This window comes from Paenibacillus sp. FSL A5-0031, assembly GCF_001956295.1.
Lineage (GTDB): Bacteria > Bacillota > Bacilli > Paenibacillales > Paenibacillaceae > Pristimantibacillus.
This window is the reverse complement of the sequence record NZ_MRTD01000021.1, coordinates 57672-115342: the sequence shown is the minus strand read 5'-3', so window position 1 is coordinate 115342 and position 57671 is coordinate 57672. Positions and strand designations below refer to the sequence as shown.

52 protein-coding genes (2 of these 52 cut by a window edge) are annotated in these 57671 nt (G+C 46.0%); 45 read left to right on the top strand and 7 right to left on the bottom strand.

Translation table 11 applies throughout. The features are described 5' to 3' along the window. The 11 genes from pheA to yajC form a co-directional block, all read left to right on the top strand. Window positions 1-616, top strand: partial view of a prephenate dehydratase gene (gene pheA, locus BK120_RS28320; protein WP_076270845.1) — the 3' portion only. 254 nt of this gene lie to the left of the window's left edge; 616 of the gene's 870 nt are visible here — the last part of the coding sequence; the start codon falls outside the window, past its left edge; it ends in the stop codon at window positions 614-616. 201 nt (window positions 617-817) lie between these two features. Beyond that, the gene (locus tag BK120_RS28315; RefSeq protein WP_076270844.1) at window positions 818-3220 is read left to right on the top strand and encodes a LysM peptidoglycan-binding domain-containing protein; all 2403 of its coding nucleotides are present in this window, start codon (window positions 818-820) and stop codon (window positions 3218-3220) included. Window positions 3221-3416: 196 nt separating this feature from the next. Next, window positions 3417-4064 carry a BofC C-terminal domain-containing protein gene (locus BK120_RS28310; RefSeq protein ID WP_076270843.1) on the top strand — a complete coding sequence of 216 codons (648 nt, stop codon included), beginning with the start codon at window positions 3417-3419 and terminating at the stop codon, window positions 4062-4064. A gap of 161 nt (window positions 4065-4225) precedes the next feature. Further along, complete coding sequence (gene ruvC, locus BK120_RS28305) at window positions 4226-4729, top strand: crossover junction endodeoxyribonuclease RuvC (protein ID WP_076270842.1); 504 nt, start codon at window positions 4226-4228, stop codon at window positions 4727-4729. Further along, window positions 4726-5361 carry a Holliday junction branch migration protein RuvA gene (ruvA, locus tag BK120_RS28300; RefSeq protein WP_054027250.1) on the top strand — a complete coding sequence of 212 codons (636 nt, stop codon included), beginning with the start codon at window positions 4726-4728 and terminating at the stop codon, window positions 5359-5361. The genes ruvC and ruvA overlap by 4 nt, the downstream gene beginning before the upstream one ends. A gap of 19 nt (window positions 5362-5380) precedes the next feature. Further along, the gene (gene ruvB / locus BK120_RS28295; RefSeq protein WP_076270841.1) at window positions 5381-6382 is read left to right on the top strand and encodes a Holliday junction branch migration DNA helicase RuvB; all 1002 of its coding nucleotides are present in this window, start codon (window positions 5381-5383) and stop codon (window positions 6380-6382) included. A gap of 6 nt (window positions 6383-6388) precedes the next feature. Beyond that, window positions 6389-6856, top strand: coding sequence for a thiol-disulfide oxidoreductase DCC family protein (locus BK120_RS28290; RefSeq protein WP_076270840.1), 468 nt, complete (start codon window positions 6389-6391; stop codon window positions 6854-6856). Further along, complete coding sequence (locus BK120_RS28285; RefSeq protein WP_076270839.1) at window positions 6846-8966, top strand: SpoIID/LytB domain-containing protein; 2121 nt, start codon at window positions 6846-6848, stop codon at window positions 8964-8966. The genes BK120_RS28290 and BK120_RS28285 overlap by 11 nt, the downstream gene beginning before the upstream one ends. Window positions 8967-8976: 10 nt before the next feature. Continuing rightward, window positions 8977-10023 carry a tRNA preQ1(34) S-adenosylmethionine ribosyltransferase-isomerase QueA gene (queA, locus tag BK120_RS28280; RefSeq protein ID WP_076270838.1) on the top strand — a complete coding sequence of 349 codons (1047 nt, stop codon included), beginning with the start codon at window positions 8977-8979 and terminating at the stop codon, window positions 10021-10023. A 22-nt stretch (window positions 10024-10045) separates the two neighbouring features. Next, window positions 10046-11179 carry a tRNA guanosine(34) transglycosylase Tgt gene (tgt, locus tag BK120_RS28275; protein ID WP_179089915.1) on the top strand — a complete coding sequence of 378 codons (1134 nt, stop codon included), beginning with the start codon at window positions 10046-10048 and terminating at the stop codon, window positions 11177-11179. Window positions 11180-11193: 14 nt separating this feature from the next. After that, complete coding sequence (gene yajC, locus BK120_RS28270; protein ID WP_076270836.1) at window positions 11194-11511, top strand: preprotein translocase subunit YajC; 318 nt, start codon at window positions 11194-11196, stop codon at window positions 11509-11511. A gap of 57 nt (window positions 11512-11568) precedes the next feature. Here yajC and BK120_RS28265 read toward each other — a convergent pair whose 3' ends face one another. Beyond that, complete coding sequence (locus BK120_RS28265; RefSeq protein WP_256711052.1) at window positions 11569-11964, bottom strand: TIGR04086 family membrane protein; 396 nt, start codon at window positions 11962-11964, stop codon at window positions 11569-11571. A 259-nt stretch (window positions 11965-12223) separates the two neighbouring features. Here BK120_RS28265 and BK120_RS28260 point away from each other — a divergent pair, with 259 nt between their 5' ends. Beyond that, the gene (locus BK120_RS28260) at window positions 12224-12943 is read left to right on the top strand and encodes a YetF domain-containing protein (protein WP_372239030.1); all 720 of its coding nucleotides are present in this window, start codon (window positions 12224-12226) and stop codon (window positions 12941-12943) included. Window positions 12944-13001: 58 nt separating this feature from the next. Here the strand turns inward: BK120_RS28260 and spoVB are convergent, their stop codons facing one another. Beyond that, window positions 13002-14579, bottom strand: coding sequence for a stage V sporulation protein B (gene spoVB, locus BK120_RS28255; protein ID WP_076270833.1), 1578 nt, complete (start codon window positions 14577-14579; stop codon window positions 13002-13004). A gap of 221 nt (window positions 14580-14800) precedes the next feature. Here spoVB and BK120_RS28250 point away from each other — a divergent pair, with 221 nt between their 5' ends. The 14 genes from BK120_RS28250 (at window position 14801) to BK120_RS28195 (ending at window position 30219) form a co-directional block, all read left to right on the top strand. Continuing rightward, a complete protein-coding gene (locus BK120_RS28250; protein WP_076270832.1) occupies window positions 14801-15040 on the top strand; it encodes a post-transcriptional regulator in 240 nt (79 codons plus the stop codon). 82 nt (window positions 15041-15122) lie between these two features. Next, entirely contained in the window at window positions 15123-16355 is a 1233-nt protein-coding gene (gene secD / locus BK120_RS28245; protein WP_076270831.1) for a protein translocase subunit SecD, read from the top strand. Beyond that, entirely contained in the window at window positions 16345-17259 is a 915-nt protein-coding gene (gene secF, locus BK120_RS28240) for a protein translocase subunit SecF (RefSeq protein ID WP_076270830.1), read from the top strand. Before secD ends, secF begins: the two co-directional genes overlap by 11 nt. Before the next feature lie 101 nt (window positions 17260-17360). Beyond that, a complete protein-coding gene (locus BK120_RS28235) occupies window positions 17361-18278 on the top strand; it encodes a cation diffusion facilitator family transporter (RefSeq protein WP_076270829.1) in 918 nt (305 codons plus the stop codon). 32 nt (window positions 18279-18310) lie between these two features. Further along, window positions 18311-20329 (top strand): single-stranded-DNA-specific exonuclease RecJ, encoded by a 2019-nt coding sequence (gene recJ / locus BK120_RS28230; RefSeq protein ID WP_083682559.1) that lies wholly within the window; start codon window positions 18311-18313, stop codon window positions 20327-20329. 22 nt (window positions 20330-20351) lie between these two features. Continuing rightward, window positions 20352-20882, top strand: a complete 531-nt coding sequence (locus BK120_RS28225; protein ID WP_076270828.1) for an adenine phosphoribosyltransferase — start codon at window positions 20352-20354, stop codon at window positions 20880-20882. 198 nt (window positions 20883-21080) lie between these two features. Further along, entirely contained in the window at window positions 21081-23261 is a 2181-nt protein-coding gene (locus BK120_RS28220; protein ID WP_076270827.1) for a RelA/SpoT family protein, read from the top strand. Between the two features lie 54 nt (window positions 23262-23315). Further along, window positions 23316-23759: a D-aminoacyl-tRNA deacylase gene (gene dtd / locus BK120_RS28215; protein ID WP_076270826.1), complete on the top strand. Its 444-nt coding sequence runs from the start codon at window positions 23316-23318 to the stop codon at window positions 23757-23759. Window positions 23760-23851: 92 nt separating this feature from the next. Next, complete coding sequence (locus tag BK120_RS35570) at window positions 23852-24022, top strand: hypothetical protein (protein WP_179089914.1); 171 nt, start codon at window positions 23852-23854, stop codon at window positions 24020-24022. 332 nt (window positions 24023-24354) lie between these two features. After that, on the top strand, window positions 24355-24507 hold the full coding sequence (locus BK120_RS35565; RefSeq protein WP_179089913.1) for a hypothetical protein: 153 nt from the start codon (window positions 24355-24357) through the stop codon (window positions 24505-24507). 187 nt (window positions 24508-24694) lie between these two features. Further along, entirely contained in the window at window positions 24695-25960 is a 1266-nt protein-coding gene (hisS, locus tag BK120_RS28210) for a histidine--tRNA ligase (protein ID WP_076270825.1), read from the top strand. Window positions 25961-25988: 28 nt separating this feature from the next. Next, complete coding sequence (aspS, locus tag BK120_RS28205) at window positions 25989-27809, top strand: aspartate--tRNA ligase (RefSeq protein ID WP_076270824.1); 1821 nt, start codon at window positions 25989-25991, stop codon at window positions 27807-27809. Between the two features lie 29 nt (window positions 27810-27838). Then, window positions 27839-28594, top strand: a complete 756-nt coding sequence (locus BK120_RS28200; RefSeq protein WP_076270823.1) for a tRNA threonylcarbamoyladenosine dehydratase — start codon at window positions 27839-27841, stop codon at window positions 28592-28594. A gap of 317 nt (window positions 28595-28911) precedes the next feature. Then, a complete protein-coding gene (locus tag BK120_RS28195) occupies window positions 28912-30219 on the top strand; it encodes a replication-associated recombination protein A (RefSeq protein WP_076270822.1) in 1308 nt (435 codons plus the stop codon). Between the two features lie 90 nt (window positions 30220-30309). On the opposite strand, the gene BK120_RS28190 is transcribed toward BK120_RS28195, so the two are convergent. Beyond that, window positions 30310-31395, bottom strand: a complete 1086-nt coding sequence (locus BK120_RS28190; RefSeq protein ID WP_076270821.1) for a copper resistance D family protein — start codon at window positions 31393-31395, stop codon at window positions 30310-30312. Beyond that, window positions 31395-31964, bottom strand: coding sequence for a copper resistance CopC family protein (locus BK120_RS28185; protein ID WP_076270820.1), 570 nt, complete (start codon window positions 31962-31964; stop codon window positions 31395-31397). Before BK120_RS28185 ends, BK120_RS28190 begins: the two co-directional genes overlap by 1 nt. Window positions 31965-32339: 375 nt before the next feature. Between BK120_RS28185 and BK120_RS28180 the strand changes: the two genes are divergently transcribed. Further along, window positions 32340-33680, top strand: a complete 1341-nt coding sequence (locus BK120_RS28180) for a hemolysin family protein (RefSeq protein WP_076270819.1) — start codon at window positions 32340-32342, stop codon at window positions 33678-33680. A 74-nt stretch (window positions 33681-33754) separates the two neighbouring features. Here BK120_RS28180 and mnmA read toward each other — a convergent pair whose 3' ends face one another. Continuing rightward, window positions 33755-34888, bottom strand: coding sequence for a tRNA 2-thiouridine(34) synthase MnmA (gene mnmA / locus BK120_RS28175; protein ID WP_076270818.1), 1134 nt, complete (start codon window positions 34886-34888; stop codon window positions 33755-33757). Between the two features lie 201 nt (window positions 34889-35089). Between mnmA and cymR the strand changes: the two genes are divergently transcribed. The 15 genes from cymR to BK120_RS28100 all read left to right on the top strand — a co-directional run bounded on the left by cymR (window position 35090) and on the right by BK120_RS28100 (window position 51413). After that, the gene (cymR, locus tag BK120_RS28170; protein WP_054027272.1) at window positions 35090-35509 is read left to right on the top strand and encodes a cysteine metabolism transcriptional regulator CymR; all 420 of its coding nucleotides are present in this window, start codon (window positions 35090-35092) and stop codon (window positions 35507-35509) included. A 12-nt stretch (window positions 35510-35521) separates the two neighbouring features. Further along, entirely contained in the window at window positions 35522-36676 is a 1155-nt protein-coding gene (locus BK120_RS28165) for a cysteine desulfurase family protein (RefSeq protein WP_076270817.1), read from the top strand. 17 nt (window positions 36677-36693) lie between these two features. Next, a complete protein-coding gene (locus BK120_RS28160; RefSeq protein WP_083682557.1) occupies window positions 36694-37230 on the top strand; it encodes a PRC-barrel domain-containing protein in 537 nt (178 codons plus the stop codon). A 13-nt stretch (window positions 37231-37243) separates the two neighbouring features. After that, window positions 37244-37441: a hypothetical protein gene (locus tag BK120_RS28155; RefSeq protein WP_054027275.1), complete on the top strand. Its 198-nt coding sequence runs from the start codon at window positions 37244-37246 to the stop codon at window positions 37439-37441. 155 nt (window positions 37442-37596) lie between these two features. Then, on the top strand, window positions 37597-38667 hold the full coding sequence (locus BK120_RS28150) for an AI-2E family transporter (RefSeq protein ID WP_076270816.1): 1071 nt from the start codon (window positions 37597-37599) through the stop codon (window positions 38665-38667). 354 nt (window positions 38668-39021) lie between these two features. Beyond that, the gene (gene alaS / locus BK120_RS28145) at window positions 39022-41655 is read left to right on the top strand and encodes an alanine--tRNA ligase (RefSeq protein ID WP_076270815.1); all 2634 of its coding nucleotides are present in this window, start codon (window positions 39022-39024) and stop codon (window positions 41653-41655) included. A gap of 50 nt (window positions 41656-41705) precedes the next feature. Further along, complete coding sequence (locus tag BK120_RS28140) at window positions 41706-41972, top strand: IreB family regulatory phosphoprotein (protein ID WP_076270873.1); 267 nt, start codon at window positions 41706-41708, stop codon at window positions 41970-41972. Window positions 41973-42093: 121 nt separating this feature from the next. Then, window positions 42094-42510: a Holliday junction resolvase RuvX gene (gene ruvX, locus BK120_RS28135; RefSeq protein WP_076270814.1), complete on the top strand. Its 417-nt coding sequence runs from the start codon at window positions 42094-42096 to the stop codon at window positions 42508-42510. Window positions 42511-42518: 8 nt separating this feature from the next. Next, the gene (locus tag BK120_RS28130; protein ID WP_076270813.1) at window positions 42519-42815 is read left to right on the top strand and encodes a DUF1292 domain-containing protein; all 297 of its coding nucleotides are present in this window, start codon (window positions 42519-42521) and stop codon (window positions 42813-42815) included. Further along, a complete protein-coding gene (locus BK120_RS28125; protein WP_054027280.1) occupies window positions 42815-43126 on the top strand; it encodes a DUF1292 domain-containing protein in 312 nt (103 codons plus the stop codon). The genes BK120_RS28130 and BK120_RS28125 overlap by 1 nt, the downstream gene beginning before the upstream one ends. A 183-nt stretch (window positions 43127-43309) precedes the next feature. Then, window positions 43310-44416, top strand: coding sequence for an endolytic transglycosylase MltG (mltG, locus tag BK120_RS28120; RefSeq protein ID WP_076270812.1), 1107 nt, complete (start codon window positions 43310-43312; stop codon window positions 44414-44416). A 54-nt stretch (window positions 44417-44470) separates the two neighbouring features. Continuing rightward, window positions 44471-45403, top strand: coding sequence for a peptidase U32 family protein (locus BK120_RS28115; protein WP_076270811.1), 933 nt, complete (start codon window positions 44471-44473; stop codon window positions 45401-45403). Window positions 45404-45498: 95 nt separating this feature from the next. Next, on the top strand, window positions 45499-46761 hold the full coding sequence (locus BK120_RS28110; protein WP_083682555.1) for a peptidase U32 family protein: 1263 nt from the start codon (window positions 45499-45501) through the stop codon (window positions 46759-46761). A gap of 187 nt (window positions 46762-46948) precedes the next feature. Further along, window positions 46949-49165, top strand: coding sequence for a methyl-accepting chemotaxis protein (locus BK120_RS28105; RefSeq protein ID WP_256711050.1), 2217 nt, complete (start codon window positions 46949-46951; stop codon window positions 49163-49165). Between the two features lie 208 nt (window positions 49166-49373). Further along, a complete protein-coding gene (locus BK120_RS28100; RefSeq protein WP_076270810.1) occupies window positions 49374-51413 on the top strand; it encodes a peptidoglycan D,D-transpeptidase FtsI family protein in 2040 nt (679 codons plus the stop codon). 68 nt (window positions 51414-51481) lie between these two features. Here BK120_RS28100 and ytvI read toward each other — a convergent pair whose 3' ends face one another. Further along, window positions 51482-52645: a sporulation integral membrane protein YtvI gene (gene ytvI / locus BK120_RS28095; protein ID WP_076270809.1), complete on the bottom strand. Its 1164-nt coding sequence runs from the start codon at window positions 52643-52645 to the stop codon at window positions 51482-51484. A gap of 166 nt (window positions 52646-52811) precedes the next feature. Here ytvI and BK120_RS28090 point away from each other — a divergent pair, with 166 nt between their 5' ends. Continuing rightward, complete coding sequence (locus tag BK120_RS28090; RefSeq protein ID WP_076270808.1) at window positions 52812-54203, top strand: polysaccharide deacetylase family protein; 1392 nt, start codon at window positions 52812-52814, stop codon at window positions 54201-54203. 170 nt (window positions 54204-54373) lie between these two features. On the opposite strand, the gene ilvD is transcribed toward BK120_RS28090, so the two are convergent. Further along, window positions 54374-56059: a dihydroxy-acid dehydratase gene (ilvD, locus tag BK120_RS28085; protein ID WP_076270807.1), complete on the bottom strand. Its 1686-nt coding sequence runs from the start codon at window positions 56057-56059 to the stop codon at window positions 54374-54376. A gap of 241 nt (window positions 56060-56300) precedes the next feature. On the opposite strand from ilvD, the gene BK120_RS28080 reads away from it, so the two are divergent. Both BK120_RS28080 and BK120_RS28075 read left to right on the top strand, forming a co-directional pair. Further along, window positions 56301-57005: a response regulator transcription factor gene (locus tag BK120_RS28080; RefSeq protein ID WP_076270806.1), complete on the top strand. Its 705-nt coding sequence runs from the start codon at window positions 56301-56303 to the stop codon at window positions 57003-57005. Further along, on the top strand, window positions 56995-57671 hold the 5' portion of the coding sequence (locus BK120_RS28075) for a sensor histidine kinase (RefSeq protein ID WP_144376879.1). Its footprint extends 424 nt past the window's final position; the window shows 677 of its 1101 coding nt (coding positions 1-677); its start codon is at window positions 56995-56997; its stop codon lies beyond the right edge, outside the window. Before BK120_RS28080 ends, BK120_RS28075 begins: the two co-directional genes overlap by 11 nt.

Below are 57671 nucleotides of genomic sequence, written 5' to 3'. Positions count from 1 at the left end.
TCAAAATTTGATTGGCCGTCAATCTGAGCTGTTAAACGATAATGGGGAAATGGACTACTCACGTATTACTAAAGTGATCAGCCATCCTGTAGCGATCGCACAGTGCTTGCAATTTCTGCGTACACATCTTCCGCATGCGGTTACAGAACATGTCAGCAGTACAGCTGAGGGCGTTAGAATCGTTCAAAACAACCCGAATGCCGGTTTGGCAGCAATTGGCACGATGACAGCTGCTGCGAACGAGAAGCTTGATGTTCTCGCAAGTGAGATTACAGATCATGATAATAATTACACTCGGTTTTTGCTGGTCGGCTCAGAGCCATATACCGATCGTAAATCCGATCATATAAAAACGAGCATCTTAATTACATTGCCAGAGGATTACCCGGGAGCGCTCCACCAGGTTCTTTCTGCTTTTGCATGGCGCAAAATCAACTTGACCCGAATTGAATCGCGCCCGACCAAGAAGAAGCTCGGCAATTATTATTTCTTCATCGACATTGATATGGCTCTTGATACCGTTTTGCTTCCTTCAGCTATTCAAGAAATTGAAGCAATCGGATGTCAGGTTCGCGTATTAGGAAGCTATCCAAGCTTTACTGAATTCAAGAAATAAGCATAGCTGGTTGCTCTAAAGCGTAGAATGAAACGATACATGAATAGAAAGCCGAGTTCACTCTGATGGGTGAACTCGGCTTTTTACTATTTTTTTTGTGAAAGTGGAGACACCTGCCCATATTCTGCATAGGATGTAAGGATTGATAATAGGCATTAGCAGTGCCTGGTTATTCAGAACGTGACAGGAGGTTAACAACGAGTGAAAATCCATATTGTGAAGAAGGGCGAGTCGTTATACTTTATCGGCCAAAAGTATAATGTATCGCTCGAAGAGCTTTTGAAGCTGAACCCGGGTATTACGAATCCGGACGCCATTGATGTTGGCATGAAGCTGAAAATACCTTCAAGCCATACGGGCGGCGCAGGAGGTGGAATGGACATCATGCATCAGCATATTGTGAAACAAGGTGATACCCTTTGGAAGCTCTCGAAAGCTTGGGGCGTGCCGCTCGCGGATATGATTAAAGCGAATCCGCAGCTCAAAAATCCGAATGTATTGCTTACTGGTGAAGTTGTGAATATCCCTAAAGTAGGCGAAACCATGACTGAAGGAACTGGTGGCCAAGGTACTGGAGGTACTGGACAACAAGCTGGACAGAGCGTGGCACAAAATACGGGAGGTCATCATGCCCTTCACCCAAGCTCAATCATGCAAGGGGTACAGGGCTGGGTCGGAAAGCTTTCTACAGCGCCTATTATTGGAAAAACACCAACAGCTCCAATTGCAGGCAAGACGCCAACTGCGCCTATTGCACCAGCACCGGTAGCCCCTGCTCCTGAAACGCCTGTTGCACCTGTTCAAGAGAAAAAACCAACAGCACCTATTTTGAAGCCAGTAGAACCAGCTCCTCTTCCTGCCCCTAAAGCGGCAGCAGTTGAGCCAGCCAAAAAGGCACTGCCAATCGAAAAGCCTGTTGAGAAAAAGCTAAAACCAATTCATTCCGAATACAAGCCAAATGTTGATTTATTCAAGCAATATGGCATTCCAGCAACCGAAGCATTATCCTTGTATGATTTGCCAAAAGCACCTGAAGCAATCTCGCCAGCTGCACAACAGCCTACTTACGGAGGATATGGGCATCATCAGCCAATGATGACTATGCCAGCTCAGATGGGATATGGTTATGGGCAACCGATGACCATGCCAATTCAGTCGGGGTATGGATTTGGTCAACCAATGACCATGCCAGCTCACATGGAACATGGCTACGGTTACGGAGATTGGCATCAACCTGTGCCATTCGGAAGTACGGTAAGCCCAATGCATGAAGGAAACGAGGCGCAATTTGAGTGTCCGCCAGGTATGGTATTTGTTGGAAGTTATCCATCTCCATCCAGCATGCCTATGGGCGTTGGCCCTGAATGGGGTTATGGTTATCCAATGATAAATCCACTTCAGCATGGCATGCAGGAAAATGGTCAAATGGTAGCCGGAACTTCTGCTTTCCCGAACCAAAGCATGGTATCGCCGCTGGCAACACAGCCGAACCAAGGCATGGTATCGCCGCTGGCAACACAGCCGAACCAAGGCATGGTATCGCCGCTGGCAACACAGCCGAACCAAAGCATGGTATCGCCGCTGGCAACACAGCCGAACCAAGGCATGGTATCGCCGCTGGCAACACAACCGAACCAAGGCATGGTATCGCCGCTGGCAACAAAGCCGAATAAAGGTAAGGTGTCCCCGCAAGCGACACAGCCAAACCAAGGCAGTGTATCACCGCTGGCAACACAGCCGAACCAAGGCAGTGTATCACCGCTTGCGACACAGCCAAACCAAGGCGCGGTATCGCCATTTGCGACACAGCCAAACCAAGGCGCTGTATCACCATTTGCGACACAAGCAAACCAAGGCGCTGTATCGCCATTTGCGACACAACCAAACCAAGGCGCGGTATCGCCATTTGCGACACAACCAAACCAAGGCGCTGTATCGCCGTTTGCAACACAGCCAAACCAAGGCATGGTATCGCCATTTGCAACACAGCCGAACCAAGGCATGGTATCGCCGTTTGCAACGCAGCCAAACCAAGGCATGGTATCGCCGTTTGCAACGCAGCCAAACCAAGGCATGGTATCGCCGTTTGCAACACAGCCGAACCAAGGGATGGTATCGCCGTTTGCAACGCAGCCAAACCAAGGGATGGTATCGCCATTTGCAACAGAGCCGAACCAAGGTATGGTATCGCCGTTTGCAACACAGCCGAACCAAGGAATGGCTTTCCCATCGAGCATGCAGCCTGAGTATGGTTATGGCTCCGGCTATGGTCATGGGGGTCATGGGAATGTAATGCCGGTTCAAGTGCAAAATGATGGCGGTTATGGTTATCCTGTAGCAGGTTTTTCCCCATACTCACAGCAGTTTCCATCTAATCAGGGTTGGCCTCAAACAGCCGGTGTAGGCAATATGAATCAAGACGATTGCGGCTGTAAAGGGAATCGTTCTGATCAAAACACCGCAAAGGCGGCTGATGTACAAATTGAAAAACCAGCAAAGATAGTTGTACCAAAGAAATCGAACAAGAAAGCAGTTATTCGAACAGTTTCCACACGGCCTAATAAACCGAAAAAACGTGGAAATCAGCCTTGGATCAATCGTTAAAAGAATACATGCTGCCCCAAAGGTCTACTGTCCTTTGGGGCTTTCTTTATTATGAATACATAATGCTAATCATTTTTTTGAAAAAACAAGTATCGGACAAGCAGATTAAACTATGGATTCTTACAAGTAAATCGTTTTGAATATTTATGTAATTATGGCGCATACTATCAAAAAATATAAAGAAGGGGTCTTCCCTATGATGGAATTCAGCCTTTGGAAAAACTTAAAGAAACGTTTAAAGAGAAAGCGGCGTCCCGTTTGGATGTTAGGCGTTATTATGTTTTGCTTGCTAGCAGGTTGGCTCTTTATCGCTAATAAAAATGTTGTCACAGCTGCACCAAAGCCAACAGCGAATCAAACGAGCGTAATTCAAGAGCTGGAGAAGCTTGATGGAGCGCTCTCTGCAAAGCTGCGCCTCGTATATGTGTGCGGCGAAGAATCGAAGTTGCTAGGTCAATTGGTGAGTAAAGAGATCGTTCAGCTTGTGCTTGCACATCCAGAGTGGAAGGTCATGTTGAATCAAGAACAGGGCACCGTTCAGTTTGAAGAGCGTATTGAGGATTTGTCCGATCATTGTAAAGCGAATGCGTATATGGGCGTCGACAAGAAAGGGAATCTTACACTTTATGACGGAGCTCCAAAAAAAGAAAAGGTCGTTCGAACCTTTTTCCAACTCGATGTACGCTATATGGAGAGCAGTTTGCCACAGGATAAGCTGGACCAGCTTACCAGAGGGATTCGGATAACCGACATGGAAGAATATAATAGTGTTCTATCCACCTATAGCGACTATGCTATTGAGCAAAATCAGAAAGTTATGAACCCAGCCTATCAGCAAGAGTAAGTAACTAAGGAGATCGCACATCATCGTGCGATCTCCTTTCTTTATGTCTAAAGGCTGAAATATCAAACGCGCGTTCTCATTCACGCCATCTTTTGCTATAATGGATGAAGCAACTTTCAGTGAGTATGTGGAGAAAGCAGTTATTTTGAGGAGATGACCGTTTGCGCGTTCTTGGAATTGACCCTGGTTATGCGATCGTTGGATTTGGATTCATAGATAAGATCGGACACAAGCTTACGCCCGTGCAATACGGTGCGATTCAGACGGAAGCTCATACGCCTTCAGAGCAGCGTTTGCTGCAAGTTTACGAGTCTGCGGGCGCTTTAATGGATAAATATAAGCCGGATACTGTGGGCATAGAGAAACTGTTTTTTAATCGAAACGTGACGACGGCTTTTGATGTGGCGCAGGCTCGAGGCGCTATTATTTTGGCTGCTGCGCAGCGCGGATTGCCTATTGGAGAGTATACGCCGCTTCAAGTAAAGCAGGCGGTTGTTGGTTATGGCAAAGCGGAGAAGAAACAAGTGCAAGAAATGGTTAAGGTTTTTTTGAAGCTTTCGGCAGTGCCGAAGCCCGATGATGTTGCCGATGCGCTCGCTGTTGCGATCTGTCATGCGCACTCGGTTGTACTCAATCAGAAAATAAATGAGGTGAAACGTTCATGATCGATTTTTTAAGAGGCAATGTCGTCCATCTAGAATCCGAATATATCGTTCTGGACGTAAGAGATACCGGCTATCGTGTATTTACTCCTAATCCGTATGCATTTGCAAAAAAAGAAGAGCCCGTCGTCGTCTATATTCATCATAACGTTCGCGAGGATGCTGTTTTGTTGTTTGGCTTTGAGACGAGAGAGGAGCAGACGCTGTTCCGGAAGCTGCTGGAGGTATCCGGCATTGGTCCGCGCGTCGCTTTGGGCATTTTGTCAGGTGGTCGACCGGATGCGGTTATAGCCGCTATTCAGCAGGAAAATATAGCGTTTCTCATTAAGCTTCCGGGCATAGGGAAAAAAACCGCACAGCGGATGATTCTAGATCTAAAGGACAAGCTGATCGGGGCGGGGCTGGATGGAGGTCTTTTGACTGCAGCAGGTGTTGCGCTTGATCTCACATCGAGCAGGCATTCAGGTCAAGGCGCAGGCACCGCTTGGCAGGAAGCAAGGGAAGGGCTTGCTGCGCTGGGCTACACAGCAGCGGAGCTTGATAAAGCATGGAATGGATTGCAGCATAGCGTTACGGCGGAGGAATCAGTCGATTCTTTGATGAAGCGGGCTTTGCAGCAGCTATTTAAAGGTTAAAGTAGGGAGATGAAGGCAGATGGATGATAGAATCATTTCCGCCAACCTGATGATGGAAGATCAGGCAGTTGAGCTCAGCTTGCGTCCCCGTTATTTAGCCGAATATATTGGGCAAACAAAAGCCAAGGAAAACTTGAAAATATATATTGAAGCAGCAAAATTGCGTAAAGAAGCGCTTGATCATGTACTGCTGTATGGCCCCCCGGGTCTTGGTAAAACGACTTTGTCGAACATTATTGCCAATGAGCTTGGAGTGAGCCTTCGCACGACATCCGGACCTGCGATTGAACGTCCTGGTGATCTTGCCGCACTGCTCACGAACCTGCAGGAAGGCGATGTACTCTTTATTGATGAAATTCATCGCCTTCATCGCACGGTAGAAGAAGTATTGTACCCGGCAATGGAAGACTTTGCACTCGATATTATGATTGGCAAAGGGCCGAGCGCGCGATCGGTTCGACTCGATTTACCGCCTTTTACCTTGATTGGCGCGACTACAAGGGCAGGGCTTTTATCTGCACCGCTTCGTGATCGTTTTGGTGTAGTGAGCCGTTTAGAATTTTATACGATGGATGAGCTTGCGTTTATCGTTGCCAGAACAGCAGAAATATTGAACGTCAGCATTGTAGGTGAAGCGGCTTCTGAGATTGCAATGCGGTCTCGAGGAACACCGCGGATTGCGAATCGTCTTCTTAAACGAGTGCGTGATTTCGCGCAGGTGCGCGGCGACGGAGTGATTACACATGACATCGCGCGTTCGGCGCTTGAGTTGCTGCAGGTAGATAAAATGGGACTCGATCTCATCGATTTCAAAATGCTGCAAGCGATGATGACTACTTTTGCCGGCAGGCCAGTTGGCCTTGATACAATCGCAGCAACGATAGGCGAGGAAAGCCAAACGATTGAGGATGTCTATGAGCCGTATTTAATGCAAATCGGTTTTTTACAGCGAACGCCGCGAGGCCGGATTGCTACGGAAAACGCCTATCGTCACCTAGGTCTACCGATACCGGGGAGGTAGTACGCCATGAGTTCCAGAGCCAAAGGTGCCGCTGAGAAACTTTATGTTATCTATGATGGCCATTGCAATCTGTGCCTGGGTTCCATTGCGAAGCTGAAGGAGCTTCATTCTAAAGCGGATTTGCATTATGTTCAAATTCAACAGTTGGAGGCAGCAGGCAGTACGGAACAGCTAATTCCTTCCGTTGGTTTGTTGAAATTTGATGAGTTGTATGAGAAAATGCATGTTGCTGATGAGCAGGGGCAGCTCTTTGCTGGTGCGGATGGAATTGTCCGTATATTAAGAACGGTAAAGGGCTTTCGCTGGCTATCAGTAATTTATCGAATACCTGGTATGAAAAGCATAGCAAATCGTATGTACAAATTTGTAGCCAAAAGAAGATATGAATGGTTTGGATCTACAGAACAAAGCTGTTCCGTTAATGGCTGCGAATTGCCGCAGAAGAGGGAGGAGAACAACAGGAATGTCAATTAAACGGAATATGAAGCGTTACTTAATTATGACGATCGCAATTGTACTGCTTGCTACAGCATGGACAGGCTCTCCATCACAGGCAGCAGTGCCAAAGCTCGACAATATCCGAGTTGCTTTGTTCATGCAATTGCCTGGGAAATACGATGATACGACAGCAGCTGCCACATTTTCATCAACGGGTGGAATGAGCATCGGTGTAAGGCAGCCTGATGGCATCAATAATTGGTTTAATGTAGATGGAGCAGCTACAGCTCGATTCGCAGTTGACAGCTTTAAAGTCAAAGTGTACGAGAGCTCCACGTTTGCTTCAGCTCTAGCTGTACAGAAACGTTTGCAAGCTTTGAAAGGTACTGCTTTTATAACCTCCCTTTCAAAAAATGGTGCAATCATCTATCAGGTTATTGAAGGTACATACAAAACAGCTGCAGAAGCTGTTACTGCACAAACGAAGTGGAAGGGTGACAGTGAGCTGTCTAAGCTAGTTGGCGGCTCGAACTCGGTAGTTCAAGGTCCACTTCATTTGGAGAGCGCTCCTTTGACCAGCAAAGCGGATGCGATAGCAGCAGCAAGCGGCTTCGGCGCAGTTGGCCTCGATGCCTATGTTGCTATTCGTTCACAGCAAAATGGATCAGCGTACTACTCGGTAATGGTAGGGGCGGCTGTATCAGCTGCTGAGCTGCAAATTGTTAAAGCAGCTGCCGCAAATGCTTCAGGCGGAGCGGCTTTGAAGGAGGCCGATGCTAGTTCGGCTTACTTGCTCATAAGAAATGACCATACCGTAACTGCCAAAGCTGAAAGCAGTTCTGAGCTGTATTTGTTTGCTGGCAACGACACGAAGGTTACGGTGTCTCCAATCGGGAATGATCCAATTAAGCTAAACGAGCGGAGCGCTCGCAGCTATAGAGGACTATTTGAGCTTAGTATATTAAATGGACGGATGGCAGTCGTAAATGAACTTCCATTTGAACAATATTTATATTCCGTTGTAGGTGTGGAAATGTACCCTACATGGCCGATCGAAGCACTTAAGGCACAAGCGGTTGCTGCACGCACTTATGCCTTAAATCGAGGATTTGGTTTCCAGATTGCACATGTCGTGGATACGACTTTAAGCCAAGCTTATTACGGTGTAGGCTCAGAGCGGCCATCAACCATTGCTGCCGTCGAAGAGACAGCAGGCGAAGTTGCAATGTACAATGGAAAAGCTATTGATGCGATCTATTCAGCCAACAGTGGTGGATTTACGGCTGATGCCAAAGAAGCGTGGGGGAATGCAGTTCCTTATATGCAGGCTGTCAAAAGCCCGGACGCTTCATCGGAGGTAGGTTTGAACAATTGGTACCGCGTTGTTGTCCCTAGCGGAGCTATTGGTTATATTAGAGAGGATTTACTAGCCGAGACAGGAGAAACGACAGCAGCAGGAAGTCGTATCATGCTAGTAAATACAAACGGCACAAAAGTGCGCAAGCATCCACTTATTCAGGATACGATCCCTGTCATTGCAACGGTTGACAACGGAACACGGGTCGTTGTGCTGGATAAAAGTGTAGAATCCAATTCAATGACTTGGATACGTGGTCCTTACAGCGCACAAGAAATGTTAACAACGATTAACGGCAAAGTGAAGACTCCCGTCTCAGGTCCGCTCAAATCACTCGAAGTGAGCCAGCGCGGCGCTTCAGGACGTGCGACAGAAATTACAGCAAATGGACAAAAGCTAGCTGTTACTTATCCAATTGATTATCGTGCTGCACTAGGTGTACAAGGGTCTTTGCCAAGTACGTTGTTCCAGATTGAGGAAACTGCGAAGGTTGCTATGCTTGGTGCTGGATCAGCAACACGTACGAAGCCGTCGGATTCGAATCCTGTTTATATGATTAGTGCCGGAGGCGCAAAAACAGAGGCGGTTAACGCTAACTTGTTTATATTAGATGGCAGCGGTAATATTCGCGCAGCTACGAAGGAGCCTTCGTTCCGTTTTGTAGGGTCTGGCAACGGACACGGGGTCGGATTATCGCAATACGGAGCATTAAGCCTAGCTCAGCAAGGGTATGACTATCAATATATTTTGAAATACTACTACAAAGATGTCACCATCGCTAAGGAATGATTGAATCGATATGAACGTAGAATGGTTTGATTTTGAATTACCGGAACATTTAATTGCTCAGACGCCATTGCTTGACAGAACGGCCTCGAAATTGCTTGCATTAAACAAGCAAACAGGCGAATTGACGCACAATAGATTTACGGATTTAGAGCAGTATGTTAAGCCTGGAGATGTCCTAGTTCTAAATGACACTAGAGTTATTCCAGCCAGGTTGACGGGGATGAAGAGCGATACGGGCGCTAAGATTGAGCTGTTGTTATTGAAACAGCTCGAGGATGGCAGCTGGGATGCGCTCGGAAAACCGGCAAAACGTTTAAAGGTCGGCACCGCTCTATCCTTTGGAGATGATGGTGCAGGCAATCCGCTGCTGCGCGCTGTTGTTCTGCAAGAAGGCGAAATGGGCGGACGTACGATACGGTTTGAATATGAGGGGATATTCCAGGAGCTGCTTGACCGTCTTGGAGAAATGCCATTGCCTCCGTATATCAAGGAAAGGCTTGAAGAACGCGAGCGATATCAGACCGTGTATTCCAAACATGCGGGGTCGGCAGCAGCACCAACGGCGGGATTGCATTTTACAGATGAATTTCTTCAGCGTCTGCAGGCGAAGGGCGTTAAGCTCGCCTACGTAACGCTGCATGTTGGACTAGGCACATTCCGTCCAATGTCCGTCGACCTTGTTGAGGATCATGAAATGCATGCAGAGTATTATGAGCTGAATGAACAAAATGCCGCAATAATTAATGAAGCCAAACGGAGCGGAGCACGTATTATCGCTGTAGGGACAACCTCATCTCGCACGCTGGAAACTGTTGCTGCTCGCTTTGAAGGAAAAGAAATCGAAGCTTGCAACGGCTGGACATCTATTTTTATTTTCCCAGGTTACGAGTTTAAGCTTGTCAATGCATTACTCACCAATTTTCATCTACCAAAGTCAACGCTCGTTATGCTTGTAAGTGCGCTGGCTGGACGAGATGCTGTCATGCACGCCTATGAAGAAGCGATTGCTCATGAATATCGATTTTTCAGCTTTGGCGATGCCATGTTTATTTACTAATTAGGAATAGGAAGCGTGAATTGTGGCTGTAAAATATGAATTAATCAAACAATGCAAACAATCAGGAGCAAGACTAGGACGTGTACACACTCCGCATGGTGTGATTGAGACGCCTACCTTTATGCCGGTAGGAACACAAGCTACTGTGAAAACGATGGCTCCAGAAGAGCTGAAAGCGATGGATGCTCAAATTATTTTGAGCAACACTTACCATTTGTTCCTAAGACCGGGACATGACATTGTAAGAAATGCTGGTGGATTGCATAAGTTCATGAACTGGGATCGTCCAATTCTAACAGACAGCGGAGGATTCCAAGTTTTTAGTCTTAGCGAAATGCGTAAGATTACCGAGGAAGGCGTACACTTTCGTTCCCATCTCAATGGCGACAAAAAATTTCTTTCACCAGAAGTAGCGATGGAAATTCAAAATGCTCTTGGCTCTGATATTATGATGGCATTTGATGAATGTCCGCCATTTCCTGCCGAGCATGACTATGTGAAGAAATCGTTGGAGCGTACGACACGTTGGGCAGAGCGCTGCCTTAAGGCTCACGCAAGACCGCATGACCAAGGGCTGTTCGCTATCGTTCAAGGGGGGATGTACAAAGATTTGCGTATTCAAAGCGCAAATGATTTGACTTCCATGGATTTCCCGGGGTATGCTATTGGTGGACTGAGTGTTGGAGAGCCTAAACATCTGATGTATGATGTGCTCGACTATACGGTTCCCATTTTGCCAGCGAATAAACCACGTTACCTTATGGGAGTTGGATCGCCGGATGCATTAATTGAAGGGTCTATCCGCGGTATTGATATGTTCGATTGTGTTCTGCCAACGCGTATTGCTCGCAATGGGACAACTATGACAAGCCAAGGCAGACTCGTCATCCGTAATGCGAAGTACGCTGAGGATTATGGTCCTCTGGATCCAGAGTGCTCATGCTATACATGCACGAATTATTCCAGAGCTTATATCCGGCATTTAATTAAAGCGGATGAGACGTTCGGTATGAGGCTGACGACTTATCACAATTTGCATTTCTTGCTACAACTCATGCGGGACGTTCGGCAAGCGATCATGGATGACCGGCTTTTGGATTTCCGGGATTCCTTCTTCACAAGCTACGGCCTGTTCGATAATGAGAAAGGGTTTTGAAAGGAGGGATTTCGATGTTGCAAGCAGCAGGTGAAGCAGGATCAACAAATATCCTACAAATGATTTGGCCTTTTGTGCTTATGTTTGCGGTTTTTTATTTCTTGCTTATCCGTCCGCAGCAGAAGAAACAAAAGACTCGTGCAAGCATGCTTAACCAATTGAAGAAAGGCGATAAAATTTCAACAATTGGTGGATTGCATGGCACAGTCGTTGAGCTGAGTGACGATACGGTTGTTATTCGTGTCAACGATACAACTAAAATGACATTTGAGCGCAGCGCAATTAATACAATTATCAACTCCGCACCAGCGTCGGTTGATTTAGAGAAATAATTAAAAAAACCGACTGACATGCTTGCATGTCAGTCGGTTTTTTTTTTTTGTAAATGTTCATTTCTTCATATTTACGCCAATCATACCGCCAAATGCGCCTGATAGGAGAGCAGCGCCTAGAAGAAGGATGCTGTGTACGGATAAGGAAGCATTTGATGCAAGAAAGCTGATAATGATAACGATTACGCCGTAAAGCAAACCGAGCAATGCGCCATTATACCAGCCTTTGTTCTCAGAGCGTCTTCCTGATGTAAAGCCCCCCGCTAGTGCTGCGAAGCCGTGAACCAGCATGGCGTTAGAGGGCAGACTGCTTTCCTTCATTGCCGTAAAATGCAAAAGCAGTGAGAGCAGCAATGCGCCTACTGCTAGCCAAATGATTGAAAAAAGCACTCCGGCAAGCAAAGGTGAAGCGATTAAAGGCGGCTTAGGTGCTTGTTTAACCGAACTCATCATATTCCCCCCAGCGTTATGAACGTATTACTTATCCATATGGTCAAGCTAGGTAGAATAGTACAGGAATCAGCTTGTCAGTATGTATTTATGAGCAGCATATTCCTCATTGCCATATATTCGTATAAACAGCAGGAGTATGATGTTGTAACACGTAGGTCAGAATAGCTTTACGGACAAAACGCAGCTGGCATCAGCTCGAATGATAAAGACGAGGAGGCGGTTTCCTTTGGAATTTTGGGGCCTGTTGATCCGGACGATAATGATTTATTTCGTCGTATTTCTGATCATGCGTTTTATGGGGAAACGAGAAATCGGTAAACTTTCCGTGTTCGATCTCGTTATTTCAGTCATGATTGCTGAGATTGCAGTCATTGTTATTGAAGACATGGAGCGGGCGATGTGGGAAGGCATCTTACCGATGGTCGTTTTGATGATTATTCAAGTAGGCAGTGCTTTTATGACGATGAAGAGTCGAAAGCTAAGGCTGCTGTTTGATGGCAAACCAAGTGTAATTATTGACAAGGGCAAGTTGAATAGTGACGTTATGCGCAAGCAGCGGTACAATCTGGATGATCTAATGCTGCAGTTAAGGGAAAATAAAATCAGTGCTGTATCGGATGTTGAATTTGCGATTTTGGAGACGAGCGGTAAGCTGTCCGTCATACCCAAGGAAAATGCTGATGATTCTGAAGAGGGCAGTAATGAAGATCAGGAATCAGAGCGATCCGACCAAAAGCTGAAGCAGTACAATCAAACGAATATTTTTCCACCGAAATACCGCTTTGAGATATTGCCTGTCCCGCTTATTATGGATGGCAAGGTGCAGGACAAAAACTTGGAAAATCTTGAAAAGACAAGATTTTGGCTAAAAAATGTATTGCAGGAAAGAGGCGTCTTCGATTTTAAGGACGTGTTTTTTTGTACGATTGACTATAAAGGGAAGTTGTTTATTGATACGCACGACAAAAAACCGCGTTAAAGAGAGGGCTTTTCCCTTTCTTTACCGCGGTTTTTATCATTCGACGACCTTACCATTGTTATTTAAACCAAGCTCCAAACAATGGTATACGCGCCATATCGTGGCGATCAATGATTTTCATTACGATCATCAAAATTAAATAAATGATTACGCTAGCTGCGCATGCAAGAAGTAAATTTACCCATTCCATGGATAGCGGTTCATGATTCATCGTAAACTTAGCGGCAGCTCCCATAATAATCATAGCGGTGCCAACTTTTACAAAATCAAGCACTTTCATATGGAAGCCAATGAACCGCAATACGCTAATGCCATGCAATAATGTGACGAGTACGATATTAACATTAATGGCGATTAAAGCTCCATAAATTCCAAAATCAGCATTCGATGCAAGTTGGACAATAAGAAATAGCTTGACCACCGCACCAATTAATGTGTTAATTAATGCCGTTCCCGGTTTATTTAGTGCTTGGAGTGCTGCTTGCAGAGGAGCCTGGAGATAGATGAAAATGCCAACGGGAGCGATGAGCTGGAGCATCGGAGCTATTTCGACATGGTTATAAACGATACGGCAAATCGGTTCAGCTAACAAAGCCATAATAACAACAAAAGGCGCCCCTGAAACAAGTGCAAGCCTCATCGATTGATGCAGCCGTTTGTGAATTAACGCATGATCTCCGCGTGCAGCCGCTTCGGATAAGGAGGGTACCAAAGAAACAGCAAGAGAGTAGGTTAATGCTGTTGGCAGTAAAAGCAGCGGTATGATCATTCCTTGCAATGCTCCGTATTGCGCTGTGGCGACGCCCGTTGTAATTCCTGCCGCCGCTAAGCTCCGAACGGTAAAGATGGATTCCAGCAAATAGGAGAAGGAGCCGACTAATCGACTGCCTGTAACGGGAATGGATAAGCTAAGTAATTTTCGCAATACAGGAATGTTTTTTCCTGGTTTTTCATTTGGTTGACTGAGAGCTTTTTGTTTGATGCGGGATTTGTCTCTGTAGTATTTCCAAAGCAGTACGGCGAGGCCGCCGATCTCTCCAAGCACGGCTCCAAGCATAGCGCCGGCAGCCGCCCATTCAAGTCCATAGGGCAGGAACATGAAGGAAAATGATAGCGATGCAACAATGCGCAGCAAGGTTTCTACGATTTGAGATACCGCGGTAGGAATCATGTTCTGTTTGCCTTGGAAGTAACCTCGATAAACTGAAGATATGCCAATAATGAGCAGCATAGGCGTCATAACCATAAAGGTGCGGTATACTCGGGCATCCGGCAGCACATGCTTCGTTATCCAAGGTGCAAAAAGAAGCATGAGTGCGGTCAACAATATGCCTAGCGAAGTAACGAGGAGCATTGCCGTTCGAAAAATATACTTTACTCGTTTGGAATCGCCTTGCGACTCCGCTTCAGCAATCCATTTGGCAACGGCAAGCGGAATGCCTCCTGTGATGAGGGTTATCATGACAGTTAGAAACGGATAGCTTAGCTGGTATAATCCAACACCCTCTGCCCCCATAATACGGGGGAGGGCAATGCGAGGTATGAAACCAAGCAGCCTGTTAATTAAACCTGCGGCAAGCAATATCATGGCGCCTTTTATAAAGTTTTGCTTTGTTTGATCCGATCGTTTTGTCATTATGTTGTACCCTCTTCTCTATCATGAAATAACCAAATCCTGCCTGATATTGATGTGAGTCGAAGTGTTTAGACAAGCATGTACTATCATCTTTATGCTCGGCATGTCCAGTTCCATGTCAGTCAATTTATAGATTAGCAATGAAGCGGGCAGGAAAAAGGCAGAGGTACAGCGAATAGATGGGATACAGCTTTATGTCATAAGCTTTTGGGAGGCGCAGCATGGCAGACGAAGAATTAAATCGTATGATTGAGGAGCTATGCAACAGCAAAGCGGAGGAATTTCATCTCATTGGCTACGAACATGTAACGGGTCAAGAGGTTTGGGAATGCGTTAGCCAGAAATATAACAAATCGGGGCAGCCCGAGCTGCATGAATTAGTAAATGATATTTTATCTTTAAAAGTTATGAAATTTATGAATTTCATGACGATAAGCGCATACAAAGGAACCCAATTTTAAATTGACGGTTTCTTTTTTTTTGACTCGATTTTGTCCCGTCTGTATAATAGGAATATTGAGATCATAAGGGGGATTTAGACGTATGTTCGGGAAGAGAATAATTGCCTTCCTTGCGATCGTAGTCATTATGTTTGGCGTTATCGCTTGGACAAGCCCATCGCTAGTGAAAGACGTAAGGCTAGGCCTTGATTTGAAAGGCGGATTTGAGGTTTTGTACGAAGCTACGCCGCTTGAAGGTGGAGAAGCTGTAACACCGCAATCACTAAAGGAAACGGCTAAAAGTTTGGAAAAGCGGATTGACGAGCTCGGTATTGTGGAGCCGGAAATTACAACTGAAGGCTCAAACCGTATTCGTTTGAGACTTGCAGGAGTTGCGAACGAGAATGAAGTAAGAGAGATTCTTGCCAAACCAATTAATTTAACGTTCCGCGGACCTGACGGCAAGATCGAGCTGGACGGCAGCGATTTTAAGCAAAATGGCGCAGGTGTTGGTTATGACAACTTAAGCAAACCTTTTGTTACGATCGAACTTAAGGATGCGAAAAAATTCGAGGAAATTACGACACGGTTGATCGGTTCGTACTTAGCGATCTATCTCGATGATAAAGAGCTTTCCAGACCATCCGTAAGAGAACCGATTTCAGGTGGATCAGCGACAATTACAGGTGAATATACCGTAAATGAAGCGAGAGAAATGGCCGATATGATTAACCTCGGCGCATTGCCTCTCAAGCTCACTGAGAAATATACGCAAAGCGTTGGCGCTAAACTAGGACTAGCTTCCTTGAAAGACACCGTTGAGGCGGGTGTTATCGGAACAGTCATTATTTTGATATTCCTTGTTATTTTGTTCCGTATTCCAGGCATTGTAGCTGGTATTACAGTAATTACTTATACTTGGCTCTTGATCGTAGTATTTAATTTAATGAATGCGACCCTAACACTCCCAGGTATAGCCGCCTTTGTGCTTGGTATAGGTATGGCGGTCGATGCGAATATCATCATGTATGAGCGGATTAAGGAAGAGATTCGAAGCGGAAAAAGCTTGCTTTCATCGCTTAAAGCTGGATCGAAAAACTCATTCCGTACCATTATGGATGCGAACATTACGAACATCATTTCAAGTGCAGTATTGTACTTTATCGGTAACGGAGCGATTCGTGGTTTTGCATTAACGATGATTTTCAGTATTTTGGTAAGTATGCTGACAAACATCTTCTTGTCCCGCTTTTTAATTATGCTCCTTATTAAGAGCAACCTGTTTACAAAACCAAGCTACTATGGTGTGAAGGAGGCAGAAATCCGTGAACTTTAATACAAAAATTCGTTATGATTTCATCGGGAACCGCAATAAGTTCTTTCTGTTCTCGATCACGTTAACCGTAATCGGCATCTTGTCTTTGCTTTTTTTCAGCCTTAATTTCGGTGTTGATTTCAAGGCCGGTACGAATATGGATATTTCAGTAGGCAAAGCAGTTACCCAGCAGGATGCGAAAGAAATTCTTGTGAAAGCAGGAATCGAAGGCATCACGCCTACAGTTGGCGGTACAGGTGAAGAACGTGTAACGGCTCGTTTTGACGAAGTGCTTACACAAGCCAAAATTACTGAAATTCAAGACTTATTTAAAGCGAAGTATGGTGATCAAGTATCGGCTGAGGTTAACGTCGTATCGCCAGACATGGCGCAGGAGCTTGGGATCAAAACGATCTGGGCAGTACTGATTGCCAGCGTAGCCATTATGATTTATGTCATGATTCGTTTTGAATGGCGCTTCGCACTAGCTGCGAACATAGCGATTTTGTATGATGCTTTTGTCGTTGTCGCGTTGTTCTCGATATTCCGTCTGGAAGTTGATCTTCCGTTTATTGCGGCGGTGTTGACCACTATCGGTTATTCTATCAATGATAAAATCGTTATTTTTGACCGGATTCGTGAAAATCTTCGGTTTGGTCAATATAAAAACCGTGAGCAGCTCGCTGAGATGGTTAACGCAAGTATCTGGCAAACAATGGCGCGTAATATCTATACTGTATTAGCAGTACTTGTCGTTGCAGTATGTTTGTTCATCTTCGGAAGCGAGTCAATCAAGCTATTTGCCCTTGCAAAAATCATTGGTCTTACAAGCGGTGCGTACTCGTCCATTTGTATCGCGAGCCCGCTATGGCTAATGCTAAAAGGCAGACAAAAGCCGAAGGCTGTTGTTAAGAAAACAGCTTAATAATAAGCAGTTGAATGCTTACGAAGTGGTTTTGCATGCGCAAAACCTAAGTACATGCTTACGAAGTGGTTTTGCATGCGCAAAACCTTTAGGAGGTATAAATGTCAACCACACAGCGATATGTAAAAGCAGAGTCCGCAAGCTGGGCCGGCTTATGGGGAAACATGCTGCTGGCTCTATTTAAAGGTGTAATAGGATGGTTGTCAGGAAGCAAAGCGCTGCTCGCGGATGCATTTCGAACAGCGGCTGAGGTCGCTGCAGGAGTTGTTGCCCTTTCAGGTTTGAGGGCAAGCCGGCAGCGAAAAATGGCAAACCCGGGTGCCAAAGCGGTACCAGTAGATTTAAGAGGAGAGACGGCTACAACGATATTGTTGTCAGTCGTCCTTCTCATCGTTGGGCTCGAAATCGGCATATCTGCCATTAGAGACCTTTCTGATCGTGTAACGAGCGCTCCGCACTGGAGTGCGGCAGTGGCCATCGCGCTTGCTCTAATCGTTCAGCAGCTGTTTTTTCCATCGAAGGATCGAATGACAGGCCTTTATTGTTCAGTCGCAGCATTAGTGGGTGCAAGCGGAGCAATAATTGGTAAAATGTTGAATGTGCCGGTGCTCTATTATTTTGACCCGGCGGCAGCGATCGTTATTGCGGTCATTGTTATCGTAAACGGCTACAGAATGGCTACAGTCTTTATGCGAAAAGACGAACATAGCAAGACTTCAGAGGAAAATCCGGATGAACTGATGCAGCTTATTCAACGTGTTGATGGAGTCATTACTGTGCAAACCTTGCGAGCGAAAGAGCATGGTCATTATGTCATTGCAGAAATGGTTATTAGTGTAAATCCACGCATTTCTGTTCTTGAGGGTCAAGAGATTGCCAAAAGGGTAAAGCAGCTCGTCATGAAACGTTTTATACATGTCACGGATGTATCGATTTTCGTTGAGCCTTATGATCCTGGTTATCCTTATAAGTCTAATCATGATCCGAATCAGGAGCAGATGCCGACACTGCTGCAATAAGAACAGCAAACAGCAGGAGAGGAGCAAGCAGCATGATTCAAAGGAAGACAAGATGGGCTGTAGCGCCATGGACTGCTGACGACGAAGCAAAAGCGAAGGATTTGGCAGCGAATCTGAGTTTGCCGCCTCTAGTAGCGAGACTTCTTGTGCAGCGCGGCTTTGATGATACCGAAGCGGCTGAACGTTTTTTGCGAGGCGGAGTGGAGCATTTTCATGATCCCTATTTATTGCTTGGAATGGAGGCTGCCGTTGCACGAATAAAGCGAGCAGCAGCAAGCAATGAGAAAATAAGGATATATGGTGATTACGATGCGGACGGTGTTTCAAGCACATCTTTATTGGTACATTTATTTCGATCATTAAATTATGAATTTGATTATTATATTCCTCATCGTGCTTTGGAAGGTTACGGATTAAACAAAAAAGCGATTGAGCTGGCTGCTGAAGAGGGCATCGGTTTAATTGTTACGGTTGATACGGGCATCAGCGCTGTTGAAGAAATTGATTATGCGAAGCAGCTCGGGATTGATGTCGTTGTTACTGATCATCACGAGCCGCCAGAGCAAATCCCAAATGCTGCAGCAGTCGTTAATCCGAAGCAAGAAGGCTGCGCTTATCCGTTCAAAGGACTTGCAGGCGTAGGCGTTGCATTCAAGCTGGCGCATGCGCTATTAGAGCGTCCTCCGCTTGAGTGGGCCGACATTGTGAGTCTTGGAACAGTAGCGGATTTAATGCCGCTTAAAGACGAGAATCGTATTTTTGTTCGCTGCGGCTTAGAACGATTGAAAAATCACGCAGGAGTAGGCTTCCGAGCGCTGGCAGAGGCTGGCGGCATTGAGCTGGACAGTATTACTGCGACAGGCATTGCTTTTGGAATGGCGCCTCGCATTAATGCAGCTGGAAGGCTCGATCATGCGAAACGTGCAGTCGAACTGCTCACAACCGACGATTATGACAATGCGATTTTGACTGCAATCGGATTGGACAGTTTAAATAAAGAACGGCAGCGCGTAGTGGAGAGTATCGTGAAGGAAGCCGAGTTGCAGTGGCAGACCAAATGCGACGATGCTGCAGCCGCGAATGCAGCACCTCCGCCAGTCATTGTGCTCTCAGGCGAAGGCTGGAACGTTGGCGTCATCGGTATCGTTGCCTCCAAACTGCTTGAACGCAATTATAAGCCTGTTATTATACTTGGGATAGATGAGCAGACAGGGATGTGTAAAGGCTCTGCGCGCTCCATAGAAGGCTTCGACCTGCATGCAGCCCTTACAGCTTGCGACGAGCTGCTCGATCATTACGGAGGACACCAGGCCGCTGCTGGAATGAGTCTTCATCGCGATCGACTATCTGAATTTGAACAGAAACTTGGCGAGCTGGCTGCTGAATGGCTGAGCGCTGACGATTGGATTCCCAAAACGTCAGTTGATCTTGTATGCTCGGTTAGCGAAGCCACTCTCGATACGATTACCGAGCTTTCACAGCTTGAGCCGTTCGGGATGGGAAATCCATCGCCAAGATTGCTGTTTCAGAAGACGGAGCTTGCAGATCGTCGTAAGATAGGCAAGGAGTCTAGACACTTAAAGCTATCGCTTGGAAGCGGCCGTCGTCTATTAGACGGTATCGGCTTCAGTATGGGAATGCTAGCAGAAGGATTAAAGCCGGGCAGCAAAATTGATGTTGTCGGCGAATTATCTGTTAATGAGTGGAATGGACAGCGCAAACCTCAGCTTCAACTGCATGATGTGCATTTTGATCCCGCAGCTGTTGAATTTCCAGAGCGCGAGCAATTCGGCAAAGTGTATCAACTGTTGAAACAGCTGGGGCAAGTTCCGCTTCAAGGATTAAATGCTCGCTTATCGAAGCAAAGTGGTTTATCCTTAGAGACGGTTGAGCTTATGCTGGCAGTATTCGAGGAGCTGCAATTTATTAACCGAGACAATGGTTTGATGCATGCAGCAGCCTCACCTCAGAAACGTGATTTAGCTACTTCTGAACGTTACCGAGAAGCAAAAGCACAATTTGAAGCAACACAAATGATAATGAATAGTTAGAAATGGAAAGGGTTGACCTCAAGTGTCCAACACACAATACAACTTCAAAGATTACATCCGGGTAATTCCTGATTTCCCGCAACCAGGTATCCGTTTCAAAGATATTACGACGCTTCTGAAAGATGGAGGAGCATATCGTGCTGCGATTGAAGAGATGCGAGTTGCCGTTCAGGATATGAAAATTGATGTCATTGCAGGACCAGAAGCTCGCGGCTTCGTAGTAGGCGCACCGCTGGCGATTGCGCTAGGCGTAGGTTTTGCTCCGATTCGCAAAAGCGGCAAGCTGCCGGGCGAGACGATTACAGCAAGCTACGACTTGGAGTATGGACAGGATAAACTGGCTATGCACAAGGATGCAATCACACCGGGCCAACGCGTACTCATTGCTGACGATCTGCTTGCAACAGGCGGAACGATCGCAACATCAATCAATTTGATTGAGCAGCTTGGCGGTGAAGTAGTAGGCGCAGCTTTTCTAATTGAGCTTGCATACTTAACTGGCCGTGAGAAGCTTAAAGGAATCGATGTATTCTCACTAATGACTTACTCATAATTCAAGCAGCAAGATTGCTCTATAAAATGACCGCCTATCCCCCTTATTCGCATTTTGCGAGAAGGTCAGGCGGTTTTATTTTATTGCTGGAGGTCTCTGGTAGTTGACGCGGTACTGTGATTACAGGCATAATATTATAAAAACTCGGAAAACGCATGAATGGGATCCGCCAGGAGTGTAATCAGAAAGGGACGTTTCATGGGCATTGAGCATTTACTCGAGAAGGCATCCGCCTATATGAAAGAGCAGGACCTTATACGCATCCAGGAAGCCTATGACTTTGCGGAGCAAGCCCATCACGGACAAGTACGGAAATCGGGAGAGCCATATATTCTGCACCCCGTAGCGGTGGCGGATATTCTTGTTGATATGCAAATGGACGTGCTGTCCATTATCGCAGCATTGCTCCATGATGTCGTTGAGGATACAACTGTTGATTTGCAGACGGTGCGTGCGAAATTTGGCGAAACCTGTGCGATGCTGGTAGACGGTCTAACGAAGCTCGAAAAAATTCAATTTCGTTCTAAAGAAGAGCAGCAAAACGAAAACTATCGTAAAATGTTTGTCGCCATGGCTCAGGACATTCGCGTCATTTTAATAAAATTGGCTGACCGTCTTCATAACATGCGCACGCTGAAGTTCCAATCGGAAGAAGCGCAGCGTCGTATCGCTTATGAAACGTTGGAAATATTTTGTCCGATTGCTCATCGCCTCGGTATTTCAGCTATCAAATGGGAAATGGAAGATATTGCGCTTCGTTATTTGAACCCGCAGCAATATTACCGTATCGCCAATCTGATGAAGAAGAAGCGTGCGGAACGCGAGCAGTTTATTGACGATGTCATCTCCCGGATTACCGAGAAGCTCGAAGAAATGGGTATTGAAGGTGATATTTCTGGTCGCCCTAAGCATTTGTACAGCATTTACAAAAAAATGACCGATCGCAACAAGCAGTTTACGGAGATTTATGATCTGCTTGCTATTCGAATAATCGTTGATAATATTAAGGACTGCTATGCTACGCTCGGAATTATTCATACGCTCTGGAAACCGATGCCTGGCCGCTTTAAGGACTATATCGCGATGCCGAAGGCGAATATGTATCAATCGCTGCATACGACCGTTATAGGGCCAAATGGAGAGCCTACAGAGGTACAGATTCGTACTTGGGAAATGCATCGCACCTCAGAATACGGAATTGCGGCACATTGGGCTTACAAAGAGGGTTCGCTTGTACCAGGCGGCAACTTTGAAGATAAAATGTCATGGTTCCGAGAAATATTAGAGCTTCAGCATGAAGCGCGCGATGCGTCGGAGTTTATGGAGTCGCTAAAAATGGACTTCTTTGCCGATCTCGTGTTTGTATTTACGCCTAGCGGTGAAGTCATTGAACTGCCAGCTGGTTCTGTACCACTTGATTTCGCCTACCGGATTCATACCGAAGTGGGCAATCGAACGATTGGCGCGAAGCTGAACGGTCGAATTGTGCCGCTTGACCATAAGCTCAAAACCGGAGATATCGTTGAAATATTAACATCGAAGCATTCTTATGGACCAAGTCAGGATTGGGTGAAAATTGCGCAGTCCTCACATGCTAGAAGCAAAATTCGGCAATGGTTCAAGAAAGAGCGTCGCGAAGAAAATGTAGCAAAAGGCAAGGACCTGCTTGAGCGTGAGCTGAAGCGTTTGGGGCTTGAGCCTTCCGCATGGCTGCAGGAAGATAAGCTGCAGGAGGCTGCCGCGAAGTTTGCATTTAACGATATTGAGGATATGATGTCCGCTATCGGCTTTGGCGGAATTACGGCTGCACAAATTTGCACGAAACTTACCGAGAAGATGCGCAGAGAGGCCGAGCTGGCAAGCCAGATTGAGCTTACAAGCGAAATCAAGGAAATAAAATCGCCGGGCAATCGCAAATCACGTCCGAATCAAGGCGTGACTGTGAAGGGCATCGACAATTTGCTCGTTCGTTTTGCACGCTGCTGCAATCCTGTTCCGGGAGATGCCATTATTGGTTACATTACTCGCGGTCGCGGCGTTTCAGTCCACCGAATGGATTGTTTGAACATTCCTTTCGGCGATCAGGGCGAAGAGGGCGAACGCGTAATAGAGGTAGAGTGGGAAGATAATATCGATGCCAATTACAGCGTCGATATCGAAATAACCGGACACGATCGCAGAGGCCTTCTGAATGAAGTGCTGCAGGCTGTATCCGAAAGCAAGACGAACATTTCAGCTGTAACCGGACGTTCTGTAAAAAACAAAATGTCGCATATTCATATGACGGTGCTTATCCGCAATGTCGAGCACCTTACTTCGGTCGTTGAGAAGATCAAACGAGTGCAGGATATTTATTCTGTTCAACGGATTATGCAATAATCGTTTTGCTCTTGCCGCATTGAGATCAAAACGAATATCGGAGGTTTTTAAGCAGTGAAGGTTGTCGTTCAACGCAGTAAACAAGCAAAGGTAGTCATTGAGGGTGAAACAGTAGGTTCAATTGACTCGGGGCTTGTGCTTCTTGTAGGCATGACGCATGAGGACACAGAAGCAGATGTCAAATGGATGGCTGATAAGGTAGCTAACCTGCGTATCTTTGAGGATGAGTCAGGTAAAATGAATCATTCTATTTCAGATGTTGGCGGGCAGCTGCTTTCGGTTTCACAGTTCACACTGTATGGAGACTGCCGTAAAGGCAGACGCCCTAACTTCATGGCAGCCGCCAGACCCGAGCAAGCAGAGCAGCTGTATGATTTGTTTAATGAGACGCTTCGTTCCACCGGATTGGTCGTGGAAACGGGGCGCTTTGGTGCGATGATGGACGTGGAGCTCGTGAATTCCGGGCCTATAACGTTAATTTTGGATAGCCGTATTTAACTAAGGCAACGCGGGAAACAATATAGTGTAAGCTGTGCACGCATCATAAGAAGCTTGTACAAGCAGTATGCCATATTGGAGGTAAACCGCGAATGCACCAATCACGCAAGGAACAAGGGATGGAACGAGCATCTCGCAGACTGCTTCATTCCGATCGCAGAGAAGCTAAAATTTTTGCAGAGCTTGAGGAAGATATGGAAGCAGCGGAGGAATGGGCGGGTTTCCCGCAGCACCCGCGCCGCGATAATTCGGGTCAACTATAGCATAAGCATACCGCCGCCCAAGCCGAGAGCTGGGGCGGTTATCTTTTGAAATAAACAACTGGAGAAAAGGGCATTTATACAAAGTCTCCATTAAAACGCTTTCGAAATTGTAATATTACTGTAATCAATCTCTAACTTTTTTTTAATATCATTGACCTATAATAGAACTCGACCCCCTTTTTAAAATATATTTTACTTTTGGACCTACAAATACGTTTTGTAGGTTTTTTTCTGCCTATTTTAAACTGGATGGCGTTGCTTGGGCAGTTCGATCTTGACTTTAATCTTAGTCAGAGGTAAAATTAGTCCTCAGTATAGATATGGATTCGTTGATGGGACAAAGTAATTCTACGCCTTATATTCAGAGAGGGACGTCACTTGGCTGCAAGCGTCCTTATATTGGCAGAATGAACAGACTTCCCGGAGAACAGACGGTGAACGGCAGATGGCAGCAAGCAATTAGGCTTGCAGCTAACGCACAGTAGCTGGACTGCGGATGACGGACGTTAACCGTCTTTGAGCGAGCCGAACGCATAGGATGCAGGCTCGAAATGTGGGTGGTACCACGGGAGATTCACTCTCGTCCCTTATGGCGCAAGCTATTAGGAACGGGAGTTTTTTGCGTTTTCCGAAATTTAACCCGTTTATTATGAGGGCAGGAGGGGTTATTCAATGGCATTTCAGAAAATGCCGGGCACACAGGATATTTTGCCTGGCGCGGTAGAGAGATGGCAGTATGTGGAGCAGAAGGCTCGGGATATTTGTCAGCGTTATAATTTCCGGGAAATTCGTACGCCGATATTTGAATCCACTGAGCTGTTTCAACGGGGCGTCGGTGAAACGACCGACATCGTTGAGAAAGAAATGTATACCTTCACAGACCGCGGCAATCGCAGTCTGACGCTTCGTCCGGAAGGAACTGCAGGCGTTGTAAGGTCTTACGTAGAGAACAAGCTGTACGGCGAGCCAGACGTGTCTAAATTGTATTATATCGGTCCGATGTTCCGTTATGAGCGCCCGCAGGCAGGCCGTTATCGCCAGCTGCATCAATTTGGCGTTGAGGCTATCGGTTCGGTTGATCCTGCTATAGATGCAGAAGTCATTGCACTTGGCTATACCTTTTATACAGAGGTGGGTCTAAAAGGCGTACGCGTAGAAATTAATTCCGTCGGCACACCGGCTGTACGTGCGGTGTTCCGCGAGCGTCTGCTTGCTTTCTTAGAGCCTAAGCGTGAGCTGCTCTGCAAGGATTGCCAATCACGGATGGATCGCAATCCGCTGCGCGTGCTTGATTGCAAGGTCGATCAAGAGCATTTTACGGATGCGCCGTCTATTTTGGACAGCCTGGACGAGGAATGCCAAATTCACTTTGATAAAGTAAAAATGTATTTGAGCGACATGGGCATTCCTTATGAAATCAATCATCGCCTCGTTCGCGGACTCGACTACTATACCCATACGGCCTTCGAATACAAGGCAGAGGGTATCGGTACGATCGATACTGTCGGCGGCGGCGGTCGCTATAACGGCCTAGTATCGGAAATCGGCGGTCCTGACCAGCCGGGTGTCGGTCTTGGCTTAGGTCTTGAAAGAACGATTTTGCTGCTTCAGCATCAAGAAACAGAATTGCCGGTTTTTAATCAAATCGATGTGTATGTGGTTGCGCTTGGCGAAGCTGCAGAGCGTGAGGTAACTAAGCTCGTTTACCAGCTAAGACAGCAAGGCATACGTGCAGAGCGCGATTATCTTGGTCGTAAAATGAAGGCGCAAATGAAGTCGGCAGACCGTCTTCAAGCTCGTTTTACCGCTATACTAGGCGACGATGAGCTTGAGCGCGGCGAGATTTCCTTGAAAGACATGACAAAAGGCGAACAGCGTGTTGTTGCACTGGATAAGCTCGCTGAAGAAATTAGTCGTTCGTTTGCTACACAAAAATAAATCTAACTAAATGAGGAGAATGAACACAATGTTGTTAAAAACACATCACTGCGGCCGCTTAACGAAAGCGGACGTCGGTCAATCAGTTATTCTAAACGGCTGGGTACAACGTCGCCGCGATCTTGGCGGTGTCCTATTTATCGATCTTCGCGATCGTTCTGGTATTGTACAAACGGTATTCAACCCGGATTTCTCAGGTGACGCACTAGCGATCGCTGACCGTGCTCGTAATGAGTTCGTCCTTGCTATTCAAGGAACAGTAGTGGAGCGCGATGCTGAAACTTACAACGCTAACCTTGCTACCGGTGAAATTGAAGTTCGTGTTACAAAAATTGAAGTGTTGAACGCTGCTAAAACGCCTCCATTCCCAATTGAGGATGGCGTAGAAGTAGACGAGTCGCTTCGCTTGAAATATCGTTACCTTGACCTGCGTCGTCCAGAAATGCAAAAAACGTTGTTGCTTCGTTCGAAAGCAGCAAAGGTTTTCCGCGATTTCCTAGACGGAGAAGGCTTTATCGACGTAGAAACACCAATTTTAACGAAAAGCACGCCTGAAGGCGCGCGTGATTACTTGGTGCCAAGCCGTGTGCATGAAGGTGAGTTTTTTGCATTGCCGCAATCGCCGCAAATCTTTAAGCAGCTTCTAATGGTTGGCGGTATTGAACGCTACTACCAAATCGCTCGCTGCTTCCGCGATGAGGATCTTCGTGCAGACCGCCAACCGGAATTCACGCAAGTCGACATCGAGACTTCTTTCCTTTCGCAAGATCAATTGCTTGCTATGATGGAAGAGCTGACAGCTAAACTTCTGAAAGAAACAGTTGGCGTAGAGCTTGAGCTTCCGTTCCAACGTATCACTTATGCAGATGCAATGAACAAATACGGCTCCGACAAACCGGACCTTCGTTTTGACCTAGAAATTAAAGATATTACCGATATCGTTTCAACTAGCGATGTAAAAGTATTCGCAAGCGTTGCAGCAGGCGGCGGCGTTGTTAAAGCGTTGAACGCTAAGGGCTGTGCAAGCTGGAGCCGCAAAGAGCTTGATGACTTGCAGCCGTTCGCTGCTCGTTACGGCGGTAAAGGGTTAGCTTGGATCACAGTGAAGGATGGTGAATGGCGCGGGCCGATCGTTAAATTCCTTAAACCGGAAGAGATTGCTTCGCTAACTGAGCGTCTGCAAGTTGAAGATGGCGATTTGCTAACTTTCTCTGCAGATAAGAAAAAAGTGGTTTGTGATGTACTTGGCAACCTGCGCTCTAAGCTTGGTAAAGACCTCGGCCTGATTGACGAATCGAAATTCAAGTTTGCTTGGGTTGTTGACTTCCCATTGCTTGGCTGGGATGAGGATGCGAAGCGTTATGTTGCTGAACACCACCCGTTCACACGTCCAAATGAAGACGACCTTCATTTCTTCGATACGGATCCAGGCCAAATTCGCGCACAAGCATACGATCTAGTTCTGAACGGTTATGAAGTTGGCGGCGGCTCTATGCGTATTTACAAGCGTGAGGTACAAGAACAAATGTTCAAAGCGCTTGGCTTTAACGCGGAAGAAGCACAAGAGAAATTCGGCTTCTTGCTGGATGCATTTGAATATGGAACGCCTCCACACGGCGGTATTGCCTTTGGTTTCGACCGTTTGGTGATGCTGCTTACAGGCCGCACGAATTTGCGTGAGACGATTGCATTCCCAAAAACGGCAAGCGCAACAGATCTTCTCTGCGATGCGCCGTCCGAGGTCGAGCTTTCACAGCTTGAGCAATTGCATATCCGTACAGTTCTTAAACCGAAGCAACCAGTTGCAGCGGCAGCAGCAAATGCAGCAACAGAAACTAGCGAAAAATAAGCAATCAATACGAAGGAGGCGGCGGCCGGATGCTTCACCAATTTTCACGAACAGAGCTGGCTATTGGGCCAGAGGGGCTAGCGCTAATGAAGGGGAGCACGGTTGCCGTGCTCGGCATCGGAGGCGTTGGCGGCATTGCAGCTGAGGCGCTTGCACGCACCGGAGTTGGACGTATTATTCTCGTTGACAAGGACGTTGTAGATATTACGAACGTTAATCGTCAGATTCATGCGCTCACAACGACAGTGGGGCAAGTGAAATCAGAGCTTATGCGCGATCGGATTAAGCTGATTAATCCTGAATGTGATGTCATTGCCCTGCGTATGTTTTATACGGAAGAGACGTTTGAACAGTTTTTCGAGTTCCCGCTTGATTATGTTGTTGATGCTTCCGATACGATTTCGTATAAGATTCATTTGATCAAGCAATGTCTCGAGAGAAAAATTCCGATTATTTCTAGTATGGGCGCAGCGAACAAGATGGACCCGACGAAATTTCAGGTTGTCGATATTTCGCAGACGCATACCGATCCTTTAGCAAGGGTTATCCGTACTAAACTTCGTAAGGAAGGCATCAAACGCGGCGTTAAGGTAGTATTCTCAACGGAGCTGCCAATGAAGCCGCGTGAGGATGTTACGAAAAAAATCGTTCCCGAGAATGCGCCTGACATTCGCAAAGCGAAGCAGCCTCCGGCCAGCAATGCATTTGTTCCTCCGGTAGCGGGTCTGATCATGGTTAGTGTCGTCGTGAAGGATTTGCTTGCTGCTGGCGGCATTGAGGTGTAAACGATAATTGTCGGTAAGCTGGTGAGAGGCCATAGATCTCCACTCGACAAATAAGAAGCAAAACAATAGCCGATTTGAAAAAAAGCGTCTTCAGCTTTTTTGCGAATCGGCTATTTTATATGATGCTAGCATAAAAAGAAAAGAACTTGCTTCCAATTAGTCTTAAATGCAAAATAAACCGATTCATCATAGCAGCAGAAAGGGTAGCGAAGCCGTTGACGCTTCGGTGATTAGCATACAAGCACATCATTTCTGGCGAACAAATGTGCTTGTATGCTATGATCGGAGTAACAGATGGCAGAAGGTTGGGGAGCAGAATGGATTTATTTTCATATCAAGAGGAAGAAGCGCCTCGCGCCAGGCTGCTTGCAGATCGCATGCGGCCGCAAACATTAGACGAATATATCGGGCAAGAGCATATAGTAGGAACGGGGAAGCTGCTGCGGCGGGCTATTGAAGGCGATCAGGTGTCGTCCATTTTGTTGTATGGTCCGCCGGGCTGCGGTAAAACGACGCTTGCACACATTATATCTTTGCGGACAGCAGGCGAGTTCGTGAAGCTGAACGCGGTAGATGCGTCGGTAAAGGATGTACGTGAAGTTATCGAGCAGGCTCGCACCAACAAAGCGATGTACGGCAAGAAGACGACGCTTTTTCTAGATGAGGTGCACCGCTTTAATACAGCTAGGCAGGATGCGCTGCTTCCTGCTGTCGAGCAGGGCATTATTATTTTTATAGGGGCGACAACAGAAAATCCATTTCATCATGTGAATGGCGCTCTATTGTCACGTTCAACTTTGTTTCAGCTCGAAGCGCTTGGCGAGGAGCACGCCTATGAGGCGATGATAAGAGCACTAGCCGATCGTGAGCGGGGTTTAGGCTTTATGGACTTGCAAGTAGATGAGGACGCGCTGCGGCATATCGCTGCAATGGCTGGCGGAGACATCCGCAGGGCGCTTAATGCGCTTGAGCTGGCTGCGGTGACAACGCCGTCTGAGATGGATGGTTCTGTTCGGTTGACGCTTGAGGTGGCTCAAGAGTCCATAAGGAAGCCGTCCATTCGCGCAGATCTATCTACACAATATGATGTGCTGTCAGCATTTCACAAAAGTGTAAGAGGTTCAAGCGACGCAGCGTTATTTTGGTTTTTATATGCTGTGGAGAAGCTGGGCATGGACCCGATGACGTTTATCCGCAGGCTGATTGTCGCATGCAGCGAAGATATTGGACTTGCTAATCCGCAAGCGATGATTCAAGCGGTTACAGCGATGGATGCCTATCATAAGATAGGCTGGCCTGAAGCGAAATATAACATCTCACAAGCGATTCTGTTCGCGGTAGAGAGTCCTAAGTCGAATGCTACTGCCATTGCAATCGGCAATGCAGAGGCGGCAATCGAGCGAGCAGGCGGTGCAGAGGTACCGCTGCATTTGCGCGACACCCACTACAAAGGGGCGCAGCAGCTTGGTCACGAGGGGTATCAATATCCGCATGATTTTCCGAACCATTACGTAAAGCAGCAATATTTGCCGAATACGCTTGGGGGAATGACCTTTTATAAGGCTACCGAGCAAGGGATGGAAGATAAAATAAGGCAAAATCAGCAAAAGCGCCAAGGAAAATGATAAGTTAATTCATAAAAAAACTCCTGCTAATTTGATGGAGGTAAGCTCAATCATAAGCTTACCTCCATATTAGCAAGAGTTTTTCTTTTATTAAGCAATCGCAAACATCAGGCCGAAATAACCGAATACCACTGTCAAAATACCCATTACAAAAGCTGGCATAAGCTTATTTACGCGATACATCCAAAGCAGACCGACCGCCATTAGTGCAGCTGCCGCAAGCATGAGCAGGCACTCCATGTTCAGAGTGAATTTCAAGCTGATGTCAGGGCTGAAGTTTCCTTTGTAAATTGAAGTGAAAAATGGAGAAGGTGATTCCGATTGCAGTGTCTCCTTCACCTTATGCGGTGGTGCTTGTTGACCAAGCACACCTGTTGCTGCAAGCACGAGCAAAGCAATGAAGCTTTCTGCTTTTAGCCAGCGTCTTGGATTGAAATTCGGATTGGTTTTTGCTATTTTTTTGTATCCGAAGCCATTTGAGAAAGCAAACAGCAGCAGAGGCAAAATCAGTAGATGTTTAATCAGCAGCATCTGACCGTAGGGAAGCATCCATGAGTTTACATATTCTGGAGTTGTAAATGACATAAGCGTAATGCCGGCAAGAAGCGTTACAACAACAGATACAATGGCTACTGGCGAAAACCAACGCAGAAATGCGTTCCAATTGGCATCATCTTTGGAAAACCAACTGATCACAAACAAAATGCCGATCCATACGCTGACTGCGAGAAAATGAGCAGAATGTGTAATTAAACCTTTAAATCCATACAAGGATGAAGCATGTCCTGCATAACCCAGCCACACAATTAGCAAAAAGGTAACAAACAAAGCTACCTTAGGCATATGCTTATCGCCCCGGAATGCTTTAAGGCCTAGCAGAAAAGCGAGTCCAGCTGATCCGATGGTTGTCCAAACCCACGCTTTGCCTGTATTAACATCAAGCAGGATGCTCTTTAGAATAGCGCCGTAGCTCATGTCAAAATCTTTGGCAAATACGATAGCAAGCTTATGAATAGGAACGTAGGATAAGAACGGTATTGCTACTGCGCATGCGAGCAGCAGGCCATGCGGTACATGAACGGAAGGCCTTCTGTCCTCCGGTACAAGCCGCAATAGAAAGGTGCCCGTTAAAATGGCGAAGCAAATGTATAGAAGGCCTTCGCTGATATAGATCATTATTTGCGCCTCCGCATGAATAAGAGAACTGCTGCTACGATAATGACACCGATAACGACATAAGGAGTATAGTTTGTCCCAGCATCATTAGTTGTAGCTTCACTGCTTCCTCCGTCAGTATTAGTGCTAGCATCAGGTGAAGGAGTAGGAGCCGTTGTCTCTGCTGGTGCTTCAGTTGCTGTAGCTGTTGGTTCTTCGCTCGGTTGTTCAGTAACAACAGGCGCTTCTACAGTAAACGAATAATCGCCTTCCACCGAATGACCATCCGCTCCGATAATGACCCACTTTACTGTATAAATGCCATTAGGCAAAGCAGAAGGAACTGATCCGGCCATCGTCATGCCGTCAACCTCGACCTTTTCTTTTTCCATTTCCTCGCCAGCAGCATTTAATATTTTAAAATTACTAAGCTTCTCGATCTTTGTGTTAAATGTCATCTCTATACGCTCTGGTGAGGCAGCGACCGTCGCATCTCGCGCAGGCACCGCGCTTTCTAGTTTGGAATGGGCCATCGCTACGCCCGGAACGAGCCATAGAGCGGCAAGAAAAATAAGCAATATTCGTTTCATTATTAAACCTCCTACATATTTTTGTAACGAGCCTACTTGGTAAGCTCATTGCATTATAACAGATTCCAATTCGCTGTTGCGCCAAATAAAATGATCAATTCATTGCGGCTTAGTGAACATTTGTTGAAGATCGTTTGATGCTTCCTATAAAAAACGCTTAGAAAGACTGGAAATCTGCGTATAAGTGCTAGCCTATGGCGAATAGACATAATTACAGTCTTGAGAGCGGTATGGCTCGCAGCTTTACCGTTTGACGCGGCGGTTTGTCATCTAGGAGAGATCTCACACTACACAAAGATTGCCGTATCTTTGTTCCAAAAGGAGGTGCACCTGTCATCGCATCCCGTTTCATTTCTTGCGGAGGACAGGAATCCATTGATTGACCCATTACCGACCAGCTTGTCTCTGCTGCTTATTTTTGTTTTTATCATGATGAACAGTTTTTTTGTTGCTGCCGAGTTTGCAATGGTGAAGGTAAGAGGAAGCCGCTTAGATACAATGATCGCTGATGGTGATTCGAGAGCGAAGCTTGCTATTCGTATGACAGGCAATTTAGATGCTTATTTGTCTGCATGCCAGCTTGGCATAACGCTTGCTTCGCTTGGCCTTGGATGGGTTGGCGGTCCAGCTATTGCAAATGTGATCAAGCCTGTTATGGCTTTCATCGGCATTCGCAGTGAATGGTTTGTTCATACCTTTTCATTTTTGCTTGCCTTTATTCTCATTACGATGCTGCAAATAGTACTTGGAGAGCTGGCGCCAAAAACGATTGCAATCCGTAAAGCTGAATCCATTACGCGATTGACAGCGTTGCCGCTCGTTTGTTTTTATAAGCTTATGTTTCCCTTTATTTGGTTATTTAACGGGGTAGCCAATTTGCTTCTTAGAAAAATTGGAATTGAGCCTGTGACCGAGAAGGATTCGGCGCACACGGAGGATGAAATTCGGATTTTGATGAAGGAGAGCCACAAAAACGGTTTAATAGATAATATGGAGCTTACGCTTGTTGATAACATTTTTGATTTTGCCGAGACGAATGCGCGTGAAATTATGATACCTCGAACAGAAATGATATGTCTGAATACAAGCTGCACTTTAGCCGACAATAAAAAAATTGCACTGGAGCAAATGCTGACGCGTTATCCGGTTTGTGAGAATGACAAGGACAATATCATTGGGTTCGTGCATATCAAGGATTTACTGAAGGACACGATGCACAATCTGCAGGATATAAGGCAAATTACAAGACCGATTACAACAGTACCCGAATCGATGCAAATTAGTACACTGCTGAAGCTGATGCAAAAACGAAAGTCGCAAATTGCTATTTTGATTGACGAGTACGGCGGCACTTCCGGCTTAGTAACCCTCGAGGATATTATGGAGGAAATCGTCGGCGAAATTCAAGATGAATTTGACGAGGAACGAGAGCCTCTTGAGAAAAAAGACGACAATACCTACTCCATTAGCGGTCTCATGCTGATTGAGGAAGTCAACAGCTTCTTCAATCTCGATATCGAAACGGATGATTATGATACAATTGGGGGCTGGATGTATTCCAAAATAAACATACCTCCTGTCAACAATCAGCGTGTCGATCACGCTGGAGAATATGAATTCATTATCGAAGAGACGGATCATCTTCGGATCTCCAGGCTTCTGATTCGAAAAATTGGCGAGAGAAAAAAAGGACAGAACGGCCAATATTTTGGCTGAACATAAACGTTTTGATCAAAAGAAAAGCTGCCTAATGCATCAATAGCGGATGCTTCAGGCAGCTTTTCGTGTTGTTAGGCTTGCTTTGCGAAATCAGCAGCAGGATCGACTTTCTTAACTTTATCGATCGTGCCTCCGCCAAGGCAAACGTTGCCGTCGTAGAGCACGACAGCCTGTCCAGGTGTAATGGCTTTCTGAGGCTTGTCAAACACGATATGCGCGTTTCCATCTTCGCCAATCGTTACGCTGACGCCTTGATCTGGCTGGCGATAACGAAATTTGGCGGTGCAGCGGATGGTATCTCCGCTGGTTACAGGCAGAATCCAGTTCATGCCAGTTGCCGTCAAGCTCTCTGAGTATAGGCTGGCATGCTGCTCTCCCTGTACAACATAAAGAATGTTTTTCTCCAAGTCCTTGTCCGCTACGAACCAAGGCTCGCCGGAACCTGATCCGCCAATGCCAAGTCCTTGGCGTTGGCCGAGCGTGTAATACATCAGCCCGTCGTGACGACCTTTTTTCTCGCCGTTTCTAATATCAATCATATCGCCGGCTTGAGCGGGAAGATAGCCGCTAAGGAAGGTTTTGAAATTGCGCTCCCCAATGAAGCAAACGCCTGTGCTGTCTTTTTTCTTAGCGGTATAAAGGCCAGCTTCTTCAGCAATACGGCGTACTTCAGGCTTCGGCAGATGCCCAATCGGGAACATCGCTTTAGCCAGCTGCTTCTGATTAAGGGCGCTAAGGAAGTACGTCTGATCTTTATTTGAATCGACTCCGCGAATGAGCTTCGTTGTGCCATCCTCGGTACGTTCTACTTGAGCATAATGGCCTGTTGCCAAATAATCCGCTCCAAGCTCCAAGGCGCGCTGCAGGAAGTCGCCAAATTTAATCTCGCGGTTGCACATAACGTCTGGGTTAGGCGTACGTCCGCGCTTGTACTCATCCAGAAAATAAGTGAATACCTTGTCAAAATATTGCCGTTCAAAATTCACGGTATAGTAGGGAATGCCAATTTGTTCACATACGCGGCGTACATCTTCAGAATCCTCTTCCGCCGTGCAATGACCGAATTCATCGGTATCATCCCAGTTTTTCATAAAAATGCCGACAACGTCATACCCTTGCTGCTTTAGCAGCAGTGCAGTGACGGAGGAATCGACGCCGCCTGACATCCCGACGACAACTCTTGTCGAAGCTTTTGGTTTTTCCATCGTAAACACCACCTTGCTTGAATCAAACATTTATTATTGTAACATAGGCTGCAAACTTTTTCATGAAGATGTCAACCTTTTTGCACACTCCGCCCGCTCGATATGTTAACATATAAGTGAAATGGGAATACAGAGAATTAACAACCAATGCGGAAGACACAATCATAAATCAATACTAAAAACAATAAAAGAGGTGCCACTTTGAAAATATCGACGAAAGGCCGTTATGGCTTAACTATTATGATGGAGCTTGCGGCTAAATTTGGTGAAGGCCCGACTTCGCTCAAGAGTATCGCTGAACGAAATCAGCTTTCCGAGCACTATTTGGAGCAATTAGTAGCACCCCTTAGAAATGCCGGCCTTGTGAAAAGCATTCGCGGAGCTTATGGCGGCTATATTTTATCGAAGGATCCGGAAACGATTACGTCTGGGGATATTATTCGAATTCTTGAAGGCCCGATTTCGCCTGTAGACTTTACAGAAGAAGATGATCCGGCTAAACGTCAGCTTTGGCTGCGCATTAGAGACAGTATTGCAGAAGTATTAGATTCGACTACGCTTGCAGATCTAATTAATTTCGAAGATGCTGGCAAACCTGATAGCTATATGTTCTATATTTAAGGAAGCCGACCTATGACAAATCATTATTTTGATCATGCCGCCACTACACCTATGCATCCTAAAGTCATCCAAGCGATGCTTGAGGTAATGCAAGGCTCCGGCGGCAATTCGTCTAGTATGCATGCTTTTGGAAGAGCGGCCAAGCATCAGTTAAATCGATCACGAGATCTCATTTCAGCAGCAATTGGCTGCAAGCCGGGACAATTATTATTTACCTCAGGTGGAACGGAAAGCGATAATGCCGCTCTAATCGGGACTGCTAGAGCACAGCGTAAACGAGGCAAGTCACATATTATAACTTCAGCGGGTGAACATCACGCTGTTCTTCATACATGCGAATGGCTGGTTAAGGAAGAAGGTTTCTCCCTAACCGTACTACCTATTGATAGCTTTGGACGAACATCACCAGAGCTTGTTCAAGAAGCCATGACCCCGGAAACAGGCCTTATTAGCATCATGCATGGAAATAACGAGGTTGGAACGATTCAGCCGATTGAAGAAATAGGGCGCATAGCTAGAGCTGGCGGTGCTGTTTTTCATGTTGATGCTGTTCAAGCTTTGGGCTCATTCGAGTATAGGCTCAATGAGCTGCCAGTCGATTTGATGAGCTTCTCCGCCCATAAAATTAATGGTCCTCAAGGTGTTGGGGCACTTTATGTGGCTAATGGTACTCCGATTGACGCTCTTCAGCATGGTGGATCCCAAGAGAGAAAGCGGCGTGCAGGGACAGAAAATATTGCGGGGATCGTCGGGTTTGCTGCCGCAGTTGACATTTGTGTGAACGAGCGAGAAAATAAGCAACTTTTTATGGACGAGCTTCGTAAGAGATGGATAGAACTGCTTCACAACCATGTTGAAGTGCCTATCGTTATAAATGGCTCGGAGCAGCACTATTTGCCGCATATCGTAAATATCAGCTTTATTGGTGTCGATACGGAAACGATGCTTATGAATTTGGATATGGAAGGTATCGCAGCAGCAAGCGGTTCTGCTTGTACCTCCGGCGCGCTTGAACGGTCACATGTACTTCGAGCAATGCAATTGCCCGAGGAACAAATTAATTCTGCTGTAAGATTTAGCTTTGGTTTGGGGAATACTTTGGAGGAATTAGAAGATGCCGCACAAAAAGTTGGAACAATCGTGAGGCGTATTCGTAATAACTACTAGGAGGACTCCAGCTAAGCGTGATCAAACTTCAACGGCTTATTGGACTACCCGTAATCGTTATCCATTCCGGCAAACTTGTTGGAACTGTCAAGGACGCCTGGTTCGATGAGCATTGGCAGCTGAAAGGGCTAATACTCGATTGTCCCAAGTGGTTTGCTTCCTCCGTAAAAATAGTGGAGTGGACTCACGTGATATCCTGCGGAGAGGACACCGTTATTATAGCAAGTGAAGCAGCGATCGTTCGGATGAAGTCGAAGCAATTGCTACGTTCATATGACACAGGATTAGTGAAATTAAAGGATCTGCCCGTCGTAACTGTACAAGGTATTCAACTTGGCAGAGTGTCGGATGTTTATTTTTACCCAAAAGAGGGTACACAAATAATAGGCTACGAGCTTACGGACGGTTTTGTTTCGGATCTGATGGAAGGGCGCAGATGGCTGAAGGCGCCGAGTGATCCGGATAGCGTATTACTCGGGGAAGACGCGATTATTGTTCCTGCTGTCAGTGAAGCGGAATTGGAGCCTGTCGCAGCTTCCAATTTCAGAGGATAGGGAGAAATGAAAGATGATGAGATGTCCGAATTGTAATTCGAAAGATATCGGAAAGATCGGTTCCCACCAGTTTTATTGCTGGGGCTGCTTCATTGAACTGACGGTTAACGGCGACAAAATGTCGGTTTACCAAGTGGAAGAGGATGGCACGTTAAGCTCACTCGACGACTTGTTCTTTGAGGAAGAAATTACACAAGTTCACGTCAACTGACGTGCGTTGCTATAAACTTGAATATCAAAAGACGGTCTTCGGCCGTCTTTTTTTTGCTGTTATAGGATGATTTAGGGCGCTTGTACATATACTGAACTAGTTCGGCTTGTCTTGCTAAGAGCGAAGCGGATAAAGAAAGTTCGGGGGTGAGGACGGTGGAGCGCTTTACGAAGAACCGTCTGTTTGTCTGGCTGGTTTACATCATATTGGGACTGCTTGCGATTTATCTTATGCTGCTTATAAAGCCGCTTATTGTGAACGTATATGTGTTTGTAAAAGCCGTTTTTGCTCCATTTATAATCGCGATGATAATTTCTTATGTGCTGAATCCGATCGTTACGATGCTGCATGACCGAAAGGTTCCTAGGACGATTGCCGTGCTGCTCATATATGCAGTGTTTTGTGCAGTCATTACGGTGATTCTCGTTAACTTGATTCCAATGTTCATCGAACAAGTACAGGAAATCAATCGACATGTGCCTGAGCTTTCCATGCGTGCTCAAAATATCGTCACGGACATTAACAACACTTCTTTTTTGCCGGAAAGCATTCGAAGCGGGCTTAATAAGTCACTTTTGCATATGGAAAAAAAGCTGTCGGAGAGTTTGTTCAACTTTGTTAACAATATCGGGTCCATGTTAAATGCAGTGTTTATCGCGTTTATTATTCCGTTTCTCGCCTTCTATATATTAAAGGATTTTGATGTGTTTGAAAGAACGGTCATTACGTATGTACCAAAGTCACATCGCAAAAACACGGTCAGGCTGCTTAAAGATATCGATACAGCACTCGGCAGCTATATTCGCGGACAGTTTTTGGTTTGTATTATCGTTGGCGTGCTTGCTTATTTCGGGTACCTGTTGATCGGCATGCCTTATGCACTGCTCCTTGCCGGCATCGTTGCGATAACGAATGTCATTCCGTATCTCGGTCCTTTTTTTGGAGCGGCACCTGCAATACTAATGGCTTCTACGGTTTCCATTAAGATGGTCATCCTTGTCGCGATTATCAACACCCTGTGCCAAATACTCGAAGGCAACGTAATCTCTCCACAGGTGGTAGGCCGTACGCTCCATATGCATCCTTTGTCGATCATTTTTGCATTGCTGGTCGGAGGAGAGATTGCCGGCATTGTTGGCATGATTTTGGCGGTTCCTATTTTTGCAGCCTGCAAAGTGATCATTCAGCATATGTTCGCCTACTACGTGCGAAGAAAGATTATTTGACAGGCGGATAGGCTGTGGCTATAATTTTAAAATAATCAAGTGTCAATTATAAGGGAATAAATCGTTGATGAAATGAAGTAAGCCAATGCCCGTTAGCCAGAGAGAAAGCTTCTTCGCATTTGCTTTTCGATAAGCAATCGCGTCGGTTGAGAGAGCTTTTATAACGAAGAGTGGCCGAAAGCTATTTTCGGAGTGTGAATGAACTTCACCGGTTGGACCCGTTAATGTCTAATGAAGGCGATTGCTCTAGCTTATGCAGCGAGGCAATAACCAGGGTGGTACCGCGATTCTATTCGTCCCTGTCAATGACAGGGGCTTTTTTTGTGTTTTATCATTTGAAGGGGGCTCATCCTAATGAAAGCTAGTGAAATTCGTGCAAAATGGCTTGCATTTTTTGAAAGCAAAGGCCACAAAATTGAACCAAGTGCATCGCTTGTACCGCATAATGACCCGTCCTTGCTATGGATTAATGCAGGTATGGCGCCGCTAAAGGCTTATTTTGACGGACGCATCGTTCCAGAAAACCCGCGTATTACGAATTCACAGAAGTGCATTCGCACGAATGATATCGAAAACGTAGGCAAAACCCGCCGTCATCATACGTTTTTCGAGATGCTGGGCAATTTCTCGATCGGTGATTACTTCAAGGAAGAAGCTATTACTTGGGCATGGGAGTTTCTGACTGAGCCAAAATGGATTGGTTTTGATCCTAATCGCTTGTCGGTAACCGTATATCCAGAAGATGTAGAAGCATTCGAGTTCTGGAATACGAAAATTGGCCTTCCTGCTGAACGAATTTATAAGCTGGAAGAAAACTTTTGGGATATTGGCGAGGGCCCTTGCGGACCTTGTACAGAAATTTTCTATGACCGCGGTGACAAATATGGCGATCTTTCGGACCCAGAATGTTGGCCGGGCGGAGAGAACGAGCGTTTCCTAGAAGTTTGGAACGTTGTATTCTCACAATTCAATCATAATAAAGACGGCAGCTACACGCCGCTTCCAATCAAAAACATCGATACAGGCGCAGGACTTGAGCGTTTTGCTTCTATATTGCAGGATGTGGATTCAAACTTTGATACGGATTTGTTCCGTCCGATTATCGACCGCACTTGTGAAATTGCGAAAGTAAGCTACAAAGTGAATGAAGAGCATGATGTTGCGCTTAAAGTTATTGCCGATCATATTCGTACAGTAGCGTTCGCAGTAGGTGATGGCGTAATGCCTTCAAACGAAGGCCGTGGCTACATCATTCGCCGTTTGCTTCGCAGAGCTGTTCGTTACGGAAAAACAATCGGAATCGACCGTCCGTTTTTGCATGAGCTGACTTCAATCGTTGGCGAGGTTATGGGCGTTTATTATCCAGAGGTTGTAGAGAAGCGTGAATTTATCGAGAGGGTTATCCGTACGGAAGAAGAGCGTTTCCATGAGACATTGTCCGATGGACTAGCTATGCTCTCTGATCTGGTAGCTGCTGGTACGAAAGCTGGCCAAAAAGAGATTAATGGCGACGATGCATTCCGCTTGTATGATACTTACGGCTTTCCTTTCGATTTGACGGAGGACTTTGCTTCGGAAAATGGAATGACGGTTGATCGTGCTGGATTCGACGCAGCGATGGAAGCACAGCGCGACCGTGCACGCGCAGCTCGCCAAGATACTGGAAGTATGAAGGTTCAAGGCGGACCGCTCGGCGATTTCACGGTTAAAAGCGAGTTTGTTGGCTATAATGAACTGGTAACTGAGTCAAAAATCATTGCCATCGTTCATGAGGATCTGTTGGTTGAATCGGCTCCAGAAGGCAGCAAAGTCGTTGTGATATTGGATCGCACACCTTTCTATGCAGAAAGCGGTGGACAAATCGGAGATACAGGAACGATTACGGGCAAGGGCTTTACACTGCAGGTTGAAGAAGTAACCAAAGCACCGCACGGTCAAAGCGTCCATCATGCTGTTGTTACCTCAGGTACTGCTCGTACAGGTGAAGCAGTAGAGGCGAGCGTTACTAGAGCTGTGCGCGATGACATTATCAAAAACCATACGGCAACGCATTTGCTTCATAAAGCGCTCAAAGAAGTGCTTGGCGATCATGTCAATCAAGCGGGCTCTTCGGTAGAGGCTGAACGCCTGCGCTTCGACTTCTCGCACTTTGGCAGTATAACTGCTGAAGAGCTAGTAACGATTGAACGCCGCGTCAATGAGCAAATTTGGCTAGGAACTCCAGTAACCATCGAAACGAAATCATTGAATGAAGCTAAAGCAATGGGCGCGATGGCGTTGTTCGGCGAGAAATACGGCGATGAGGTTCGTGTGGTTCAAGTTGGCAGCTATAGCTTAGAGCTATGCGGAGGCTGTCATGTAAGCAATACATCGCAAATCGGATTGTTCAAGTTGTTAAGCGAGAGCGGTATTGGGTCGGGTGTTCGAAGAATTGAAGCCGTTACGGGTAAACATGCGTATAACTATTTAGATGGTCAGCTTGACCTGCTTAAGCAATCGGCTGCACTTCTGAAATCAAATGCAAATGATGTGCCAAAACGGATTGAAGCATTGTTCGGCCAAGTGAAGGAATTCTCTCGCGAGAATGAATCCCTTCAAGCGAAGCTGAGCCGGATCGAAGCAGGATCACTTGAGCAAAACGCTAAAATAGTGAATGGCATCACTGTCCTTTGCGCAAAAGTGAATGCTCCTTCAATGGACGCGCTTCGCGGCATTGTTGATGAATTGAAGCTGAAGCTGGAGTCAAGCGTGATCGTGCTTGGTGCGATTTCGGATGACAAGGTGAACCTTGCAGCTGCCGTTTCAGCAGATTTAATTAAAAAAGGTTTCCATGCAGGCAAAATTGTAAAAGAAGCTGCAATTCATTGCGGCGGCAGCGGTGGCGGACGCCCAGATATGGCGCAAGCAGGCGGAAAAGACACAACGAAGTTGGATGAAGCGTTGAAACTTACAGAAGAACTAGTTCTTAATCAAACAAATGTGATATGATATGAGTGTATATCTCATTGAAATGCGGTTTGGAAAGCGAGGTGCTGGCGATGAGTTCCATGGACAAAACAATGAAATTTAACGTGAAGGCGGAGGGGGTTGAATCTTCTCAAGACATTCTGCTATCCGTGCATGAAGCGCTTCTAGAGAAAGAGTATAATCCGATTAACCAGATCGTTGGGTATTTGCTGTCCGGAGATCCCGCGTATATTCCGCGGCATAACAACGCCAGGAGTTTAATTCGCAAGAAGGAACGAGACGAATTAATCGAAGAGCTTGTCCGGTTTTATCTAAACCATAAGAAACAACAAGCGTAAACGGCTAAAGCCCCCTTTAGGAGGCTTAGCTATCGTTTCGCAGAGAAATATAAGCAGTTTATAAGCAGATAAACTTATAAATTCTTATATTTTAACTAATGAGGCAGGAGCCGGACAAGACATGAGATTGATGGGGCTTGATTACGGTGACCGCAACATAGGAGTTGCTGTCAGCGACGCTTTTCGTTGGACCGCGCAAGGAACTGGTGTTATTGAACGAAGGCGAGACCATAGTGAGTTTGACCGCATTGCTGATCTGGTTAAGGAGCATGAGGTTAGTGAAATTGTTGTTGGTCTTCCAAAAAACATGAATGGCACCATCGGTCCACGTGGAGAAATTTGTATAGAATTCGCAGAACAGATTAAGCAGAAACTAAACATACCTGTTCACCTTTGGGACGAAAGGCTGACAACGGTAGCTGCCGAACGAACGCTTATTGAAGCGGACGTCAGCCGGAAGAAGCGAAAGCTTGTAATAGACAAAATGGCGGCAACGCTTATTTTGCAAAATTATCTCGATTCTAAAGCGAAAAGGTGAGGGTAAACATGACAAATGAAGAGTTGGAATTCGAAGAGCCGGAAATTATTTATATCCCGGATGAAGAAGGAAACGAAGAGGAATTCGAAGTCATCATGAAGTTTGAAGTTGATGGTTCCGATCAGAAATATATGATGGTAGTTCCGCTTCATGGAGAAAATGACGAGGAAGATGAAGTATATGCTTTCCGTTATGAAGAAGAAGGCGACGACCTGAAGCTGTATACCATTGAAGATGAAGAAGAATGGAATATGGTTGAGGAAACGTTCAACACTCTCCTTGGTGAGATGGAGGAAGAAAATTAATGTCCGGCACAGAGCATGAAGCACCTAAGAAGCTGAATACGCTGCGAGCGGCATTCGGCAATGAAATTGAGCTTGAAGCAGATGACGGCAGCGTAGAGGTATACGATATTAAAGCTGAGTTTCAGCTAGGGGATCGAATTTATGCAGCCCTGCAATCGGATCCGATGCGTGGCGAGGATGATGTTGAGCTATTCCGCGTCATTCAAGTCGATGGTGAACCGCAGCTGGAAAACATCGAAAACGATGAAGAGTGGGAAGCTGCATCAGAAGCGTACGATGATTTATTGTTTGCTACTGACGAGCGTCCATAAAACGTCGTGTAATGTATATGCATCTAACGAGAGAGCGGCCAATAACCGCTCTTTTGTTCCATGTTTAGCGTTAATTACTCAATTACAGCATTTTCAGCTGAGCCATAATAGGATGGTCTCAGCCATTTCGCCTGCGCAAATCGATATACCGAAAATGATGCATTATAAAAAGGGGGTCTAATTTTGGACAAGTCATCACAGCACCTTGAGCAACAATCATCATCGGGACCGAGGAAAAGCCGCATTACATTATGGGTTATTTTAAGCTTGTTAGGAATTATGATTATTGGTGCTGGAAGCGTTGCTTTATATGTGTGGAGCAGCTTGAAGCCAACAACTGCTGGTGCGGTTCAGAAGATTGATATTCCAAGAGGAACATCAGCGAATGAGGTTGCAGAATTACTGGAAGAGCAAGGGATCATTAAAAATGCATTTATATTTAAATATTACTTGAAGCTTAAGGATCAAGGCGGCCGCTTTCAGGCGGGACTTTATGAGCTGAACCCCGGCATGAATAATGAAGCCATTATAGCTAAGCTCAATGCTGGCGACACCGTAGAAGCAGAAACGATTCGATTCACGATTCCTGAGGGCTTTACCGTATTGCAAATTGCTGACAAGCTTGCTCAAGAGAAATTGATCAACAAAGAAAAGTTTATTGGATTAATTGCATCGGAAAACAATTGGGGTGATGCGGAGTCTGTTCGCTCCATTCCCAATAACGATAAGCTGCATCAGCGTCTTGAAGGTTATCTGTTCCCTGAAACGTATGAGATGAAAAAAGAAAGCACAGAAGAAGATATTATTAAACGGATGGCGCTTGAACTCGACCGGAAGCTTGCTGAGCTTCCAGAGGGGTGGATGGAAGTGCTTGAAGAGAAAAAAATGTCCTTTCATGATATGCTGACAATCGCGTCGCTTGTAGAGCGTGAAGTCGTTGTGGACGAGGAAAGAGCTCTCGTATCGGGCATTATTTACAACCGGATTGAAGGTGGCATGAAGCTTCAAATTGATGCTACCGTTCAATATTCATTAGATAAGCCTAAGGAACGTCTTTATGAGAAGGATTTACTCGTAGACAGTCCTTATAACACGTATAAGGTAGAAGGTTTGCCGCCTGGGCCTATCGCAAGTCCAAGTCTTAAATCAATTGAAGCGGCTATATATCCGGAAGATACGGAATATTTTTTCTATGTAACCAAGAAGGATGGAAGTCAGACTCATTTATTCGCAAAAACATATAAAGAGCATTTGAAAAACATCGAGAAAAGTAATCAAACGGCTGGGTAGTCATACGATTAGATAGGAAACGAAGCTTGACGGTGTTTTTAAGGAGGATCAAGTATGGCGTACAAGCCGGAATTGTTAGCTACCGCTGCATCTATAGAAGAGCTGGAAAGGCTCATGGCAGCAGGCGCGGATGCTTTTGTCATTGGCGAAGCACGCTACGGTATGCGATTAGCAGGAGAGTTTAACAAAGAAATGATAGCGCAGGCAGTAAAGCTCGCTAAGCCTAAGGGCGTGAAGATCTATGCTGCCCTTAACAATCTTATGGATAATGAAGCAGCGGATTCATTAAATGATTATGTAACCTCGCTTGCTGAAGCTGGCGTTGATGCACTAGTATTCGGCGACCCTGCGGTCTTAATGGCTGCTAGGCTGCATGCCCCAGGCATGGCGCTGCACTGGAATGCTGAAATGACCTCAACTAATTATGTTACAGCTAATTATTGGGGCCGCAGAGGTGCTACTAGATATGTGCTCGCACGCGAACTCAATATGGAACAGGTTTGCGAGACAACGGCTAGTACAGAACTTGAGGTTCAAGTACATGTGCATGGGATGACGAATATTTATCATTCGAAGCGTTCGCTTGTAGAGAGTTATATGGAACATCAGTCGGAGACGGATCGGCTTCCGGAGAAAGACAAGGATCGCGGGCTTTATGTGATGGAAGCGGAACGGCAGGACGAGCGTTATCCAATCTACGAAGATGCGAACGGCACTCATATTATGAGCTCGGATGATGTTTGTATGGTAGAGAACCTTCATGAGCTGCTGGATGCTAAAGTAACCAGCTTGAAGATTGAGGGATTAATGAAATCTACCGAGTACAACGAAATTGTTGTGCGTTCATATCGGCAAGCAATCGACGCCTATTTGGCTGATCCAGAGGGCTACATTTTCCAAGAGGAATGGCTTGACGCGATTAAGAAAGTCCAGAATCCGCAGCGAGAGCTGAGTTTTGGCTTCTTCTTCAAAGAGCAAGTCTATTAATAAGTTAATGCTTACGAAGTGAGTTTTGCTTCGCAAAACCAAAGTTAATGCTTACGAAGTGAGTTTTGCTTCGCAAAACTTAGGAGGTACACATAGTGACAACAATTGAGAAGACGACACCTCGCTATCAAGGCAAACGCCATCGGCTGGACAAGCCGGAGCTGCTCGCACCAGCCGGAAATTTAGAGAAGCTGAAATTTGCGATTCATTACGGAGCTGACGCGGTTTATATCGGCGGTCAAAAGTACGGCTTGCGCTCCAATGCAGACAATTTCAGTTTTGAAGAAATGAAGGAAGGCGTTGAGTTCGCGAGCCGCTATGGTGCAAAGGTGTTTGTCGCGACAAATATATATGCGCACAATGAGGATGTAGAAGGACTTGAAGACTACTTGCGCAATCTAGAAGCAGCAGGAATCTCAGCTATCATTGCCGCAGATCCTGCCATTATTGAAACGGCGCAGCGAGTAGCTCCTAAGCTTGAGGTTCATTTGAGCACGCAGCAATCTACGCTGAATTGGCAGGCTGTGCAGTTCTGGAAGGAAGAAGGCTTGCCACGCGTTGTGCTGGCCCGTGAAACGAGCTTTAAAGACATTGCAGAAATTAAAAAAAATGTTGATATTGAGATCGAAGCGTTTATTCATGGAGCTATGTGCTCATCTTTCTCTGGTCGCTGCGTATTGTCTAATCATTTTACGGATCGTGACTCCAATCGTGGAGGCTGCTGTCAGTCATGTCGCTGGAAATACGATTTGTTTGTTGACGATATGCCAATGTACCCGGAAGAAGAAGATAAGTTTACAATGGGCTCCAAAGATCTATGCATGATTGAATATTTGCCGGAGCTTATTGAAGTTGGCGTTGACAGCTTCAAAATCGAAGGACGAATGAAAAGTATCCACTATGTGGCGACGGTCGTTAATGTTTATCGTCAAGCGATTGATGCGTATTTTGCTGATCCCGAGCATTTCGAGCTGAAGCAGGAATGGGTGGATGAGATAAATAAAGCTGCCAACCGTCCGTTAAACACTGGGTTTTTCCTTGATACACCGGGTGCGGAGGATCATATTTATGAGCCAGAGGAAAAAGCAGCGCCATATGATTTTGCAGGAGTAGTAGTAGATTATAATGATAAAACGGGTTTTGCGATCGTGCAGCAGCGCAATCACTTTAAACTCGGACAAGAAATCGAATTTGTTGGTCCGAAGGGTACTTTTTTCAAGCAAACGGTAACCGAAATTACGGACACAGACGGCAATGCGCTTGATGCGGCTCGCCATCCTTTGCAGCATATTCGCATTCGTACGTTAAAGCCGGTTAAACCGATGGATATGATGAGAAAGAAGATCGGGAAGAAGTAAATAGGCAAAACATGACTAGAGTCTTATTTTTTTAGAAAATAAGACTCTTTTTTTTGTATTTATTATTATGAAATGACAAGAATGTGTCGATATAAAATAATATACTGTAAATACATATTTCGGCAAGATGCGCTAGCAGCAAACGTACTATTTTGGACTTACAATATTAAAGGCGGTGTCTTCCCTCATGGAAAACCAAGAAGAACAAAAAAAGAAGAAAACAAAGAAACAGAAACAGGAAAAAGAGCAAAATAGCACAAACGAAATTAAGTCAGGTACAAGTATGAAAGCGTCATCAAAAATACAATCTTTATCACAGGCAGCAAAGGCCGCGACGGTATCTGTAAAAGGCACAAAGCTTTCAAACCCGATTAAATCAGTAGGAACGAAACTATTTACGATTATCTTTTGCAGTATTATCGCGTGTGTATTGACAGTAGGTCTAATGGCTTATTCAAAGTCGAAGTCGATTATTGAAAATAAAGTTTCAGAAGCGAGCTTTCAAACGATCAATCAGGTTGCAAACAATATGGACGTTATTTTCAAGACGTATGAGGATTTATCGCTGCAAATATTAATTGACAAAAGCTTTCATGAAATTGTAAGGAAAATGCTTGACGGCGGTGACGATTTCAGCAAATTTGAGGCATCGCGTAATTTAAGCGACAAAATGCAATCATACGTTATGGGTAATAACACGATCGTTTCCATGATGCTGCTGCCAGTAAATCCGAATCTGACGGTCGTAACATCAGGCAGGGCAACTACTGGCACGGCGGAGAAATTAATGAATACAGACTGGTTTAAAGAAACTGTCGCAAATGCAGGGAAAACAAACTGGATTCCGCCTCAGCCTGAAGGCATGTCAGATCCAGCAGGCGGTCCCACCATTGGCTTGAGTCGACTCATCAAAGATATAACTTCAAGTGAAGCATCTTATGTATTGCTGCTAGAGGTGCAAGCTTCAACGCTTGCGAAACGCTTCGAAGAAGTTAACCTTGGTGAAGGCAGCCAGCTTTCGATCGTGAATGCAAACGGTGAGTATATTACAAATGGTGATCCTGAATTGGTAGGCCAGCCAGCCAGCATTACATTCCCAACCGAAGGCGATAAAGCGCTTGAGGATTCGTCGAAAATGAAAACGACAAACGGTGCTGAGGTTCTGGCTACATACAAAACATTCGAAACGATGAACTGGAAGCTGCTAGGCACGGTACCGGTAAAAGAACTAGTGAAAGATGCTAAAGCGATTCAAAATTTGACATGGATTACAGTATTTATCGCAGCACTTATTGCAATAGCAATCGGTATTCTCGTAATTATGACGATTGCACAGCCACTGGTTAAGCTTCGCAACCTAATGACTGAAGGAGCAAGCGGCAACCTGACCGTACGATCTGTCATGAAAAAACGCCAAGATGAAATTGGTGAGCTAAGCGACAGCTTTAATCTTATGATGACGCAAATAACTGCTCTAGCAGTACAGACGACAAGATCAGCTGAGGATGTACTGGTTACAGCTACTGAGCTCGGAGACGCTTCTCGGAAAACAGCTATTTCTGCTAAGGAGATTGCAGTCGCAACAGAGGAGATCGCGGGAGGAGCAACAAGCTTAGCTGTTGAAGCGGAGCGAGGTTCTGACCTTACAGGAAACATCGATGTTCAAATGAAAAAAGTTATTGCAGCCAACGAACAAATGGTGAACTCTGCGCAAGCCGTTGAGAAAGCAAGTGAGCAGGGAACAAACTATATGGGCGTACTTATTCAAAAAACGAGCATGACGGAAGAAATGACCCGTTCTATGGTAGAGAAGGTTGATGCTTTGAAGGAAAGCACAGGCTCTATCGTAAAAATTCTAGACGTACTCAATAGCTTAACGAAACAAACGAACATCTTGTCATTGAATGCGACGATTGAAGCTGCTCGCGCAGGCGCAGCAGGAAAAGGCTTTATGGTCGTTGCCGATGAAATTCGCAAGCTGGCGGACCAAAGCCGCCAATCCATTGACGTTGTTGGTCAAATCACGGAGAAAATTAGAGGAGAGATTGACGAGACGGTTCATGTTTTGTCCGATGCTTATCCGTTATTCCAAGAGCAGATCGGTTCTGTAAAAGAAGCGAATCAAATTTTCTTAACCGTTTCTGGTCAAATGGGAGAACTAGTTAAGAAGCTGGATCTCGTTACGGATTCAATCGGGCAATTGGATGAATCGCAAGTCGTATTAGGCGAAGCGATGACTAACGTGAGTGCAGTAGCTGAAGAATCTTCCGCTACATCAGAAGAAGTCGCATCACTTAGCACAGAACAACTAAGCATTAGCGACGGTATGGTGCGTTTGTCGGAGAAGCTGGATACGGTATCTCGTGAGCTTAAGGATTCACTTTCTAAATTTAAAATTAATTAGCAATCACGGTATCCTATTAAATGGTTAACATTGAAGGAAGAGCTATTCAGGCAGTTAATGCTGAACAGCTCTTTTTTTGTTGTAGAAAATAGAATGGATGTTTGAAGGAGAGCCGCGGAAGGAGATAATGAACGTATAACAACGATTTCAGCGCTTATCAAACATTAGGCAGCATTAAAAAGGAGCTTTCGCAGGATGAGAACGGGACATGATTAAACGAATAACAATGGCTGCTTGTTTCATTAGTTTAATAATGATGCTTTATATTGGCCGCTTAGCTTGGATTCAATTGATGCCTGGAAGCTCCTCTTCAGCGGTCCTTTCTCCACTCGCAAACCGGGGAGGATGGCAACGGCTGTCAGTTCAGCAGCGTCAACGAAACTTGATGCTGGACACAGGCAGAGGCGACTTCTATGATCGCTATGGAAAGCCGATAACAGGTGAAACTTACTCGGCCGTTGCTTTATTTCCCGTACGGGCAGAGCTGCGCGGTCAAGAAAAGAGTTTAGCTGAGCTTAGCCGCATACTAGGCGTAACCATGGAGCAGCTGCAGCAGAAATGGGATGCTGTGCGAGAGCCTGTGTTTTGGAAGGCTGATGGGATGCAGGCGCCTTTGCGACTGACAAATGATCAAATTACCCGCCTAAAAAAACTTGAGCTAAACGGTATACGTGTGCTTCCTTATCGCAATCGCTATTTGCCGGATTTTGATGCAAAGCATCTGATTGGCTTTACAAGCCAGCATCCTGAGTGGCTGCAGGTTAACCATGCGGAAGATCTCGTAAGCGGCAAAAGAAAGCTAGTAGATCAGGTTGGCGGGTCGGGTCTTGAGAAATCGCTGGACAAGCTGCTGCATGGAGTAGGGGCTACTTCTGTTTCCTACTTCCTCGATGGACGTAATGCTCCAATGCACGGCCTTGATATGCGGATTACGCAGCCTGGCAATCGATATTATCCACTTAAAGCGATGACGACGATTGATTTGCAGCTGCAAAACGAAATCGAAGCATATGTGGATGCACAAGGCTTGCAAGAGGGAGCAATCGTTGTGCTGGATGCGAGCAATGCGGATATTGTAGCGATGGTATCGCGGCCGCAATTGAAGCCAGGACAGTTCCAAAGCTCCGACGGCAGCGAGTGGGCTAATCATGCAATCAAGGCGGTCGCTCCCGGCTCTGTGTTCAAGCTAGTTGCGGAAGCAGCTGCGCTGGAGGCGGGTGTAGTTAATCAGCATGAAACGTTTTTTTGCAATGGTGAATACGGCAAATATGGCTTATCCTGCTGGAAGGAAGGCGGACACGGCCGCTTGACGCTCCAAGAGGGCTTGGCGCAATCTTGCAATATTGTGTTTGCAACGCTGGCTGAGCGGCTTGAAGCTAAGCAGTTGAAGCGGACCGCAGACTTGCTCGGGATAGGGCAGCAAGCAGGCTGGCATCGCGATGAAGCTTTTGGCCCCTTTTCATCGCCGCTGAGACTGCTTGAGGAAGAAGATCGCGGACAGCTGTTTGCAGCCGTTAAGAGCAAGCTCGCTTGGAATAGCGGCGGTGAGATGGGTGAGCATGAGCATGAGCACGAGCATGAAAATGGCAGTGGCAATGACAATGACAATGGCTTTGGCAGTGGAAGTGGCAATGATAACGGTAATGGGAATGAAAATGGCCAGGGGAACGGCAACGGGAAGCGTAATGCGAAGCGGAGCGGGAAGTTTGATGCGGCGCAGCAAGCGCGGGAAGAAGCAGCCATGCTGGCTGGCGTAGATGGCGGCGTGCTCGCGCAAAGCGCGCTTGGGCAGCGTGATGTAAGGATGTCGCCGCTGCAAGCGGCAAATCTGATTGTAACGCTGCTGAATGAGGGGCGCGTAATGGAGCCGCGCCTAGTGAGTGAAATCCGCTATGCCAACGGCCAGCGGATGGTGAAGCTGCCCGCGCAGCGCGCGCAAGCGATCCGTGGCCGGATTAAACCGGCCACGGCGCATGCGCTGCTGCGCGGCATGCAGGCGGTCGTCGACCATGGAACCGGTCGATCGATCCGCCAAGGGCTGTGGGCGATTGCCGGCAAATCCGGCACCGCCGAAACGACTCAGGCCGGAATCGCCCGCAACCACCAGTGGTTTGCGGGCTACGGCCCGGTCAAGGCTCCACGATACGCCGTAGCGGTCCTCGTGGAGAACAAGCCGCCTGGGAGCTCGCACCAGGCGACTAAGCTCTTTCGCGGCGTCATGGATATCGCCGCACGCCATTCCAAATAAAATGAGCCACCCCATTGCAGACGAATCAACGTTCGTTTGCAACGGGGTGGCTCTGTTTTATTTGCGTATTATTGTTCCTTGATGTCCTTGTTATTGATTTTCACCGATATACTGTCAGTGTCGTCCGGCTTGTCCGAAGGGTTGTCGTATTCCCCCTGCGGAGCGTGAATCCAGCGGTGGAAATAACCTTGATCATACAGCGCTTTGATTAAGATCATAAGAATAGGTGATAATATGACACCTGCGACGCCAAAGAGCGATAAGGATACAATCATGAAAGCGAGCATTGTAAAGGCGGATACGCCTAAGGAGTCGCCTGTAATTTTTGGTTCAAGAATTTGGCGTGTAAGCACAACTGCGAGAAAGAGGACGGACAGCCAAATGGCAAGCGAGACTTTGCCGACAATAATTAAGTAAATAATCCATGGGATAAAAATAGTGCCTACGCCGAGCAGCGGCAAAATGTCGAAAATGGCCGATACGACTGCTATGACAAAAGCGTTTTCTACGCGCAGCAGAAGGAGCGCGATCAAAATAACGACAAAGGTGATACTAATCATCTTGGCTTGCGCTTTAATATATAACGCGATTCCTTTAAATACATTGTTTCTAAGGAAGAAAAATGCCGTTTTGAAGGTGTTTGGCGTTTTGTCCTCGGCTGTCTTTTTCCAAGTCGTAATTTCGATGCTTAAGAAATAAGCTAATATAATCCCAACTACAAAATTAAAGATGAAAGTTGAGAAGGATGTGACGTACCCGATGATGCTAAGCAGTACAGTCTTCCCAAACAATGCTAAGGTTGAAGAAGCACCTTCAATGAGGTCTTTGGAGCGCTGAACCAAATCCAAATCTGCGGGCAGATTCCCAAATCTGGTTTGCACCTCTTCAGTCAGATTAGCGATTTGAACAGCGAGCATTTCTTGATATTTCGGGAAGTTGTTAACGAGCTCAGTTCCTTGCTTCGTAATCAGGTAAGCTGCGCCTGAGAAGGCGGTAAGTAAAATTAAAGTGAACAGCAGAATCGAAATGCCGGAAGCGATCGATTTTTTCATGCCAAGCTTATTTAGACGCCTTGCCAGCGGCTCAATACATAAGAAAATGAGAAAGGATAAAAATATAGGCGTTGCGATTCGGTACAAATAGCTGAAAGAAAACATAATTAAATAGACAGTTAGTGCAATGAGTGCGATGTCAAAGGCGGTTCGCCAATACTTTTTGTAAAAGGGCAGCATAATGTTTCTCCTTCTTTTTCCATATTCATATTTCCATAAAGATTGTACTATAGTTTTTAAAAAGATGCCTATTTTTAATTGCGTTATGCTACAATTAATACTACTGTTGTTGTTTTGTACCGCTATTTATTCGTCGACTAAATCATATAACGGTGGGGAAAACAAAATGGAAAATTTGCTGTTATGGGGATTATACGTAGCATCCTTCTATGCGTTTCTTCCTGGCCTCATTAGCCGTACTTTTGGCTTTCGTGTTTTTAAGAAGGGCCGTGTGGGAAACGAAATATCTTTAACGTTCGATGATGGGCCAGATGAGATTTATACGCCGCAATTGCTCGATCTTCTTGCCCGCTACAATGCGAAGGCAACCTTTTTTGTTGTCGGCTCACATGCCGAGGGACAAGAAGAGCTGCTGAAGCGGATGAAGGATGAGGGTCACAATATTGGTGTCCATAATTACGTTCATAAATCGAACTGGTTAATGCGTCCGAGGACGGTTAAGCGCCAAATCGAGCGTACGCTTGACATTATTGAGCATGCTACGGGAGTGCGATCGACTTATTATCGCCCGCCATGGGGAATCGTAAATGTATTCGATTATGCGAACTTAGGCCATTTGCAAATTATTTTGTGGTCGGCAATGTTCGGTGATTGGCGGATACGTTTAGGGTCAGAACGATTGAAAAACCGGATGATGAAAAAGCTTCGGCCAGGTGAAGTCATTCTGCTGCATGATTGCGGCATGACCTTTGGGGCGGACAAGGATGCACCGAGAAATATGCTTACGGCACTTGAGGCTTACTTAGAAGAAGGTACGAAGCAAGGTTTCCGCTTTGTTGGCATTGAAGAAATGATGAAGCGATCTGAAGCAGCGCGTGCTGCTCATACATCACTCTTGAAGAAAGCGATGATATCGCTTTGGCTGACATGGGAGCGTCTGTTTCACGTCGTTTTCCGTTTGAAAACGGTTGGTGATGTGAAGGATGCAGCGTTTCATTACCGGGTGACCACATACACTGGTCAGGACATTGAGTTAGCAGAGGGAGGACGCGTCTCAAAGGGAGACCGTATTGCAGAACTGCATTTTGACAACAAGAAATTGTCGATGATTGCAGCAACCTCAAAATCTCCTGTAGCTACAGGTATTCGCATGCTGCGTGAAGTGGAGCAAGCTCTTCCGATGCTCGCAAATCAGCTTGCTGAAGATACAGATGCGAATGACATCAAAGCGGTATATGGGGTTACAATGATCCATCGCGGGGCTGATCGATTAGGATTTGAAATATTTCAGCTGCCTGAGGGCTGGTTTGCCAAATCATCGCGTGTGTACTTGCGTGTATTGATTAAAGTATTAACGAACACGAAGCAGACTTCTCAGAGCAAGAAGAAAAGAGAACTGATCTCGCCGCGTATGCTGTTAATGCCCGTCGCAACGATTAGGTCCTATGCAACGGCACAGCTGAACATGATTCAAGATATAAGCCAGACAGTAGAGAGAACTTTAAACGCAGCAGCCGACGAAGCTGCGCAGTTAGGTACAAAAACAACAGCGATTTAATGTTGAGATATAAATGACATTTATCCAAATGAATGTTAAATAAATAAAGGAGTGCAGGCTGTTTCCAGCCTGCACTCCTTTTGTTTAAATATAAGAAAAGTTATCTATTGCTCCAACTTATCTTTTCGGTCAAAGCTGCTTCATCATCCAGAGGATGCTGAAGGCGATAACTACATTTTCATTACGCCGCCAGTACTGGCAGATGTAACAAGGTGAGCGTAGCGAGCCAAGTAGCCGCGCTTGATTTTTAGCTCGAAGCCTTTCCATTCGGAACGGCGTTTCTCGAACTCTTCGTCGCTAATAAGAAGATCCATCGTACGGTTGTTCATGTCGATCTCGATGATATCGCCGTCTTGTACGAAAGCGATAGGGCCGCCTTCAGCTGCTTCAGGAGAAGCGTGGCCGATGCTGATGCCGCGAGATGCGCCGGAGAAACGTCCGTCTGTAATGAGGGCAACCTTAGCGCCGAGTCCCATACCAACGATTTGCGAAGTTGGTGCAAGCATTTCTGGCATACCAGGGCCGCCGCGTGGTCCTTCGTAACGAATGACTACGACATGACCTTCTTTGATTTTTCCGTTAGCGATGCCGTGAAGCGCTTCGTCTTGGGAATCGAAACAGATAGCAGGACCTTTGTGGTAGCCGCCAACGGACTTGTCAACTGCACCTGTTTTGATAATAGCGCCGTGAGGAGCCAGATTACCAAATAGTACAGCCAAACCGCCGCGTTCTGTATGCGGGTTGTCGATGGTATGAATAACATCGGTGTCTTGGATTTCACAGCCAATAACATTTTCACGAAGCGTTTTGCCAGTAACGGTAATGCAGTCACCATGCAATGCGCCTTCTTTCTTGAATAGCTCATTAAGGACAGCACTTACGCCGCCTGCATTATGCACATCTTCAATGTGATAATCGGATGCAGGAGCGATTTTTGCCAAATGCGGTACGCGTTCAGCCACTTCGTTAATACGCTCAATTGGGTACTCGATTCCAGCTTCATGCGCGATTGCTAGCGTGTGAAGAACTGTGTTTGTTGAGCCGCCCATTGCCATATCTAGAGCAAATGCATTGTCGATTGTATCTTTTGTAACGATGTCGCGAGGTTTGATGCCTAGCTCGATGATTTTCATCAATTGGCGAGCAGCGTCTTTAACGAACTCTTTGCGTTCTGGAGAAACAGCAAGAATCGTGCCGTTACCAGGCATTGCAAGTCCCATGCCTTCTGCCAAGCAGTTCATGGAGTTTGCAGTAAACATACCGGAGCAAGAGCCGCAAGTCGGACAACCGAATTGTTCAAGCTCCATCAGTTGATCGTCATTGATTTTACCGGCTTGATGAGCGCCTACGCCTTCAAATACGCTGGAGAGTGAAATCGAACGACCATCGGATGTTTTGCCGGCTTTCATAGGTCCGCCGCTTACAAGCATAGTCGGGATATTGACGCGAAGTGCGCCCATGATCATGCCTGGTGTAATTTTGTCACAGTTTGGAATACAAACCATACCGTCGAACCAGTGAGCATTTACGACTGTTTCAATGGAATCGGCAATAATTTCACGGCTAGCAAGTGAATAACGCATACCGATGTGACCCATTGCAATACCATCATCAACGCCGATTGTGTTAAATTCGAAAGGAACGCCGCCAGCTTCACGGATCGCTTCTTTAACGAGCTTGCCGAACTCCTGTAGATGAACGTGACCAGGAATAATATCAATATACGAGTTGCAAACCGCGATAAACGGCTTGTCGAAATCTTCCTCTTTTACGCCTGCGGCGCGAAGCAAGCTGCGATGCGGTGCGCGGTCGAATCCTTTTTTGATCATGTCTGAACGCATTCTTTTGGCCGCCATGTAAGTTCCCCCTATATGCTTATTAAAATATCAATACTCTCGATTTTATCACAACGGACAGGCGTTGGCTATAACGTCAGCCGAAAGGCGTTTCACAAATAAATGTTAAAAAAACATTAAAAATGGCTTAAACATTGTGATATTCCGTGAAACAATAGGACATCATGCAGGTTAATCATGTATAGTATGCTCATTGGTAACGATGAGAATAATTTGAAGATGAATAAGGAGGCGCTTGAAATTGGAAAGAAGAGTATTAATTGTTGATGATGAGCGGGAAATTGCCGATCTTATAGAGATCTATTTGAAAAATGAAGGGTTTATTACCGAAAAGGCGTATGACGGGGAGCAGGCGCTGCTTGCTTATGCGCGAGATCCGTTTGACTTAGTCATCTTAGACATTATGATGCCGAATATGGACGGGCTGGAAGCTACGAGGCGGCTCAGGCGCGATCAATCGGTCCCTATTCTAATGCTCAGCGCAAAAGCAGAGGATATGGATAAAATTATGGGGCTGATGACCGGTGCGGACGATTATATGATCAAGCCGTTTAATCCGCTTGAGCTTGTGGCTAGAGTGCGCTCTTTACTGAGAAGATCCTATCAGTACAGCGGTCAATCAAGTGCGAATAACGGGGCGCGACTAGATAAGGAGCTTCGACTTGGACCGCTGCGGATCGATAAGATGAGCCATACGGCTGAAATAGACGGAAATCCGCTGCATCTCACTTCTACTGAGTTCGGCATTTTGCATTTGCTCGCTGGCCAGCCTGGCCGCGTGTTTAGTGCGGAGGATATTTTCCAGCAGGTGTGGAAAGAAAAATATTTTGATTCCAACAATACGGTAATGGTCCATATCAGCAAGCTTAGAGATAAGCTGGAGAAGGAGCTTGGTGATAAGATGATCATCACGGTCTGGGGGGTTGGCTATAAAATTGAAGGATAACATTGCATTAAAGCTTGTCTTTCGTTCGCTGCTGAATATGGTGATAAGCGCCGTGCTATCGGCTTTTTCACTGTATATCCTTTTAGGGTTCGGAATGTGGCTTATCGATAATGTAAGGCCAATGAGAGTTTTATATCAATTCGTTAATTCTATAGTTGATGGCAGACAGCTTTTACCTATAGCAGGGAGCGTGTTTTTGTTTTTTGTATTTTATATCATTCTCCAGTGGAGCTTATTTCATTATCTCGGTCAAATGAATAAGACGGTTCGCGGCATTGCTGACGGTACCTATGATATGGATTACCAAATCGAAGTGCGGAAAAGAAATATATTTGGTCCTATGGCAGCCAATATGAACAGCTTGGCAGGAAGGCTCCATCATGCGCTAGTGGAAGAGCGGAAGGCAGAGCAAACCAAAAACGAATTGATTACGAACGTTTCCCATGATTTGCGTACACCTTTAACGTCAGTGCTTGGCTATTTGGGACTGATTGAGCAGGATCGTTATCGAGACGAGGTAGAGCTGCGTCACTATGTTCAAATCGCTTATGAAAAATCGATGCGGCTCAATGTCCTCATTAATGATCTTTTTGAATATACGAGAATGAGGCATGATACGACTGCGCTTAAAGTAACGAATTTTAATTTAATCGAAATGCTCGGGCA

Coding starts and splice junctions, on each gene's coding strand:
- BK120_RS28125 (WP_054027280.1), top strand. CDS start 42,815: ATGTCCGGCACAGAGCATGAAGCACCTAAGAAGCTGAATACGCTGCGA.
- queA (WP_076270838.1), top strand. CDS start 8,977: ATGAACGTAGAATGGTTTGATTTTGAATTACCGGAACATTTAATTGCT.
- BK120_RS28200 (WP_076270823.1), top strand. CDS start 27,839: ATGCTTCACCAATTTTCACGAACAGAGCTGGCTATTGGGCCAGAGGGG.
- recJ (WP_083682559.1), top strand. CDS start 18,311: ATGATTCAAAGGAAGACAAGATGGGCTGTAGCGCCATGGACTGCTGAC.
- ytvI (WP_076270809.1), bottom strand. CDS start 52,645: ATGCTGCCCTTTTACAAAAAGTATTGGCGAACCGCCTTTGACATCGCA.
- ruvB (WP_076270841.1), top strand. CDS start 5,381: ATGGATGATAGAATCATTTCCGCCAACCTGATGATGGAAGATCAGGCA.
- BK120_RS35565 (WP_179089913.1), top strand. CDS start 24,355: ATGGGACAAAGTAATTCTACGCCTTATATTCAGAGAGGGACGTCACTT.
- BK120_RS28105 (WP_256711050.1), top strand. CDS start 46,949: ATGGAAAACCAAGAAGAACAAAAAAAGAAGAAAACAAAGAAACAGAAA.
- mnmA (WP_076270818.1), bottom strand. CDS start 34,888: ATGGAAAAACCAAAAGCTTCGACAAGAGTTGTCGTCGGGATGTCAGGC.
- BK120_RS28235 (WP_076270829.1), top strand. CDS start 17,361: ATGTCAACCACACAGCGATATGTAAAAGCAGAGTCCGCAAGCTGGGCC.
- BK120_RS28290 (WP_076270840.1), top strand. CDS start 6,389: ATGAGTTCCAGAGCCAAAGGTGCCGCTGAGAAACTTTATGTTATCTAT.
- BK120_RS28115 (WP_076270811.1), top strand. CDS start 44,471: ATGGCGTACAAGCCGGAATTGTTAGCTACCGCTGCATCTATAGAAGAG.
- BK120_RS28220 (WP_076270827.1), top strand. CDS start 21,081: ATGGGCATTGAGCATTTACTCGAGAAGGCATCCGCCTATATGAAAGAG.
- BK120_RS28195 (WP_076270822.1), top strand. CDS start 28,912: ATGGATTTATTTTCATATCAAGAGGAAGAAGCGCCTCGCGCCAGGCTG.
- ilvD (WP_076270807.1), bottom strand. CDS start 56,059: ATGGCGGCCAAAAGAATGCGTTCAGACATGATCAAAAAAGGATTCGAC.
- BK120_RS35570 (WP_179089914.1), top strand. CDS start 23,852: ATGCACCAATCACGCAAGGAACAAGGGATGGAACGAGCATCTCGCAGA.
- BK120_RS28260 (WP_372239030.1), top strand. CDS start 12,224: ATGATTTATTTCGTCGTATTTCTGATCATGCGTTTTATGGGGAAACGA.
- BK120_RS28165 (WP_076270817.1), top strand. CDS start 35,522: ATGACAAATCATTATTTTGATCATGCCGCCACTACACCTATGCATCCT.
- BK120_RS28155 (WP_054027275.1), top strand. CDS start 37,244: ATGATGAGATGTCCGAATTGTAATTCGAAAGATATCGGAAAGATCGGT.
- BK120_RS28190 (WP_076270821.1), bottom strand. CDS start 31,395: ATGATCTATATCAGCGAAGGCCTTCTATACATTTGCTTCGCCATTTTA.
- BK120_RS28250 (WP_076270832.1), top strand. CDS start 14,801: ATGGCAGACGAAGAATTAAATCGTATGATTGAGGAGCTATGCAACAGC.
- yajC (WP_076270836.1), top strand. CDS start 11,194: ATGTTGCAAGCAGCAGGTGAAGCAGGATCAACAAATATCCTACAAATG.
- BK120_RS28130 (WP_076270813.1), top strand. CDS start 42,519: ATGACAAATGAAGAGTTGGAATTCGAAGAGCCGGAAATTATTTATATC.
- alaS (WP_076270815.1), top strand. CDS start 39,022: ATGAAAGCTAGTGAAATTCGTGCAAAATGGCTTGCATTTTTTGAAAGC.
- aspS (WP_076270824.1), top strand. CDS start 25,989: ATGTTGTTAAAAACACATCACTGCGGCCGCTTAACGAAAGCGGACGTC.
- hisS (WP_076270825.1), top strand. CDS start 24,695: ATGGCATTTCAGAAAATGCCGGGCACACAGGATATTTTGCCTGGCGCG.
- BK120_RS28100 (WP_076270810.1), top strand. CDS start 49,374: ATGATTAAACGAATAACAATGGCTGCTTGTTTCATTAGTTTAATAATG.
- ruvA (WP_054027250.1), top strand. CDS start 4,726: ATGATCGATTTTTTAAGAGGCAATGTCGTCCATCTAGAATCCGAATAT.
- BK120_RS28310 (WP_076270843.1), top strand. CDS start 3,417: ATGATGGAATTCAGCCTTTGGAAAAACTTAAAGAAACGTTTAAAGAGA.
- secD (WP_076270831.1), top strand. CDS start 15,123: ATGTTCGGGAAGAGAATAATTGCCTTCCTTGCGATCGTAGTCATTATG.
- ruvX (WP_076270814.1), top strand. CDS start 42,094: ATGAGATTGATGGGGCTTGATTACGGTGACCGCAACATAGGAGTTGCT.
- BK120_RS28285 (WP_076270839.1), top strand. CDS start 6,846: ATGTCAATTAAACGGAATATGAAGCGTTACTTAATTATGACGATCGCA.
- BK120_RS28265 (WP_256711052.1), bottom strand. CDS start 11,964: ATGATGAGTTCGGTTAAACAAGCACCTAAGCCGCCTTTAATCGCTTCA.
- BK120_RS28185 (WP_076270820.1), bottom strand. CDS start 31,964: ATGAAACGAATATTGCTTATTTTTCTTGCCGCTCTATGGCTCGTTCCG.
- BK120_RS28140 (WP_076270873.1), top strand. CDS start 41,706: ATGAGTTCCATGGACAAAACAATGAAATTTAACGTGAAGGCGGAGGGG.
- spoVB (WP_076270833.1), bottom strand. CDS start 14,579: ATGACAAAACGATCGGATCAAACAAAGCAAAACTTTATAAAAGGCGCC.
- BK120_RS28090 (WP_076270808.1), top strand. CDS start 52,812: ATGGAAAATTTGCTGTTATGGGGATTATACGTAGCATCCTTCTATGCG.